The 56,900-nt window shown below is 68.8% G+C and carries 51 protein-coding genes (2 of these 51 running past the window's edge); 28 read left to right on the forward strand and 23 right to left on the reverse strand.

From position 1 onward, the window contains the following. Positions 1–74, forward strand: the 3' end of a protein-coding gene (locus ACYQ78_RS23400; RefSeq protein WP_459803027.1) for a Maf family protein. It extends 523 nt beyond the left edge of the window; 74 of the gene's 597 nt are visible here — the last part of the coding sequence; the start codon falls outside the window, past its left edge; the stop codon is at positions 72–74. Positions 75–193: 119 nt separating this feature from the next. Here the strand turns inward: ACYQ78_RS23400 and ACYQ78_RS23405 are convergent, their stop codons facing one another. Both ACYQ78_RS23405 and ACYQ78_RS23410 read right to left on the reverse strand, forming a co-directional pair. Continuing rightward, the gene (locus ACYQ78_RS23405) at positions 194–502 is read right to left on the reverse strand and encodes a helix-turn-helix domain-containing protein (protein ID WP_459803028.1); all 309 of its coding nucleotides are present in this window, start codon (positions 500–502) and stop codon (positions 194–196) included. Then, on the reverse strand, positions 502–873 hold the full coding sequence (locus ACYQ78_RS23410) for a type II toxin-antitoxin system RelE/ParE family toxin (RefSeq protein ID WP_459803029.1): 372 nt from the start codon (positions 871–873) through the stop codon (positions 502–504). Before ACYQ78_RS23410 ends, ACYQ78_RS23405 begins: the two co-directional genes overlap by 1 nt. Positions 874–980: 107 nt before the next feature. On the opposite strand from ACYQ78_RS23410, the gene ACYQ78_RS23415 reads away from it, so the two are divergent. Further along, the gene (locus ACYQ78_RS23415; protein ID WP_459803030.1) at positions 981–1,787 is read left to right on the forward strand and encodes an EI24 domain-containing protein; all 807 of its coding nucleotides are present in this window, start codon (positions 981–983) and stop codon (positions 1,785–1,787) included. On the opposite strand, the gene ACYQ78_RS23420 is transcribed toward ACYQ78_RS23415, so the two are convergent. After that, on the reverse strand, positions 1,734–2,507 hold the full coding sequence (locus tag ACYQ78_RS23420; RefSeq protein WP_459803031.1) for a DUF4326 domain-containing protein: 774 nt from the start codon (positions 2,505–2,507) through the stop codon (positions 1,734–1,736). The genes ACYQ78_RS23415 and ACYQ78_RS23420 overlap by 54 nt on opposite strands. Before the next feature lie 151 nt (positions 2,508–2,658). Here ACYQ78_RS23420 and ACYQ78_RS23425 point away from each other — a divergent pair, with 151 nt between their 5' ends. Further along, positions 2,659–3,702: a DUF4192 domain-containing protein gene (locus ACYQ78_RS23425; RefSeq protein WP_459803032.1), complete on the forward strand. Its 1,044-nt coding sequence runs from the start codon at positions 2,659–2,661 to the stop codon at positions 3,700–3,702. Between the two features lie 673 nt (positions 3,703–4,375). Here ACYQ78_RS23425 and ACYQ78_RS23430 read toward each other — a convergent pair. Continuing rightward, a complete protein-coding gene (locus ACYQ78_RS23430; RefSeq protein ID WP_459803033.1) occupies positions 4,376–4,717 on the reverse strand; it encodes a hypothetical protein in 342 nt (113 codons plus the stop codon). 157 nt (positions 4,718–4,874) lie between these two features. On the opposite strand from ACYQ78_RS23430, the gene ACYQ78_RS23435 reads away from it, so the two are divergent. After that, positions 4,875–5,462 carry a DUF4870 domain-containing protein gene (locus tag ACYQ78_RS23435; RefSeq protein ID WP_459803034.1) on the forward strand — a complete coding sequence of 196 codons (588 nt, stop codon included), beginning with the start codon at positions 4,875–4,877 and terminating at the stop codon, positions 5,460–5,462. A gap of 219 nt (positions 5,463–5,681) precedes the next feature. On the opposite strand, the gene ACYQ78_RS23440 is transcribed toward ACYQ78_RS23435, so the two are convergent. The 4 genes from ACYQ78_RS23440 to ACYQ78_RS23455 all read right to left on the reverse strand — a co-directional run bounded on the left by ACYQ78_RS23440 (position 5,682) and on the right by ACYQ78_RS23455 (position 10,096). Beyond that, on the reverse strand, positions 5,682–7,202 hold the full coding sequence (locus ACYQ78_RS23440) for an ATP-dependent DNA ligase (protein WP_459803035.1): 1,521 nt from the start codon (positions 7,200–7,202) through the stop codon (positions 5,682–5,684). A gap of 82 nt (positions 7,203–7,284) precedes the next feature. After that, complete coding sequence (locus ACYQ78_RS23445) at positions 7,285–7,659, reverse strand: FKBP-type peptidyl-prolyl cis-trans isomerase (RefSeq protein ID WP_459803036.1); 375 nt, start codon at positions 7,657–7,659, stop codon at positions 7,285–7,287. Between the two features lie 301 nt (positions 7,660–7,960). Continuing rightward, positions 7,961–8,581 (reverse strand): YflT domain-containing protein, encoded by a 621-nt coding sequence (locus tag ACYQ78_RS23450; RefSeq protein WP_459803037.1) that lies wholly within the window; start codon positions 8,579–8,581, stop codon positions 7,961–7,963. Positions 8,582–8,656: 75 nt separating this feature from the next. Then, a complete protein-coding gene (locus tag ACYQ78_RS23455) occupies positions 8,657–10,096 on the reverse strand; it encodes a GuaB1 family IMP dehydrogenase-related protein (protein WP_459803038.1) in 1,440 nt (479 codons plus the stop codon). 65 nt (positions 10,097–10,161) lie between these two features. Between ACYQ78_RS23455 and ACYQ78_RS23460 the strand changes: the two genes are divergently transcribed. After that, complete coding sequence (locus tag ACYQ78_RS23460) at positions 10,162–10,626, forward strand: GyrI-like domain-containing protein (RefSeq protein WP_459803039.1); 465 nt, start codon at positions 10,162–10,164, stop codon at positions 10,624–10,626. On the opposite strand, the gene ACYQ78_RS23465 is transcribed toward ACYQ78_RS23460, so the two are convergent. Next, the gene (locus ACYQ78_RS23465) at positions 10,605–11,267 is read right to left on the reverse strand and encodes a nitroreductase family protein (protein WP_459803040.1); all 663 of its coding nucleotides are present in this window, start codon (positions 11,265–11,267) and stop codon (positions 10,605–10,607) included. The two genes, ACYQ78_RS23460 and ACYQ78_RS23465, sit on opposite strands and share 22 nt — an antisense overlap. Beyond that, the gene (locus ACYQ78_RS23470) at positions 11,267–12,370 is read right to left on the reverse strand and encodes a CaiB/BaiF CoA transferase family protein (protein ID WP_459803377.1); all 1,104 of its coding nucleotides are present in this window, start codon (positions 12,368–12,370) and stop codon (positions 11,267–11,269) included. Before ACYQ78_RS23470 ends, ACYQ78_RS23465 begins: the two co-directional genes overlap by 1 nt. A gap of 85 nt (positions 12,371–12,455) precedes the next feature. Between ACYQ78_RS23470 and ACYQ78_RS23475 the strand changes: the two genes are divergently transcribed. From ACYQ78_RS23475 to ACYQ78_RS23485, 3 genes are all read left to right on the forward strand, one after another. Further along, positions 12,456–13,439, forward strand: coding sequence for a 2-hydroxyacid dehydrogenase (locus ACYQ78_RS23475; RefSeq protein WP_459803041.1), 984 nt, complete (start codon positions 12,456–12,458; stop codon positions 13,437–13,439). Positions 13,440–13,575: 136 nt separating this feature from the next. Continuing rightward, a complete protein-coding gene (locus tag ACYQ78_RS23480) occupies positions 13,576–14,925 on the forward strand; it encodes an FAD-binding oxidoreductase (protein WP_459803042.1) in 1,350 nt (449 codons plus the stop codon). A gap of 7 nt (positions 14,926–14,932) precedes the next feature. After that, complete coding sequence (locus ACYQ78_RS23485; protein ID WP_459803043.1) at positions 14,933–16,192, forward strand: class I SAM-dependent methyltransferase; 1,260 nt, start codon at positions 14,933–14,935, stop codon at positions 16,190–16,192. Between the two features lie 58 nt (positions 16,193–16,250). Here ACYQ78_RS23485 and ACYQ78_RS23490 read toward each other — a convergent pair whose 3' ends face one another. Together ACYQ78_RS23490 and ACYQ78_RS23495 are read right to left on the reverse strand one after the other, a co-directional pair. Further along, positions 16,251–18,716 carry a PQQ-dependent sugar dehydrogenase gene (locus ACYQ78_RS23490; protein ID WP_459803044.1) on the reverse strand — a complete coding sequence of 822 codons (2,466 nt, stop codon included), beginning with the start codon at positions 18,714–18,716 and terminating at the stop codon, positions 16,251–16,253. A 132-nt stretch (positions 18,717–18,848) separates the two neighbouring features. Continuing rightward, on the reverse strand, positions 18,849–20,372 hold the full coding sequence (locus tag ACYQ78_RS23495; protein ID WP_459803045.1) for a long-chain-fatty-acid--CoA ligase: 1,524 nt from the start codon (positions 20,370–20,372) through the stop codon (positions 18,849–18,851). Positions 20,373–20,464: 92 nt separating this feature from the next. Here ACYQ78_RS23495 and ACYQ78_RS23500 point away from each other — a divergent pair, with 92 nt between their 5' ends. Together ACYQ78_RS23500 and ACYQ78_RS23505 are read left to right on the forward strand one after the other, a co-directional pair. Then, complete coding sequence (locus tag ACYQ78_RS23500) at positions 20,465–22,006, forward strand: GMC family oxidoreductase (protein WP_459803046.1); 1,542 nt, start codon at positions 20,465–20,467, stop codon at positions 22,004–22,006. Positions 22,007–22,048: 42 nt separating this feature from the next. Then, a complete protein-coding gene (locus ACYQ78_RS23505) occupies positions 22,049–23,305 on the forward strand; it encodes a cytochrome P450 (RefSeq protein ID WP_459803047.1) in 1,257 nt (418 codons plus the stop codon). Here ACYQ78_RS23505 and ACYQ78_RS23510 read toward each other — a convergent pair. Beyond that, a complete protein-coding gene (locus ACYQ78_RS23510; RefSeq protein WP_459803048.1) occupies positions 23,302–25,236 on the reverse strand; it encodes a hypothetical protein in 1,935 nt (644 codons plus the stop codon). The genes ACYQ78_RS23505 and ACYQ78_RS23510 overlap by 4 nt on opposite strands. 453 nt (positions 25,237–25,689) lie before the next feature. Here ACYQ78_RS23510 and leuS point away from each other — a divergent pair, with 453 nt between their 5' ends. From leuS to ACYQ78_RS23530, 4 genes are all read left to right on the forward strand, one after another. Continuing rightward, on the forward strand, positions 25,690–28,143 hold the full coding sequence (leuS, locus tag ACYQ78_RS23515; protein WP_459803049.1) for a leucine--tRNA ligase: 2,454 nt from the start codon (positions 25,690–25,692) through the stop codon (positions 28,141–28,143). Between the two features lie 128 nt (positions 28,144–28,271). Beyond that, a complete protein-coding gene (locus ACYQ78_RS23520) occupies positions 28,272–29,921 on the forward strand; it encodes a cellulase family glycosylhydrolase (RefSeq protein ID WP_459803050.1) in 1,650 nt (549 codons plus the stop codon). A gap of 78 nt (positions 29,922–29,999) precedes the next feature. After that, positions 30,000–30,176, forward strand: coding sequence for a hypothetical protein (locus ACYQ78_RS23525; protein WP_459803051.1), 177 nt, complete (start codon positions 30,000–30,002; stop codon positions 30,174–30,176). Next, positions 30,173–31,207: a hypothetical protein gene (locus tag ACYQ78_RS23530; RefSeq protein ID WP_459803052.1), complete on the forward strand. Its 1,035-nt coding sequence runs from the start codon at positions 30,173–30,175 to the stop codon at positions 31,205–31,207. Before ACYQ78_RS23525 ends, ACYQ78_RS23530 begins: the two co-directional genes overlap by 4 nt. On the opposite strand, the gene ACYQ78_RS23535 is transcribed toward ACYQ78_RS23530, so the two are convergent. The 3 genes from ACYQ78_RS23535 to lexA all read right to left on the reverse strand — a co-directional run bounded on the left by ACYQ78_RS23535 (position 31,191) and on the right by lexA (position 33,985). Next, positions 31,191–31,781, reverse strand: a complete 591-nt coding sequence (locus tag ACYQ78_RS23535) for a DUF6461 domain-containing protein (protein WP_459803053.1) — start codon at positions 31,779–31,781, stop codon at positions 31,191–31,193. The two genes, ACYQ78_RS23530 and ACYQ78_RS23535, sit on opposite strands and share 17 nt — an antisense overlap. After that, entirely contained in the window at positions 31,778–32,881 is a 1,104-nt protein-coding gene (locus ACYQ78_RS23540; protein WP_459803054.1) for a MalY/PatB family protein, read from the reverse strand. Before ACYQ78_RS23540 ends, ACYQ78_RS23535 begins: the two co-directional genes overlap by 4 nt. Positions 32,882–33,250: 369 nt before the next feature. Then, positions 33,251–33,985, reverse strand: coding sequence for a transcriptional repressor LexA (gene lexA, locus ACYQ78_RS23545; protein WP_459803055.1), 735 nt, complete (start codon positions 33,983–33,985; stop codon positions 33,251–33,253). A gap of 1,067 nt (positions 33,986–35,052) precedes the next feature. On the opposite strand from lexA, the gene ACYQ78_RS23550 reads away from it, so the two are divergent. The 3 genes from ACYQ78_RS23550 (at position 35,053) to ACYQ78_RS23560 (ending at position 38,779) form a co-directional block, all read left to right on the forward strand. Beyond that, a complete protein-coding gene (locus tag ACYQ78_RS23550; RefSeq protein ID WP_459803056.1) occupies positions 35,053–35,325 on the forward strand; it encodes a LysM peptidoglycan-binding domain-containing protein in 273 nt (90 codons plus the stop codon). Positions 35,326–35,501: 176 nt separating this feature from the next. Next, positions 35,502–35,960 (forward strand): transcriptional regulator NrdR, encoded by a 459-nt coding sequence (gene nrdR, locus ACYQ78_RS23555; protein ID WP_061297490.1) that lies wholly within the window; start codon positions 35,502–35,504, stop codon positions 35,958–35,960. After that, positions 35,957–38,779: a vitamin B12-dependent ribonucleotide reductase gene (locus ACYQ78_RS23560; RefSeq protein WP_459803057.1), complete on the forward strand. Its 2,823-nt coding sequence runs from the start codon at positions 35,957–35,959 to the stop codon at positions 38,777–38,779. The genes nrdR and ACYQ78_RS23560 overlap by 4 nt, the downstream gene beginning before the upstream one ends. A gap of 45 nt (positions 38,780–38,824) precedes the next feature. Here the strand turns inward: ACYQ78_RS23560 and ACYQ78_RS23565 are convergent, their stop codons facing one another. The 3 genes from ACYQ78_RS23565 to ACYQ78_RS23575 form a co-directional block, all read right to left on the reverse strand. After that, positions 38,825–40,003: a Shedu anti-phage system protein SduA domain-containing protein gene (locus tag ACYQ78_RS23565; RefSeq protein ID WP_459803058.1), complete on the reverse strand. Its 1,179-nt coding sequence runs from the start codon at positions 40,001–40,003 to the stop codon at positions 38,825–38,827. Positions 40,004–40,181: 178 nt separating this feature from the next. Beyond that, the gene (locus tag ACYQ78_RS23570) at positions 40,182–41,300 is read right to left on the reverse strand and encodes a serine hydrolase domain-containing protein (RefSeq protein WP_459803059.1); all 1,119 of its coding nucleotides are present in this window, start codon (positions 41,298–41,300) and stop codon (positions 40,182–40,184) included. Between the two features lie 29 nt (positions 41,301–41,329). Next, positions 41,330–41,707 carry a hypothetical protein gene (locus tag ACYQ78_RS23575; RefSeq protein ID WP_459803060.1) on the reverse strand — a complete coding sequence of 126 codons (378 nt, stop codon included), beginning with the start codon at positions 41,705–41,707 and terminating at the stop codon, positions 41,330–41,332. A 150-nt stretch (positions 41,708–41,857) separates the two neighbouring features. Between ACYQ78_RS23575 and ACYQ78_RS23580 the strand changes: the two genes are divergently transcribed. Beyond that, positions 41,858–42,484, forward strand: a complete 627-nt coding sequence (locus ACYQ78_RS23580; RefSeq protein WP_459803061.1) for an NADPH-dependent F420 reductase — start codon at positions 41,858–41,860, stop codon at positions 42,482–42,484. A gap of 183 nt (positions 42,485–42,667) precedes the next feature. Next, positions 42,668–43,444, forward strand: coding sequence for an MBL fold metallo-hydrolase (locus ACYQ78_RS23585; RefSeq protein ID WP_459803062.1), 777 nt, complete (start codon positions 42,668–42,670; stop codon positions 43,442–43,444). Here the strand turns inward: ACYQ78_RS23585 and ACYQ78_RS23590 are convergent. Continuing rightward, the gene (locus ACYQ78_RS23590; RefSeq protein ID WP_169807693.1) at positions 43,404–43,847 is read right to left on the reverse strand and encodes a YbjN domain-containing protein; all 444 of its coding nucleotides are present in this window, start codon (positions 43,845–43,847) and stop codon (positions 43,404–43,406) included. The two genes, ACYQ78_RS23585 and ACYQ78_RS23590, sit on opposite strands and share 41 nt — an antisense overlap. 114 nt (positions 43,848–43,961) lie before the next feature. Between ACYQ78_RS23590 and ACYQ78_RS23595 the strand changes: the two genes are divergently transcribed. From ACYQ78_RS23595 to ACYQ78_RS23605, 3 genes are all read left to right on the forward strand, one after another. Then, the gene (locus ACYQ78_RS23595; RefSeq protein ID WP_459803063.1) at positions 43,962–44,726 is read left to right on the forward strand and encodes an SDR family oxidoreductase; all 765 of its coding nucleotides are present in this window, start codon (positions 43,962–43,964) and stop codon (positions 44,724–44,726) included. A gap of 74 nt (positions 44,727–44,800) precedes the next feature. Next, positions 44,801–45,766 (forward strand): MBL fold metallo-hydrolase, encoded by a 966-nt coding sequence (locus tag ACYQ78_RS23600; RefSeq protein ID WP_459803064.1) that lies wholly within the window; start codon positions 44,801–44,803, stop codon positions 45,764–45,766. Continuing rightward, on the forward strand, positions 45,766–46,977 hold the full coding sequence (locus ACYQ78_RS23605) for a CaiB/BaiF CoA transferase family protein (protein ID WP_459803378.1): 1,212 nt from the start codon (positions 45,766–45,768) through the stop codon (positions 46,975–46,977). The genes ACYQ78_RS23600 and ACYQ78_RS23605 overlap by 1 nt, the downstream gene beginning before the upstream one ends. On the opposite strand, the gene ACYQ78_RS23610 is transcribed toward ACYQ78_RS23605, so the two are convergent. After that, the gene (locus tag ACYQ78_RS23610; protein ID WP_459803065.1) at positions 46,938–47,615 is read right to left on the reverse strand and encodes a GntR family transcriptional regulator; all 678 of its coding nucleotides are present in this window, start codon (positions 47,613–47,615) and stop codon (positions 46,938–46,940) included. The genes ACYQ78_RS23605 and ACYQ78_RS23610 overlap by 40 nt on opposite strands. Then, complete coding sequence (locus tag ACYQ78_RS23615; RefSeq protein ID WP_459803066.1) at positions 47,615–48,301, reverse strand: alpha/beta fold hydrolase; 687 nt, start codon at positions 48,299–48,301, stop codon at positions 47,615–47,617. Before ACYQ78_RS23615 ends, ACYQ78_RS23610 begins: the two co-directional genes overlap by 1 nt. A 61-nt stretch (positions 48,302–48,362) precedes the next feature. On the opposite strand from ACYQ78_RS23615, the gene ACYQ78_RS23620 reads away from it, so the two are divergent. From ACYQ78_RS23620 to ACYQ78_RS23645, 6 genes are all read left to right on the forward strand, one after another. Beyond that, positions 48,363–49,178, forward strand: a complete 816-nt coding sequence (locus ACYQ78_RS23620; protein ID WP_459803067.1) for an ABC transporter ATP-binding protein — start codon at positions 48,363–48,365, stop codon at positions 49,176–49,178. A gap of 40 nt (positions 49,179–49,218) precedes the next feature. Continuing rightward, a complete protein-coding gene (locus ACYQ78_RS23625) occupies positions 49,219–50,238 on the forward strand; it encodes an ABC transporter substrate-binding protein (RefSeq protein ID WP_459803068.1) in 1,020 nt (339 codons plus the stop codon). Next, entirely contained in the window at positions 50,219–50,992 is a 774-nt protein-coding gene (locus ACYQ78_RS23630; RefSeq protein WP_459803069.1) for an ABC transporter permease, read from the forward strand. Before ACYQ78_RS23625 ends, ACYQ78_RS23630 begins: the two co-directional genes overlap by 20 nt. Before the next feature lie 91 nt (positions 50,993–51,083). Then, a complete protein-coding gene (locus tag ACYQ78_RS23635) occupies positions 51,084–51,872 on the forward strand; it encodes an ABC transporter permease (RefSeq protein WP_459803070.1) in 789 nt (262 codons plus the stop codon). 12 nt (positions 51,873–51,884) lie between these two features. After that, positions 51,885–53,585 carry a CocE/NonD family hydrolase gene (locus ACYQ78_RS23640; protein WP_459803071.1) on the forward strand — a complete coding sequence of 567 codons (1,701 nt, stop codon included), beginning with the start codon at positions 51,885–51,887 and terminating at the stop codon, positions 53,583–53,585. Further along, a complete protein-coding gene (locus tag ACYQ78_RS23645; RefSeq protein WP_459803072.1) occupies positions 53,585–54,349 on the forward strand; it encodes an HpcH/HpaI aldolase/citrate lyase family protein in 765 nt (254 codons plus the stop codon). Before ACYQ78_RS23640 ends, ACYQ78_RS23645 begins: the two co-directional genes overlap by 1 nt. 1,099 nt (positions 54,350–55,448) lie before the next feature. On the opposite strand, the gene ACYQ78_RS23650 is transcribed toward ACYQ78_RS23645, so the two are convergent. Further along, positions 55,449–56,900, reverse strand: partial view of a beta-galactosidase gene (locus ACYQ78_RS23650; protein ID WP_459803073.1) — the 3' portion only. 492 nt of this gene lie beyond the right edge of the window; 1,452 of the gene's 1,944 nt are visible here — the last part of the coding sequence; its start codon lies off the right edge, out of view; the stop codon is at positions 55,449–55,451.

Here is a 56,900-nt window from a genome sequence, read left to right on the forward strand (position 1 = left end):
TCTCGCTTCCTCTTGTACGCCGACTCTTGGCCGAACTGGGAGTCGAGGTCACCGGCTTGTGGAGCCGGGGATAGCGGTCGCCCCCTTGAGGTCAGGCGGGGGTGGGACTCATCCGGTGGGCTTGGAGGCTGACCGAGCCGAGGGTGTACTCGGTGGTGACGGTTATGTTGGCGTCGAGTTGTCGTTCTTGGGATCAGGCGGCGTGGGCTTCGAACCAGACCGAGCCCAGGTCGTGTCCGGCGGTGAGGCGCACGTCCGCGTCGAGCGCCGACGCGAGGAGCCTGAGCAGTGCCACCGTCGGTGCGGTGCCGCCCTCTTCGATGCACTCGATCTCGTCGGCGGTCATCCCGGCCCGTTCGGCGAGTTCCGGCACGGAGAGGCCGAGCTCGTTGCGGCGGTCGTAGAGCGCCTTGCCGAAGGCCAGGCACTCCCTGATGGCGATCCGCTCGGGGTCCTCGGGCTGCTCCTGGGGACGGACCCAGCGGGTGTGGTAGCCGGTCATCACACCTGCCTCTCGAAGATCTCGACGGCACGCCCGTGGTGGTCGCGTTCGCAGAGCTTCTGCGCCCGCACCGCCCGGTCGATCTCACGCTGATCGTGCTGTTTGGTCTTGCGGAAGACCGTGAGGAGCACGAGCCTCCCGTCCGCAGTACACCAATACGTTACCCGGATCGCCATCCCGTGAAGACGGATGCGGAGTTCCCAGATCGGCCCTTCCAAGTGATCCGACCACGGGCCTCCCAGCGAGGTGCCCCTCTCCGCGAGAAGCCCGGCGACTTCATCGACCCGCTTGTAGTCGCCGTCGCTGAGCGCCGTCAGCCAGGCTCGGACCTCGGGCTCGATCTCGAATCCGTACAACTCCCTTCCGCGCACGGGTCGGGACTTTACTCAAGGTAGTCGAGTGATGGCGAATGGCGACCGGCGTAACGGTACAACTCGGTAGATCGCGGGTGGGGCGGGGATTCGCTAGCCTCGGGCTCATGGTCGGTGGTGGGCCGGTGCGGAAGCAGGCCGGTGGGTTCTTCGAAGGTGTCGGGTTCTATTTGCGGGGGATCGGGTGGATGGCCCGGCATCCCCGCTGGTGGCTGTTCGGGCTGATCCCCGCGCTGATCGCGTTCGCGCTGTTCGCCGGGCTGCTCGTGCTGCTCGCCACCAACGCCGGTGACATCGCCGCCTGGATGACGCCGTTCGCCGACGACTGGGGCTGGCGGGAGTTCTTCCGCGGCCTCATCGGGGTCCTGCTCGTCATCGTCGGGGTCGTGCTCTCGATCGTGCTGTTCACGGCCGTCTCGCTGGCGATCGGCGAACCGTTCTACGAGAAGGTCTCCGAGCAGGTCGAGGAGAGCCTCGGCGGGCCCGTGTACGAGGACGACACGCCCCTCCTGCTCGGCATCGCCCGATCGATCAAGGACAGCCTGGTCACCCTCTGCTATGTCCTCCTGTTCACGATTCCGCTGTTCATCCTCGGGTTCATCCCGTTCGTCGGACAGACGGTCGTCCCGGTCATCGGCGCGCTCGTGTCCGGATATTTCCTGACCGTCGAGCTCACCGCGCTCGCCATGGAACGCCGTGGGGTCCGCCGGAAATACCGGTTCGCCGTGATCAAGGAGAACCGCGGCATGTCGCTCGGTTTCGGCGTGGGCGTCTTCGTGACGTTCCTCGTGCCGTTCGTCGCGATCGTGGCGATGCCGTGCGCCGTCGCGGGCGCCGCGATGATGGTGCGCGACCGGATGCTAGTTCAGGGGCCGGGGCAGCCGGCCTTCCAGCCGCCGCCGCACCGCCTGTAGCTCCGCGATCCCGTCGTCGATCAGGCCGATCCAGCGGCGGATCGCCTCGGGGGTGGGCTCGCCGTCGAGTTCACCCATGAGATCGCGTACCGCCGAAAGCCTCGGTTCCGGCTTGCGGCCCAGGTTGGCCATCAGCCCCGCGGTCGCGATCTGCCGGTTGGCGTGGTGGCGGGTGAAGCCCCAGCGCTGGCGGCAGTAGTCGTCGAAACCGGAATAGGTCGCGCGGTAGAGCCGCAGGTCACGGATGCGCGTGAGGGCCTGACCGGTGCGCCCGAGCCCGCCCGACCCGGCCGACTCGATCTCCGCCTCGGCCTCCGTCAGCGCCGCCTGCTCCTCACGGGACAGCGCGGGCCTGGCCACCACGCCACCGGCCAGCCGCTTGAGCACCTGCCCGTGACACGGCCCCGGCACGCACCAGCACCCGAGCACCTTGCCGCGCAGCTCCGGCACGCGTTCGAGCAGTTCGGGACGCCCGGTCAGGTAGGACTCGTAGCGGCGCAGCTGCTCGCCGCGCAACGCGTCGTCCTTCTCGTGGGGGTTGGCCCAGTCGCTGCGGGTATCGATGCGGACGTACAGGCCCTCGGTCCGCGCCCACGCGATGAGATTCGGATGCCCCCGGCGGCGGTTCATGCTGACGATGACCGTCTCTCCGGCCAGCAGGCTCTCCAACCGGGCCCGCTCGTGGCCGGACCATCCATCGGTGACCGGAACGTCTCGCATGCCCGTCAACGCTGCTCCCCTCGACGCACAACCGTCCCATGCCGCGCGGTTCCATTTGCGGTTTCCAGAGCTATGCCCATAGCGAACGCGGTTTTCCACAACCACGCCGATGTCCGTTTCTCAATTTCTGTACGACACCACGATCGCCCCCATGCCCATCGATCACCGGCTCCGCCTGTCGTCCCCGGCCGACATCCTGGCGGCCATCCCCTATCTGCTCGGCTTCCACCCCGCCGACAGTCTCGTCGTCATCGGCCTCGAACAGGTGGCCGTCCGCGTCGCGACACGCTGGGACCTGCCACTTCTCCCCGGCGCGCTCGACGACCTGGCGCCCCTGCTCGCCCGCGAGAAGGCCGACGGCACCATCGTCGCCGCCTTCGGCGACGCCGTGCTGACCGCCCCCGCGATCGACGAGGCGGTGCGCTTCCTGTCGGCCACGGGCCTCGCCGTCCACGACGCGTTACGCACCCACGAGGGCCGCTACTGGTCCCACCTGCACCCCTGCCCGCCCGACGGCGTCCACTACGACGCCGGAGCGCATCCCGTCGCGGCCGAGGCGGTGGTCCGCGGCATGGTCGCCCTCCCCGACCGGCAGGCCCTCGAACTCACGGTCGCCCCCGTCACCGGCCCCGCCCGCACGGCCATGAACCAGGCGACCGACCAGGCCGAACGCGAGCTGTGGAGCTGGGTCGAGAAGGCCGACCCTGGCGCCTACCTGGCCGATGGGATCGCCCGAGTGCGGTCGGCCGTCGAGCTGCACGAACGCGGCGGCCGGTTGTCCGACGACGACGCGGCCCGGCTGGGCCTCGCGCTGTGGATGATCCGCGTCCGCGACGAGGCCTGGACCCTCATCGACGAGCGCCCCGCCCACCTGGCACTGTGGCGCGACCTGACCTGTCGGCTGTCGCCGCACCTGGTCACCCCGGCGGCGTCCCTGCTCGCGGCGTCGGCGTGGAGAGTGGGCGACTGCGCCCTCGCGTCGATGGCCCTCGACCGAGCGTTGGAAGCAGAGCCGCGCTACACGATGGCCCTGATCCTGACGGAGGCCATCGCGCGCCTTCTGACCCCGGAAGACGTGGGCGAACGCATGCCGACGCCGGAACAACTCGACAGAGAGATGGGCCCACCGCTGATGAGCTGGTTCACCCCGCTCCTGCAACGCATCGCCGACCCCGACCGCCTGCCCCATCTCTGAGGGACGAACCGACAAGGAGCCGTCACGTGAGCGCCATCGCGCACGTCCCGCGCAGTCGCTAAGAGGTCCTAACAAAATGACCCGGGCACTCGGGCTGCTCACAGGTGATGCACCTCGCCGCACCGTCGTCGAGACCGCTGATGCTCATTTGGTAGGAGCTGCAAGGGGAGGTCATCGCGTGGAGCCGTCTCAAGGAGATCTGCAGTGTGTGGCTGTCGCGTGAAGAACTGCCGCGCGGAGGGCCAGCGGTGGCGGACTCGTGTGCGAAGAGGGTTTCCTGAGCACCGCCGCGCCGAGGGCCGGCGCCGGAGGACTTATGTGCGAAGAGGGTTTCCCGAGCACTGCCGCTTATGGTCCGGGCCAAGGGATCGAACGGGGGAGAGGGCCGAACATGGTGCTCGGTCCTGTGAGGAGACGAGGGCCGCTGGGATCCCTGCGCCGTAGAAGCCCAGTCGCCGCAAAGGGAACACATGGGCCCCGGACCCCGTCTCCCGCGACGGGAGCTGAGAGGAAGCCGACGGTCCCTGCTCGCGGCAGGCCTTGGCGGCGCGTCGATGGGGTGCCCGTATTCAGGTGGTCCAGGGTGAACGCAGGTCGGAGCGGAAGCAGGTGCCCGTGAAATGGCGGGGAAAAGGAAAACCGGGTCTGCCTCCGTGATGGTGGCGAACCCGGTTCAGACCTCGCCCGCCTGGCGGCGGCGTTCGTTGTAGGCGCGCATTCGGGCCGGATATCCGGTCAGCTGCACGTCGTAAACGGGGAGACGCAGGTTGTGGGCGACCTTTCTGATGACCGCGGGGGAGCCGACCCGGCGGCGTGTCCACTCTCCGTCGTGGGCGACCGCGACGGCGGTGGTGTCGGTGGCGAAGGTTTCCGGTTCGACGTAGAACTCCACGCCGACGCGGGACTTCGCGAACTCGATCAGGGCCTCGATGTCCTGATCCGTCGCTTCCCGGTCGAAACGCTGCACTTTCGGACCTCGGTTACGACGGAGTCCGTAGCGGTCACGCCATCTCATACCCCTTGTATACCGTCCGATCGGGCATCGCGCGCCCCTCTGGCGTATCTCCGGGGCGCGTCGGGGTCATCCCCGATTCTTCTTCGTCGATCCGTCGGCCAGTATGGGAAGAGGCAGACTCGAAAAGGTCACGTTTCTTCGGAGAAGGCAGGGTTTCATGGCGGCGTCGTTCTCACCTGCAATGCCGGGACGCGGCCCCGTGCCGCCCGCCCAGCTCCGCGTCACCGACGCCGACCGCGACCAGGTCGTCGAGCACGTCAAGGCAGCCTACGCCGAGGGCCGCCTCGACAAAGACGAGATGGATTTCCGGCTCGACCACGCGATGACCGCGCAGACCCACGCCGACCTGATGCCCATCATGGCCGACCTCTACAACCGCACGCCCGCGGCGATGGCCTACCCGAAGCCCCACGACGAACCGGCCCGCGCCCTCGACGCGACCGACCGCGTGGCCGGCGCCGCCGCCCACCTGATCACCCTGACCGGACTGTTCGTCGTCGGCCCCCTCATCCTGCTCCTGACCGCCGGCCGCACCTCGCCCTACGTCCGCCGCCACGCCATGGAGGCGCTCAACTTCCACCTCACGGTCTTCGGCGCGACGATCCTGCTCCCGTTCACGATCGTCGGCATCGTGCTGGTCCCGCTGTTCTGGGTCCTGGGCATCGTCCTCTCGGTCGTCGGCGGCGCCTCGGCCCTGGCCGACGGCGAGTTCCGCTACCCGCTGACCGTCCGGCTGATCAAGTAATCCAAGACTTCTTTCCGTTACGGCTCCGCCCACCCCGGCACCGCCCACCTCTGGTCGCCCGCCCCGTAACCGGCGCCAACCGGCCGCGCGCCCTCAGCCCGGCAACGAGAACGACTCATGGTCAAGAGCGGTCTGCGCATGCCGAAGTTCGTGCACGCGAAGCCCGCCTGCGTGGGACCGCGCCGGACCCCCGAGACGGGTCGACCTCTAAAAGGCAGGTCAGGCCGGGGGTAGCAGGGCGCGTACCGAGGAGACGTTGTCGGCGTCTTCCGCGCGCTTGTCCGGGCGGTAGCGCAGCACCCTGGCGAAGCGCAGCGCCATGCCCCCTTCGTATCGCGTCGATCGCTGTACCCCGTCGAAGGCGATCTCCACGACCAGTTCCGGCTTGAGCGGGACCATCCACTCCGTCACAGGCCCATCGGCCAGGTCAAGGAAGCGTTCCGTCTGCCAGGCCAGCAGCTCGTCGGTCAGGCCCTTGAACGTCTTGCCGAGCATGACGAACCCGCCCGTCTCCGGGTCGTACGCCCCCAGGTGCAGGTTCGACAGCTTCCCCTCGCGCCGACCATGTCCCCACTCGGCCGCCAGCACCACCAGGTCGAGCGTGTGCCGGGGCTTGACCTTGATCCACCCGGCCCCGCGCCGCCCGGCCGCGTACACCGTCGACGGTGCCTTGACCACCACGCCCTCGTGACCGGCCCGTACCGCCTCGGCGAAGAACTCCTCGCCCTCCTCGGCGTCCGAGGTGACCAGTCGGGGGGTGATCAAGGAGGGGGGCACGGCGGCCGTCAGGGCGGCGTGGCGGTCGGCGTCGGGGAGGTCGAGCAGGTCGGCGCCGTCGACGCGCAGGGCGTCGAAGAAGAAGACGCTCAGCGGCACCTCGCGCGGGCCGACCTTGGTCGCCACGCGGGCCGAGGTCACCTGGAAGGGGAGGGGGGTGGCGTCTTCGCGCAGCGCGATGACCTCGCCGTCGAGCACGATGTCGGTCGCGGCCAGGCCCCGCACCGCCTCGACCAGTTCGGGGACCTGCTCGGTGATGTCGTCGAGGGTCCGGGTGAAGACGCGCACGTCGTCGCCCGAGCGATGGGCCTGGACACGGATGCCGTCGAGCTTCCACTCGATCGCGCCGGGGCCGCCGATCTTCTCCAGGGCGGCGGTCACCGTGGGGGCGCTGGAGGCCAGCATCGGGGCCACCGGGCGGCCGACCTCCAGGTGGAAGTCGCGCAGCGCCGTCACGCCACCCGACAGCGCGGCCGCTCCCACGGCGGGCAACCAGCCGCGGAGCATGAGCGCGCGGCGTACCTCGGCGGAAGGGACGTCGGCGGCTTTGGCGATGGCCTCGATCATGACGCCGTCGAGGGCGCCCTGGCGGAGTTCGCCCGTCAGGAGGCGGCCGAGGAAGGCCTGTTCCTGGCGGGTCGCGGCGCCGAACAGCTCGGTGATGAGGGTGCGGCGGGCGCTCTGGGAGCCGGGGCCCGACTGGGCCTTGATGCGTTCGAGGAAGGCGTCGATCTGGGTGAGGGTGGCGGTGGCGGCGAGGCGGGGTTCGGGGAGCTCCTGGAGGGAGCGCCAGCCGACGCCGATCTGGCGTTGGGGGAGGTCGCCCGACAGGTAGGCGATGGCGATCTCGGCCTCCTCCGGGCCCACCCGGGCGAGCAGTTCCGCCAGATGGCGGATCTTCGCCAGCCGGGCCGAATCGGCGGCCACGGCCGCGGAGGTCCTGGCAAGATCGATCAGCAACACACCGTAATCCTGCCGTACCGGCCCTTCCAATGCCACGGCCCGGCCGCCTTGCGGGGACCGGGCCGTGACGACCAGGCGAACGTCAGTTCACGCCGAGCAGGTCGACGACGAAGATGAGGGTCTCACCGGGCTTGATGGCGGCGCCGGCGCCCCGGTTGCCGTAGCCCAGGTGCGGCGGGATCGTGAGGCGGCGGCGTCCGCCGACCTTCATGCCGGCCACGCCCTGGTCCCAGCCGGCGATGACGCGGCCGCCGCCGAGCGGGAACTGGAAGGTGTCGCCGCGGTTCCACGACGCGTCGAACTCCTCGCCGGTCGAGAACGCGACGCCGACGTAGTGCACGCTCACGGTGTGCCCCGGCTTGGCCTCGGGTCCGTCGCCGACGGCCAGGTCGACGATCTCCAGGTCGGCGGGCGGGTTACCCTCGGGAAAGTCGATCTCGGGCTTCTCGAGTGCCACGGTGGGTCTCCTAGTTTCATTTGGCGCGCCGCTCGGAACGCCCGGACACACCGGCCGAAGCGACGCGCCGCCCCCGACCGGCCACCGACCCCTCTGCGGGCCGGACCGCAGAACTCTACCGGTCCCCCCGCACGCCCCGCCGGGCGTGTCGCCGCCTCCCCGCCACTGGCTCGCCGACCTGCGCGAACCCCCGTCTCGCGACCGCTGTGGCTCAGGTCCTGACATTTCCGGTACGAAGTCAGCAGCGCGCCCGCTGATAGTCATGTAACGAAATTTCGGGATACCGCCTCTTACCGAGAGCTCAACGGCCCTTGGTGGCCGCGTCCGATTCCTCGGCTCGGCGCTGGGCCGGGATCTCGTGTTCGGCCGTCATGCCGTCGGAGGTCGCGGGCGGGACCGTGCCCGCACTCGGGGGACGGGGGACGACGACCGTGTCCGCCGGGGCGAGGCCGCTCTGGACGATGGTCTGCGCACGCTCCCAGACGCTCGCCGTCACCAGGACGTCGTACCGCCCGGCCACGATCGAGTTGCGGCTGGTGAAGTCGCGGACGCCGCCCTGGAACATGTGGCTGGTGAAGCCGAAGGCCGCGCCCGCGACGGCGCCCCAGAGGATCGACCAGAGGACCAGGCCCACGAACGTCGTCGTGGTGGTCGTGAACAGGCCCAGGAACAGGCCGACGACGAGGCCGAAGACGCCGCCGCTGACGGCCCCGGTTAAGGCCGCGCGGCCGTTGGTCAGACGGCCGGTCACCTTCTCCTCCATGCGGAGGTCGGTGCCGACGATGGCGATCTCCTGGACCGGGAAACCGGCGTCCGAGAGCGTGTCGACGGTCTTCTGGGCGGCGGCGTAACGGTCGAAGCTGACGAGCAGGCGCCGGTCCGCCAGAGGCATGGCCGGGCCGTGCGTGGGCGTTTCGTACATCAGGGCCTTCTCCTCAGTGAGTCGGTGGAAGACCCGCCCTCTACCCGCACGGCCGGCCCAATCACGCGAACAGGGTCACCAGCTCTGGTGGAGCGGCATGCCCTCGCTGTAGCCCGACGCGCTCTGCACGCCGACGACCGCCCGCTCGTGGAACTCCTCCAGGCTGGTGGCGCCGGCGTACGTACAGGAGGATCGAAGGCCGGCCACGATGGCGTCGATCTGGTCCTCCACACCCGGGCGGGCCGGGTCGAGGTACATGCGCGAGGTGGAGATGCCCTCCTCGAACAGCGCCTTGCGGGCGCGGTCGAACGGGGTGTCCTCCGCGGTGCGGAGCTTGACCGCGCGGGCCGAGGCCATGCCGAAGTTCTCCTTGTAGCGGCGGCCGTCGGCGGCGGTACGGGTGTCTCCCGGCGACTCGTACGTCCCGGCGAACCACGAGCCGATCATCACGTTCGACGCCCCGGCGGCCAGCGCCAGCGCGACGTCACGCGGGTGGCGCACGCCGCCGTCGGCCCACACGTGGCGGCCGAGCCTGCGGGCCTCGCGGGAGCACTCGAGGACGGCGGAGAACTGCGGGCGCCCGACGCCGGTCATCATCCGGGTGGTGCACATCGCGCCCGGCCCGACGCCGACCTTGACGATGTCGGCCCCGGCCTCGACCAGGTCGCGCACGCCCTCGGCGGTCACCACGTTCCCGGCCGCGATCGGCACGCCCGGGTCCAGCGCCCGGACGGCCCGCAGCGCGGCGAGCATCTTCTCCTGGTGGCCGTGGGCGGTGTCGACGACGAGCACGTCGGCCCCCGCGTCCACCAGTTCCTTGGCCTTGGCGGCGACGTCGCCGTTGATGCCGACGGCGGCGGCGATCCGCAGGCGGCCGGAGGCGTCGACGGCGGGCTGGTAGAGGGTGGCGCGCAGCGCGTTGGTGCGGGTCATCACGCCCACGAGACGGCCCTCGCCGTCGACGACCGGGGCGAGCTTGTGGCGGCGGTCGTGCAGCAGGTCGAACGCGGTCTGCGGGTCGACTCCGGCCGTCAGCACCTGCGGCGAGGGGGTCATCACCTCGCCGAGCTGGGTGAACATATCGACGCCCTGGCAGTCGGCCTCGGTCGCCACGCCGACCGGACGGTTGTCGAGGTCGACCACGATGACCGCGCCGTGGGCCCGCTTCGACAGCAGGGTCAGCGCCTCGCCGACGGTGTCGTGGGCGGTCAGCGTGATCGGCGTGTCGTGGACGAGGTCACGGCTTTTCACCCACGAGATGACGTCGGAGACGACGTCGATCGGGATGTCCTGCGGGATGACGGTGATGCCGCCGCGCCGGGCGACGGTCTCGGCCATCCGGCGGCCGGCGACGGCGGTCATGTTGGCCACCACGATCGGGATGGTCGTGCCGGTGCCGTCGGGGGAGGACAGGTCGACGGCGAGCCGCGACCCCACGTCCGACCTCGAAGGGACCATGAAGACGTCGCTGTAGGTGAGGTCGTACGGCGGGGTCATGTCGTTGAGGAATCGCACGTCTGTCCAGACTAGTGGGGAAACATAAGATTGCGGCTGATCACCATTCGTCGAGGGGAACGATCTTGATCATTGCCGACCGGCCCGAGTTGCTCGTCGTGGGATACGCCATCCGCACCACCAACGCCGCCGAAGGCGACCCGGAGCGCGCGCTGCTGCCGGGTCTGTGGCAGCGCGCGGGTGCTCCAGGTGCCTTCGCCCACGTGCCGGGACGGGTCGACGAGAACATCTACGCCGTACTGACCGACTACGAGAGCGACCATAACGGGGCATATACCCAGATCATCGGCATGGCGGTACACACGGCGGCAAGGCTACCCGAGGGCATGGTGGCGGTCCGGGTGCCGGGGGTGCCCAGCCTTCACCTGGAGGTGCGCGGCCCGCTGCCGCAGACCCTGATCGAGGCCTGGCAGTACCTCTGGCAGCACCCCGACCAGCGGTCGTTCACGACCGACCTGGAGGTCCACCACCAGGGCGGCGTCGATCTCTACGTCGCGGCCCGGCCCAACTACTCCGAGGCCGCCGGGTAGGTCCAGAGCGGTTCGTCGTTCTCGAAGCCGACCGGTTCGCCCCACTGGTTGCGGTAGCTCACCTCGTGGACGGGCCGCCTGGGAGCCACGCCCCACCTGCCGGTGGGGTAGCCGAAGGTGACCGTACAGGCGAGTTCCCAGCCCTTGCCCTCGGGCACACCGAGGATCTTCATCGCCTCGGCGCCGTGGAACAGGCCTAACACCGTGGTCAGGGCGGTGCCGACGCCGTGGCCCCGGGCGGCGAGCTGGGCGTTCCAGACCGAGGGGTAGATCGAGCCGCCGCTGGGGTCGTTGCGGGTGAAGGCGAACAGCAGCAGCGGATATTCGGCGAAGTGGTCGGCCAGGTGCTGCGACGACTTCAGCACGTTCAGGGTCCGCTGGTCGCCGTTGGCCTCGGCGACCTCGCGCCGCTCCTTGTAGTGGCCGGAGTAGAGGCGGCCCAGGGCGTCCTGGTAGAGCGGGGCGAGCTGGTCTTTGACCGACGGGTCGTCGACCAGCAGGAACCGCCAGCCCTGGGCGTTGCCGCCGCTGGGGGCGCGCACGGCGGCGTCCATGATCCGGTGCTGCACGTTGAGGGGGATCGGGTCGGGCTTGACCCTGCGCATGGCGCGGGTCGTGTAGAGGGCCTCCAGCAGGTCCATCAGGACAGGAGTCCTTTCGCTCGCAGGTGGGTCGAGGTCTCCTCGGACAGGCCCCACGCGGTGAGGTCGTCGAGGCGGGTCGCGGGGGCGAGGTCGCTCGTTCCGGCGCCGAGCAGGCGGGGCGCGGGCGCCGCCTGGGCCATGCCGCCGATCTCGACGAAGGTGCCCCTGGCCACGTTGTGGGGGTAGTCGGGCGCCTCGGCCATCTCCAGGACGGGGGAGACGCAGGCGTCCGAGTCGGCGAAGACCGCCTCCCACTCGGCGCGGGTGCGGCTCTTGAACGCCTCGGTGAGCCGGTCGCGGAGCCCCGGGTCGTTCTGGGCGGGCGGCTCCGCCAGTTCCAATCCACGAAGGAGTTCCGCGTAGAACTGGGGTTCCAGGGCGCCGACCGCCATGAACTTTCCGTCCTTGGTCTCGTACGTGTCGTACATCGCCGCCCCGCCGTCGAGGAGGTTGGTGCCCCGGGGACCCCAGAAGCCCGACTGGGTCAGCGAGTAGAACATCGAGAACAGCAGCGCGGCCCCGTCGACCATGGCGGCGTCGACCACGCGGCCCCGGCCGGTGCGCTCGCGTTCGAGCAGGGCGAGCAGGATCCCGTACGCCAGCATCAGCCCCCCACCCGCGAAGTCGCCCAGCAGGTTGATCGGCGGCGTCGGCTTCTCACCGGCCCGGCCGAGCTGGGAGAGCACCCCGGAGATCGCGATGTAGTCGATGTCGTGCCCGGCCCGGGTCGCGAGCGGCCCGTCTTGGCCCCAGCCGGTGAGGCGGCCGTAGACCAGGCGTTCGTTCACGGCGTGGACGTCGGCGGGCCCGATCCCGAGCCGCTCGGCCACCCCCGGACGGAAGACCTCGATCACCGCGTCGGCGTGCCGGGCCAGCTCCAGGAACGCCGCCACGCCCTCGGGCGACTTCAGGTCGAGCCCGATCGAGCGTTTGCCCCGGTCCATCACGTCGCGACGAGGTTTGTCGGTCACCGCGGCGACCCGGTCGACCCGCAGCACCTCGGCGCCGTGGTCGGCCAGCATCATCCCGGCGAACGGGCCGGGGGCGAGTCCGGCCAGTTCCAGCACCTTGATTCCGGCAAGCGGGCCACTCGTCTCCATGCTCACGGAGGCCAGTAGAACAACATTCGGCAACGACCCGCAACCCGGTCGCGCCGTGTCGCGCGCGGCATGGCAGTCTGAGCGCATGACCGACTTAGGGCGTCCCTGGCGGTTGCTGGCGCTGCCGCCTCTCCCCGCCGACGCCATGCGCGGGCTCCTGTCCGGTCTGGGCGACCGGATCGATGTCGTCACCCCCGAATCCCGCGATCGGGCCGCGATGTTCGACCTCCTCCCGGAGGCCGAGATCGTCGTCGGCGACTGGAGCTCCCAGCTCGTGATGGACGCCGAGGCGGTCGCCGCGGCGCCGAGGCTGGCGTTCGTCCAGCAGCCCGCCGTCGGGATCGACGGGCACGACCTCGGCGCGCTCGCCGACGCCGGGGTCCCGCTCGCCAACACGGCGGGGGTGAACGCCATCGCGGTGGCCGAGTGGTGTGTCGCGGCGGCGTTCGCGCTGGTCCGGCGGCTCGTCCAGGGCGACGCCGACGTGCGGGCGGGCAACTGGCCGCAGCTCACCCTCCAGCCGCGCGAACTGTCGTCGTGCCGGGTCGGCCTGGTCGGGTTCGGCCCGATAGGAGCCGCCTGCGCCCGGATGTTCACGGCGATGGGGTGCGAGGTGACGTACTGGTCGCGTACCGAGAAATCGGAGACCTACGGCGCGACCTACGCAGGGCTGGACGACCTCGTGAGAACCAGCGACATCGTGGTGATCGTCGTCGCGCTGGCCGCCGAGACCCGGGGCCTGTTCGACGCCGCCCGGCTGGCGATGATGAAGCCCGGCTCGTTCCTGGTGAACGCGGCCCGGGGCGGGATCGTCGACGAGAAGGCGTTGGTCGAGGCCGATCATCTGGCCGGGGTGGCGCTCGACGTGTTCGTCACCGAGCCGCTGCCGCCCGATGATCCACTGCGGTCGAGCGACCGGTTCCTGCTCTCTCCACACGCCGCCGGAGTGACCCCGCAGTCGACCACACGGCTGATCCAGTGTGTGGTCGGGAACCTCGCGGCGGCCGTCGGGGGAGCACCCGTTATCAACGTGGTGAACGGGGTGAATCCGGTCGTAAAACGCCGCTGACCAGCTCCGGACAGTTTTCTCGGGCTTAACGTGTCGAGTCTGGTATGCGGGGGTTTCGGGGGATATGGTGCGCTTGGGAAGATCTCTATCCACGACTACACATGGGGGTGGCGTCATGCCCGAGCGCATGACCAGTATGACCACCCATAGGAGAGCGGTCGAGCAGATTCGCGACTCCTACGCGGCGATTCCCGACGGCTCGGCCCCGCGCCTGGCCAAAGCCACCACGAACCTCTTCCGCTTCCGTGAGCCGGCGAACGGCGCCAAGCTCTCGGCGCGCGATCTCGACCAGGTCATCCACGTCGACCCGGACACGATGACCGCCGAGGTCCAGGGCATGACGACGTACGAGGACCTCGTCGACGCCACCCTGCCCCACGGACTGATGCCCTTCGTGGTGCCGCAGCTCAAGACGATCACGCTGGGGGGCGCGGTCACCGGTCTCGGCATCGAGTCCACGAGCTTCAAAGACGGCCTGCCCCACGAATCCGTGGAGGAGCTGGAGATCCTCACCGGCGACGGACGCATCCTCGTCGCCCGTGCGGACAACGAGTACGCGGATCTCTTCAACGCCTTCCCGAACTCGTACGGGACCCTCGGCTACGCCCTGCGCATCAAGATCAGACTGGCCCCGGTCAAGCCCTTCGTGAAACTGACCCATCTCCGCTTCACCGACGCCGCCAAGTGCATGCTCGCCATGCAGGAGATCTGCGACCGGATGGAGCACGAGGGCGAGAAGGTCGACTTCGTCGACGGCACCTACCACTCGCCCGACGAGATGTACGTCACCATCGGCACCTTCGCCGACCGGGCGCCCTACGCCTCCGACTACACCGGCATGCGCATCTACTGGCAGTCGATGCGCAGCCGCAGCCGCGACTGGCTCACCATCCGCGACTACCTCTGGCGCTGGGACACCGACTGGTTCTGGTGCTCCCGCGCGTTCGGCGTCCAGCAGCCGCTGGTACGTTCCCTGATGCCGAAACGCTGGATGCGCTCCGACAAGTACCGCAAGCTCGTCGGGCTCGACCAGCGCTACGGCATCACCGCCCGCATCGACCGCTGGCGGGGCAACCCCCCGCAGGAGTCGGTCATCCAGGACATCGAGGTGCCCATCGATCGGGGCGCCGAGTTCCTGGACTTCTATGTCAACCACGTCGGGATGACCCCCGTGTGGATGTGCCCGCTCAGGGCGACGCGCGACTGGTCCCTCTATCCGCTGGAGACCGGCCGCCTCTACGTGAACTTCGGATTCTGGGGCATGGTGCCTCTTCCCCGGGGCCAGCGGGACGGCTACTACAACCGCGCGATCGAAGAAGCCGTCCACCAGCTCGAAGGACACAAATCCCTCTACTCGTCGTCCTACTACGAACGCGACGAGTTCTGGGCGTTCTACAACGGGGAGGCCTACTGGCCGGTCAAGCGGTCGTACGACCCCGGAGGTCGGCTGCTTGACCTGTATGAGAAGTGTGTACGGGGAAGGTGATGCACGCATGACACTCGCCGAGATCTTCGAAAAGGTCGTCGGCACGGGAGCCGGCATCGAGTTCCACGCCTACGACGGGAGCAAGGCGGGCCCGTCGATGGCCGACATCCGGCTTGAGGTCAAGTCGCCCGTCGCGGTGGCCTACCTCGCGCAGGCCCCCGGAGAGATGGGCCTGGCCAGGGCATACGTATCCGGGCACCTCGACGTGCACGGCGACATGTATGACCTGCTCGACCGGATGTGGTCGATCACGCTCCACGACCTGCCGCTGACGGAGAAGCTCGCCGCCATCCGGGCCCTCGGGCCCAAGCCGCTGCTGATGCGGGTGCCGCTGCCCCCGCAGGAGGTCAGGCAGTCGGCGATGGCACGGCTCGGCAGCCGCCACGCCAAACAGCGCGACGCCGAGGCGATCCACCACCACTACGACGTGTCCAACCGGTTCTACGAGTGGGTGCTCGGGCCGTCGATGGCGTACACCTGCGCCTGCTACCCGAACCACGACAGCACCCTGGAAGAGGCCCAGTTCGCGAAGTTCGACCTGGTCGCGAAGAAGCTCGACCTCAAGCCCGGCATGCGGCTGCTCGACGTGGGCTGCGGCTGGGGCAGCATGGTCCGCCATGCCGCCAGGGAATACGGGGTGAAGGCGCTCGGCGTGACGCTGTCCAAGCAGCAGGCCGAATGGGCGCAGAAGGCCATCGCGGAAGAAGGCCTCGGAGACCTCGCTGAAGTGCGATTCTCCGACTACCGCGACGTCTCAGAAGGCGACTTCGACGTGGTGAGCTCCATCGGCCTGACGGAGCACATCGGCGCCAACCAGCTGAAGAGCTACTTCTCCTTCCTGTACGACAAACTCAAGCCGGGCGGCCGCCTGCTCAACCACTGCATCACCCGGCCCTCCGGAAAAGATCGTTCCATCAACAAGACCGGCTTCATCAACCGCTACGTGTTCCCCGACGGGGAGCTCGAGTCGGTCGGCACGCTGATCCGCGAGATGGAAGACGTCGGCTACGAGATCCGCCACGAGGAGAACCTGCGCGAGCACTACGCGCTGACCCTCCGCGACTGGTGCAAGAACCTCGACGACCACTGGGACGAGGCCGTGGCCGAAGTCGGCCAGGGCACCGCCCGCGTCTGGCGCCTCTACATGGCCGGATGCATCGTCGGCTTCGAACGCAACAAGGTCCAGCTCCACCAGGTCCTGGGCGTCAAGCTGGGCGAAGACCAGAAGTCCCACGTCCCGCTGCGGCCGTCGACCAACTGGCCCTGACCCGTTCCGCACGAGAAGACCCCCGGGCGACGCCGCCCGGGGGTCTCTTGTTTCTCCCTTACGAGTTGAGGCTCACCTTGATGATGCGGTCGGCGCCGTCGGGCTGGCCGCCGTTGTCGTCGGTGTTGCTCGTGGTGATCCAGATCGCCTGCTCGTCGGGCACCTTCTCGACCGCGCGGAGCCGGCCGTAGGTGTTGACGTAGTGGGCGACCGGGTCGCCCGCCTCGGTGCCGGTGAGGGCGATCGCGTAGAGCCGCTTGCCGCGCAGCGCCGCCATGTAGACGACGTCGTCGACGATCGCGATCCCGCTCGGTGACGCGTCGGCCGTCGACCAGGTCTTCTTCGGGTTGGTCATGCCGGGCTCGTCACACGCGCCCTCGCACTTCGGCCAGCCGTAGTTCTTGCCCGGCTCGATCAGGTTGAGCTCGTCGGTCGAGCTCGCGCCGAGTTCGGCCGACCACAGCCGTCCGGCGGAGTCCCAGGCCAGGCCCTGCGCGTTGCGGTGGCCGAGCGAGTAGACCCGCGAGTCGTTCGGGTTGCCCGGGGCCGCGGCGCCGGTCTTGTCGATCCGCAGGATCTTGCCGTTCAGCGAGTTCGGGTCCTGCGACAGGCTGGTCTCCTGGGCGTCGCCGGTGGAGACGTACAGGAAGCCGTCGGGGCCGAACTTCAGGCGGCCGCCGTTGTGGTACTTGCTCTTCTTGATCCCGGTCAGGATCGGGGTGTACGCCGACAGGGTCGTCCCGTCGTACTCCATCTTCGCGACGCGGTTGCCGTCGGAGGCGGAGTGCATGAAGAAGACGTCCTTGTCGGTGGTGCCGTTCCACCCGGGGGAGAAGGCCGCGCCCATCAGGCCGCCCTCACCACCGGTTCCCATCGATTCCGGTACGGCTCCCGCCTCGGCCTTGGCGCCGTCCTTGTTCACCCGGAAGACCTTGAAACTGTCCCGCTCGGTGACCAGCGCGAACTCCACGCCGGGCGCCCAGGTGACGTCCCAGGGGACGGTCCACTGCTGCGAGACGACGGTGGGAGCACCGGGCGCGCCGGGCGTGGTGGGGGTCGGAGTCGGGCTGGGCTCGGCGGTGGGCGTCTCCGAGACGGTCGGCTCGGTGGTGGGCGTCTCGGAGACGGTGGGCTCGGCGGTGGGCGTTTCCGAGACGGTCGGCTCGACGGTGGGGTCGACAGTCGGCTCCACTGTCGGGGTCGCCGGGGGCGTCTCGACCGGCGGAGTGGTGCAGGTGGGGGTGGGGGTGGGTTCCACGGTCGGGCTGAACGACGGCGTCGGCGTCTCGGAGACGGTCGGCGTCTCGCTCGGGGTCTCGCTCGGCGTGGGGGTGGGCTCGGGTGTGGTCCCGGCGGTCGGGGTGACCGTGACGGTCACCGTGACGACCGGCTCGGGCTCCGGCGTGGTCAGGGTCTCGGCCGTCGGGGTCTCCGAAGGGAGGACCGGGCACGGCGGCGGCGGGGTGCAGGTAGGAGTCGGCTCGGGCGTGACCGTCAGGCTCGGCGTCGGTTCCGGAGTGCCGGGACCGCTCGACGGGGTCGGTGTGGGAACGGGCGTCGACGGAACCTCGGAAGGCGTCGGCGTCGTGTCCTCCGGGAACCCGGGCACCGGTTCGGTGAGCGGGATGACCTCCAGGTCGCACGGCGGCGGCGGTGAGCAGGTCACGGTCGGCGTCGGCTCGGGAACGGGCGGGACGCTCTCGCTCGGCGTCGGCAGCGGGCCCGGCGTCTCCTCGGTCTGCGTCTGCGCCGCGACGTCCGGCAGCGTGGACGGCGTCTCCGAAGGGGTCTCGGAAGGTGTGTCCGACGGCGGTACCGAGGGCGGGACCGACGGGGTCGGTTCCGGGGTCCAGGTCGGGCACGGGTCCGGGATCACGCAGCCGACGTCGGGCGGGGTCGGCGCCGAGTCCGGCGGGGTCTCGCCGTAGGCCAGTGCCGGGCTGACGCACGGCGTCGGCGTCGGCTCGGCCGTGGGTTCCTCCGTGGGCGTCGGCTCCGCGCTCGGCGCCGGGGTCTCGGGTGGCGTGGTCAGCGGGAACAGGCTGACACTGTCGAGATGCGGGTTGCCCCGCCGCGTGGTGGCCACGACCTTGACCGACGACTCGCCCTCGGGCAGGTCGGCCCTGAACGTGAGGGTGCGCCAGAAACGCGAACCCGGGAACCGCACGTCTTCGGCCACGACCTCGTCGTTGACGACCAGATCGGCGCGGAGCGTGCGGGTGGACTGGTAGCGGATGTGGATCCGGTTGGGGCCGGCACCAAGAGGGGTGACCGTCCATTCGACGAAGTTGCCGCGCCGGTCGGCGCCGTTCACGTAACCACGCCCGGTGAAACCCCGGAGGCGTTTCTGGACGACGCCACGGGATATTACGGCCGTCTCGGCTTCGTACCGAATCCCCTTCACGTAAGGTGTCGTGCGTTTTTCTGGAGTGCTCGTGCTGGCCGTGGACACGGGCACCATCACCGATCCGGTGATGAGTGCGCCGGTCACGAGCAGCAATAACGAACCGGTGAGCGCGCGCATGGAGTTGTCTCTCCCCGACATCGACTACGGCGGCACGGGCGCCTCCCTACCCGGTTCATCACGGCGGAATCATCTAAATTCCGACAGAGAAAGGCCGCGCCGGAATGGAACCGGCGCGGCCTCGATGACGTCTCAGCGTAGTTCCCGCTTGAGGATCTTGCCGGTGGCGGTCATCGGGAGCACGTCCCGGAACTCGATGATGCGCGGGTATTTGTACTGCGCCATCATCTCCTTGCCCCACTCCACCAGCGTCTCCTCCGTCACCGAGAAGTCGGGCTTGAGGATGATGTACGCCTTGATCTCCTCGCCGTGCGAAGGATGGGCGACCCCGACGACGGCGGCCAGCGACACGGCCTCGTGGGTCATCAGCACCTCCTCGATCTCGCGCGGATAGACGTTGAAACCGCCGCGGATGATCATGTCCTTCGCGCGGTCGACGATGAAGTAGTAGCCGTCGTCGTCGCGGGTGGCGATGTCGCCGGTGCGGAACCAGCCGTCGTTCATCACCTCGGCGGTCGCCTCGGGCCGGTTGTAGTAGCCCTTCATGATGTTGTGGCCGCGGATCGCGATCTCGCCGATGCCCTCGGCGGTCTCCCACCCGGCGTCGATCAGCTTCATCTCGACGCCCCAGATCGGGGTGCCGATCGAACCGGCCTTCGCGACCTTGCCCGGCTGGTTGAACGAGGCGACGGGGGAGGTCTCCGAGAGCCCGTACCCCTCCAGAATCGGCACCGAGAACGTGGTCTCGAAGTCCTTCAGCACCTCGACGGGCAGCGCCGCGCCGCCGGAGACGGCGGTCCGCAGCGTCGTGGGCACCGGCCCGCCACCGGCGTGGACGGTGGTCAGCAGCGCCCAGTACATCGTGGGCACCCCGGCGAACAGCGTGATGCTCTCGGCGGTCATCAGCCGCAGCGCCTCGACCGGCTCGAAGCGGGGCAGCATCACCAGCGTCGCGCGCCGCCGGAAGCCGCCGTTCATGACGACGGTCTGCCCGAACGAGTGGAACAGCGGCAGCGTCGCGAGGTACACGTCGTCGCCGGTCGACTCGAACATCGTGTCGTTGACCAGGGCGTTGAGCAGCATGTTCTGGTGGCTGAGCTCGGCGCCCTTCGGCTGCCCGGTGGTGCCGCTCGTGTAGAGGATGACGGCGGTGTCCGAAGGGTCGGTCTGGACGGACTCGAACTCCCCGCTCATCCCGCCGAGCGCCGCCCAGAACGTCTCGCCGAACTCCGACTCGACGGCCAGCGGCGTGGCGGGCAGCACGTAGAACTGCTCGGCGCCCGACGCCTCGAACCCGGCCTTACCGCGCTCCCCGAGGGGCAGGTCGACGGTGCCCTCGAAGCAGAAGAACGCCTTGGCCTGCGAGTCGTCGAGGTGGTAGGCGATCTCGCGTCCCTGCAGCAGCACGTTCAGCGGTACGACCGTCGCCCCCGCCTTCAGGATCCCGAAGTAGACGAAGGGGAAGTAGGGCGAGTTCGGGCACGCGAGGGCGACCTTGTCACCCCGGCCCACGCCCCGTGACACCAGCAGATTGGCCACCTGGTTGGCCACGGTGTTCACGAACGAGTAGGACAACCGCAGATCACCGAAGACGACGGCGGTGCGGTCGGGCGCCTCACGGGCGCTGTCCTCCAGCACGATCGACAGGTTGAGCACGGGAACATCCTCCGGGGGGATCGACATACCTACCGGTACGTAGCTCACCCTAAAAGGTGGACGGCTCCAAGTGTGAGGAGTAAGCACGAGGAATGGAGTTCGACTATGTGATCGTCGGAGCCGGTTCGGCGGGGTGCGTCCTGGCCGCCCGGTTGTCGGAGCACGCCGCCACCACGGTGGCCCTGATCGAGGCCGGCGGCAGCGACCGCAAGCTGGAGGTCCGCATGCCGGCGGGCTTCAGCAAGCTGTTCGGCACCAGCTACGACTGGAACTTCACCACGTCGGCGCAGCCCGGCCTGTCCGACCGGCGGATCTACTGGCCGAGGGGCCGCATGCTCGGCGGCAGCTCCTCGATGAACGCCATGATGTGGCTGCGCGGCAACCCGCTCGACTACGACCAGTGGGACGTTCCGGGCTGGTCGTACGACGAGGTCGAACCCTACTTCCGCCGCGCCGAACACCGCGTCGGCTCCAACCTCGGGGGTGTGTACGGCACCAGTGGCCCGATCCACATCTCCGAGCTGCGCAGCCCCAACGAGGCCACCGGCGCGTTCCTCGCGGCGTGCGCCGAACTCGGCCTGAAGCGGCTCGACGAACTCAACGGCGCGACCAACGAGGGCTACGGCCCGACCCCCGTCACCCAGGACCGCGGCCACCGCTGGAGCTGCGCCGACGCCTACCTCCGCCCGGCCATGGGCCGGGGCAACCTCACCGTGCTGACCGCCGCGCAGGCCCACCGGATCGTGGTGGACGACGGCCGCGCGGTCGCCGTCGAATACGGCTCGGGGGAGCGGGTCACCGCGCGGAAGGAGGTCATCGTCTGCGCGGGCGCGATCGGTTCACCGCACCTGCTGATGCTGTCGGGCATCGGCGACCCCGACGTGCTCACGCCGAACGGCATCCCGGTCGTGCACGCCTCGCCGAACGTCGGCACCAACCTGATGGACCACCTCGCCACCGGCGCCTACTTCGCCTGCCCGAAGCCCATCACGATGACCGCCGCCGAGAGCGTGCCCAACCTGCTCAGCTACCTGGTCGGCCGCAAGGGCATGCTGACCTCGAACGTCGCCGAGGCGGTCGCGTTCATCCGGACCTCCGACTCCGAACCGGCCCCCGACGTCGAGCTCATCTTCGCGCCGGCGGTGTTCGTCGACCACGGCCGCACCCCGCCCGCCGGGCACGGCCTGACCGTCGCGGCGGTGCTGCTCCAGCCCGAGTCTCGGGGCCGCGTCACGCTCGACGGCCGTGACGTCGTCATCGATCCCGGCTACCTGACGGAGGCGGCCGACGTGCGCCGGCTCGTCGAGGGGCTCAAGGCCTGCCAGCGGGTCGGGGCCACCGGGGCGCTGTCCGACTACGTCAGCGGCCCGATCGAGCCGTACACCGAACCGAAGACCGACGACGAGATGGAGAGCTGGGTGCGCGACAGGTCGGAGACGCTCTACCACCCGGCCGGAACCTGCCGCATGGGCACCGACGCCGAGTCGGTCGTCGACCCCGAGCTCAGGGTGCGCGGCGTCGAGGGACTGCGCGTGGTCGACGCGTCGGTCATGCCGACCCTGAATCGCGGTCACACCCACGCCCCCGTTGTGATGATCGCCGAGCGCGCGGCAGAGTTGATATGGCAGCATTAATACCGAATGCCATTCTGGTCTTCCTCCCCCGGAGGCTCACAAATGACGTTGCCGCCGATCGCTTCGGCCGCCGATTTCGACCTGTCCGACTGGGAGTTCTGGAAGCGGCCGATGGCCGAACGGGAACGCGCCTTCCAGTTGCTGCGCGACCAGGCCGCCCCCTCCTTCTACGCCGAGCCCACGGTGTCCTTCGCCAGTCAGGGGCTCGGCTACCACGCTCTGGTGAAACACGCGGACGTCCTGGAGGCCAGCCGGACCCCGGAGATCTTCTGCTCCGGTGACGGCGGGTCGACCAACATCGTCGATATGCCGCCGGAGTTCCTCGAGTACTTCGGCTCGATGATCAGCATGGACGACCCCCGGCACGCCCGCCTGCGCCGGATCGTCTCCCGCGCCTTCACCCCGAAAATGATCAAGCAGTTCGAGGACGACGTCGCGCTCGCCGCCACGAAGATCGTCGACGAACTGCTGGAGAAGGGGTCCGGCTGCGACTTCGTCGAGGAGGTCGCCGCCCGCCTGCCCCTGAAGATCATCTGCGACATGATGGGCATCCCCGAGAAGGACTACCGGTTCGTGTTCGACAACTCGAACATGATCCTCGGCGCCCAGGACCCCGAATACGTCGGCGACATCGAGGAGGTCGGCACCGCCCTGCTGACCGCCGGGATGGCGCTCCAGCAACTCGTCCAGGATCTGGCCGCCCACCGGGAGAAGAACCCGAGCAACGACCTGATCTCGTCGCTGGTCAACGCCAACATCGACGGAGAGCGGCTCACGCTCCAGGAGCTCGGTTCGTTCTTCATCCTGCTCGTGGTGGCCGGCAACGAGACCACCAGGAACGCCATCTCGTACGGCCTGCGCCTGCTGACCGTCAACCCCGACCAGAAGGCGCTCTGGCTCGCCGACGTCGACGGGAAGTCGCGCGGCGCGGTCGAGGAGATCGTGCGGCTGGCCAGCCCCGTCAACTTCATGCGCCGCAAGGTCACCCGCGACTACGTGATGAACGGCCACGAGTACAAGAAGGGTGAGAAGGTCGTCCTCTACTACTGGTCGGCCAACCGGGACGACGCGGTCTTCGACGACCCGATGCAGTTCGACATCGGCCGCAACCCCAACCCCCACGTCGGGTTCGGCGCCCCCGGGCCCCACTTCTGCCTCGGGGCCCACCTGGCCCGGCGCGAGATCACGGTCATGTTCCGCGAACTGCTCACCCGGGTGCCCACCATCGAAGGCGGGTCACCCGAGCGATTGTTCTCCAGCTTCATCAACGGGACGAAGCACATGACCTGCGAGTTCTAGTTCTTCTTGATCGAGTCGAGGATCGTGTTGACGTCGGGGAGCAGGTCGTCGCGCAGATCCGGGATCTGGATGTAGACGACCGACGGGACCTCGGCGCCGGTGTTGACCGCGGCCACCACGACCAGGGTCCCGCCGCCGTCGTCGGTCACCTTGTAGGCGGCGGCTTGGCCCAGCCCGCCGCGCAGCTTCTGCGCGCCGACCTTCGCGACCTTGTTGGGCTTCGGGAAGATGGTGTTCCTGGCCCGGACCACCACGCCGTTCAGCACCGGCCGCATGTCGGTCGGCGACTTGTACTGCGCGGCGAGGTCGGCGGGCAGCTTGCCCGTCATGACCGTCGCGAACCAGGGCTTGCCCTTGGACGTCAGCCCGGCGCTCACGAACTGCCGGGTCGAGTAGCCGTAGGTCGACATGACCGTCTGGGTGTCGGCGTCGGCCTTCCACTGCCCGCCGAGCTTGGAGATCGAGATCCCCGCGGTCTCGTCGGAGACCGTGCCGGTGACCGCCGACTTCTCCCCTTCGTACGTGGGGATCCCGGTCGCCGAACCCGCCGCGGGAGCGGCCGACTTGGTGGCCGACGGCTTGGCCGAGGCCTCGGGCTGCGCGGTGGTCTCGGCGGCCGAGCTGAGCGGCCCGGCCAGGAACGCCCACAGCAGCGCCACGATCAGCGCGACGAGGACCGACCCGATGAGCGCGAACAGCCAGACCGGCTTGCCCTTCTCGTCGTCTTCGTCGTCATCGTCGGTGGTGTGCTGGCCGTCGCCCCAGACGGTGTTCCACAGCTCCTGCTGCCGGGCCGCCGGAGGCGTCTTCGGCCCGCTGATCTGGCCCGCCGTGACGAACGGCTTGTAGGGGTCGTCGCCGGGGAGCTGCTGCACCAGGTGCTCGCCGGTGGTGGGACCCGAGCCGTAGTGCGCGGCCTGCGGCGCCTGCTGCTGCGCCTGCGGTCCGGGCTGCATCGGCTGGCCCATGGGCTGCTGGTTCGGGTGCTGCGGCATCTGCTGAGGAGGCATCTGCTGCTGGGGCAGGTGCTGCGGCGGCATCTGCGGCGGTGCGGACTGGCCGGGCGGCGGCCCCATCGTGACCGTGCGGTCGGTGGCCTGGGCCGCGGCCTGCTGGGGGGCCTGCTGTTGCTGCTGGAAGTGCTGCTGCGGGTCGTGCGGCGGCTGCGGGATCCGGGCGTCGAACGGGCCGCGCGGGGTGCCGAACGTGGTGGCCGGCTCCTGGTAGGAGAACGACGGCTGCTGCGGCTCGGGCTCGACCGGACGCGGCGGGAACGACGGGTTCCGCTCGTCACCACGCGGGAACACGTTGGGCGCCGAGGCCCACGGCCCCGTCTCCTGCGGCGGGAGCTCGGGGAAGCCGGGGCCACCCCGGCCCTGTTGCTGTCCGGGCTGCTGGGGTCGCGACGGGGGCTGCTGTTCGGGGAAACCTTGCGGGTTCATCGGAGGAGGGAACACCGGTCCACTGCCTGCCCTCGCGGGCGGCGGGAATTCGGGGGCGGGGGGCCCGGGGGGCGGCTGGAAGGCGGGGAAATCGTCGGCCGGGCCGAAGGGGCTCGCCGGGGGCCGTACCGGAGGCGGCACCGGGAACGGCGGGTGCTCCTGGAACGGCGCCTGCGTGATGGGCGGGCTCTGCGGGCCGGTCTGGTGCTCCGGCCGCTCCGCGAAGGGTGACTCCCCGAACGGCGGTTCGCTGAACGGAGACTGGTGCCGGCCGTGCGGGGCGGCGATCGGGTTCGGCGGGAACGATCCGCCGGACGGAGGGGTCTGCGGGCCGGTGTGCCGGCCGTGCGATGTGCCGTTGGGGGCGCCGTGAGGCGGGGCGACCGGGTTGGGCGGATACGAGGCGGCGGGCGGCGACACCTCGGGCCAAGCTGGCGGGATCTCCGGCCAGGCCGGGCCGCGCCGTGGATCGCTGTGCTCCGAGGGCATGGAACCTCCCGAGATCATGCCCGAATTAGACGTGCTTGGCATGATCTCATGCGCGCCCGGGGGCGGGGCGGCGAAACTGGAAAAGCCCCCTCTGAACGTCTCGCCCGTGGGGTCGGTCGGCGGGTCCTGCATCGGAAGGTCCGCCTGCGGGAAGTCCGGGCCACGCCTCGGGTCGACAGGGTTCACGAGATGAGGGTAAACGAAAGGGACAACCGAGGTCACAATGGATCTATCACCATCCGATATCGGGCCTTTACTGTCTGTGTAAGATCGACACTTATTCGTCGGCGGGGCTTGCTTTCTGCGCTACCCTTGGCCTATGCGCGCGGCGAACCTGCTTCTTACCGGGCCGCGTCGAGCGAGCTGACTACAACCTCCCGACGCGGCCGCCCCTCGTGCCTTCAGCCGAGGGGTTTTCTTATGGGCAGGTGTCGATAAACCAGGAGATCACACGTGGACGAGCAGGTATACGACCCCCAGGCGATCCAGGCCAAGTGGCAGCCCCGCTGGGAGGAACTGAAGCCCTTCGCCGTCGTGGAGGACGACGCCGACACGCGGCCGCGGCGCTACATGCTCGACATGTTCCCCTACCCGTCCGGTGACCTGCACATGGGTCACGCCGAGGTGTTCGCCATCGGCGACGTGGTGGCGCGTTACTGGTTCCTGAAGGGCTACAACGTCCTGCACCCGATCGGCTGGGACTCCTTCGGCCTGCCCGCCGAGAACGCCGCGATCAAGCGCAACGCCCACCCGGCCGAGTGGACGTACAGCAACATCGACACGCAGGCCGCGAGCTTCCACCGCTACGCGATCTCCTTCGACTGGACCCGCCGCCTGCACACCAGCGACGCCGCTTACTACAAGTGGAACCAGTGGCTGTTCACCCGCTTCTTCGAGCGCGGCCTGGCCTACCGCAAGGGCGGCCTGGTCAACTGGTGCCCCAACGACCAGACCGTGCTGGCCAACGAGCAGGTCGTCGCGGGCAAGTGCGAGCGCTGCGGCGCCGACGTCATCCGCCGCGAGCTGACCCAGTGGTACTTCAAGATCACTGACTACGCCGACCGCCTGGTCGACGACATGGCGCGCCTGGAGGGCGGCTGGCCCGACCGCGTGCTGACCATGCAGCGCAACTGGATCGGCCGCAGCACCGGCGCCGACGTCGACTTCGAGATCGAGGGCCGGAAAGACCCGGTCACCGTCTACACCACGCGCCCCGACACGCTCTACGGCGCGACCTTCTTCGTGGTCGCCGCCGACGCGCCGCTGGCCATGGAGATCGTGACCGAGGGGCAGCGGGCCGCGCTGGAGGCCTACAAGGCCGAGGTCGCCAAGCTGTCCGACATCGAGCGCATGTCGACCGAGAAGGAGAAGACCGGCGTCTTCCTGGGCGTCTACGCGATCAACCCGGTCAACGGCGAGCGCATCCCGGTCTGGGCCGCCGACTACGTGCTGGCCGACTACGGCCACGGCGCGATCATGGCGGTGCCCGCCCACGACCAGCGCGACCTCGACTTCGCGGTGAAGTTCGACCTGCCGGTGAAGGTCGTCGTGCACACCGGCCTGGCCGACCCGGGCGAGACCGGCAAGGCCACGCCCGGCGAGGGCAAGCTGGTCAACTCGGGCCCGCTCGACGGCCTGACCAAGGCCGACGGCATCCAGAAGATCATCGAGATCCTGGCCGAGCGCGGCACCGGCAAGGCCACCGTCAACTTCCGCCTGCGCGACTGGCTGCTGTCCCGCCAGCGCTTCTGGGGCACCCCGATCCCGATCATCCACTGCGGTGCGTGCGGCGAGGTCGCCGTGCCCGACGCCGACCTGCCGGTCGAGCTGCCCGACCTGCGCGGTGAGGCCCTGGCGCCCAAGGGCGTCTCGCCCCTGGCCTCGGCGACCGACTGGGTCAACGTGCCGTGCCCGTCGTGCGGCGGCCCCGCCAAGCGCGACACCGACACGATGGACACCTTCGTCGACTCGTCGTGGTACTTCCTGCGTTACCTGGACCCCACCTTCGAAGACGGCCCCTTCGACCCCGAGCGGGCCGAGAAGTGGGGCCCCATCGACCAGTACGTCGGTGGCGTCGAGCACGCCGTCCTGCACCTGCTGTACAGCCGCTTCTTCACGAAGGTCCTGTACGACATGGGCATGATCACCTGGGACGAGCCGTTCACCCGGCTGCTGAACCAGGGTCAGGTCATCAACGGCGGCAAGGCCATGTCCAAGACGCTGGGCAACGGCGTCGACCTGGGCGTCCAGATCGACAACTTCGGCGTCGACGCGGTCCGGCTGACCATGGTCTTCGCCGGCCCGCCGGAAGACGACATCGACTGGGCCGACGTGTCCCCGGCGGCGTCGCTGAAGTTCCTGGCCCGCGCGCTGCGCGTGATGACCGACGGCGCCGCGGGTGGCACCGACGCCGCCGCCGGTGACCTGGAGCTGCGGAAGTTCACCCACCGGACCATCGACGAGGTCACCAAGCTGGTCGAGGGCCACCGCTTCAACGTCGCCGTGGCGCGGCTGATGGAGCTGACCTCGGCCACCCGCAAGGCGATCGACTCGGGCCCCGGCGCGGGCGACCCCGCCGTGCGTGAGGCGGCCGAGGCGCTGGCGGTCATGCTGTCGATCGTGGCGCCGTACACGGCGGAGGAGGGCTGGGAGCGGCTGGGTCACCAGCCGTCGGTGGCCCGCGCCACGTGGCCGGTCGCCGACCCCGCCCTGCTGGTGCAGGACTCGGTCACGGCGGTCGTCCAGGTGGCCGGGAAGGTCCGTGACCGCCTGGAAGTTTCACCGGATATTTCGGACACCGATCTGGAGGCGCTGGCCCTGAGCTCCGAGAAGGTGCTGGCGCACCTCAACGGGACTCCCCGCAAGGTCATCGTCCGGGCGCCCAAGCTGGTCAACATCGTGCCGTAGGGGCACCATTGGCGCCCGAGCCGATATCTCGAACATCGTCGGGCGTGCGGTCAGGGCATGCCTCAGCGGGGCGTGCCTGAATCCGTACCGGCTCGACGGCCAGGCGTGCCCCCGCTTTGGAGGCACCTTTGTCCAGAATCACCGCCTGGTTGGCGGGGACCGCTCTCTTCTTGGGCCTGTTCGTGGCCGTGAGCGCCCCCGCCAACGCGGCCGGTACGGGAACCGGCTACCTGCGGACCAACGGCAACAAGATCGTCGACAGCACCGGCGCCACCGTCCGGCTGACGGGGATCAACTGGTTCGGCATGGAGACCGACAACAAGACCTTCCACGGCCTGTGGGCGAGCGTGACCTGGCGCTCCCAGCTCGACCACATGGCCCAGCTCGGCTACAACACGCTGCGCATCCCGTTCTCCAACGACGCCCTCAAGCCGGGTGCCGTCGCGACGGGCATCAACGACTTCACCAACCCCGACCTCGTCGGCCTGTCCCCGCTCCAGATCCTCGACAAGGTCATCGACTACGTCGGGACCAAGGGGATGCGCGTCATCCTCGACCGGCACCGCCCGACCTCGGCGGGCCAGTCGGCCCTCTGGTACACCTCGACGGTGTCGGAGGCGACCTGGATCGCCGACTGGCGCATGCTCGCCCAGCGCTACGCCGGGAACACCACCGTCATCGGCGCCGACCTCCACAACGAACCCCACGCCGACGGTACGAACCCCAACGCCACCGGCGCCTGCTGGGGCTGCGGCGTCGAGACCCGCGACTGGCGCCTGGCCGCCGAGCGGGCCGGAAACGCGATCCTCGGTGTGCAGCCGAACTGGCTGATCTTCGTCGAGGGCGTGTCGTGCCCGTCGGGCGGTCTCTCGAACGTGTGGGACGGCGACACGTCCAACGACGAGGACTGCGGCTGGTGGGGCGGCAACCTCTCCAAGGCCGGACAATTCCCGGTTCGGCTCAATGTGGCCAACCGGCTCGTGTACTCGCCGCATGAGTACGCGACGTCCGTCTACAACCAGACGTGGTTCTCCGACCCGAGCTACCCCGCGAACATGCCGGCCATCTGGGACCGGTACTGGGGCTACCTGTACAAGCAGAACATCGCGCCCATCATGATGGGCGAGTTCGGCACGACCATGACGGCGAACGTCGACCGGATCTGGCTGACGGAGCTGATGAAGTACACGGGGACCGGGGTGAACGGGATGTCGTTCACCTATTGGTCGTGGAACCCGAACTCGGGCGACACGGGCGGCATCGTGATGGACGACTGGGTGACCGTCCAGACGGCCAAACAGAACATCCTCCAGCCTTACCTGATCGCTCCCGTCCCCCCGGGGACGACCCCGTCGCCCTCGCCCTCGCCCTCGCCTTCACCTTCGCCGTCGCCGTCGCCCAGCCCGTCACCTTCTCCGTCGCCTTCGCCTTCACCCAGCCCGTCGCCTTCACCTTCCCCTTCGCCTTCGCCTTCGCCGGGGGGCTGTGTGGCGACGTACCGGATCGTGAACCAGTACCCGGGTGGGTTCCAGGGTGAGGTGACCGTGCGGCCGTCGTCGGCGGCGATCAGCCGGTGGACGGTCCGCTGGAGCTTCGCCAACGGGCAGACGATCACCCAGCTCTGGAGCGGCCAGCACACCGTGTCCGGCTCGCAGGTCACGGTGAACAACCTGTCCTACAACGGCTCGATCGGGGTCGGCGGCTCGACGACGTTCGGCTTCAACGGCACCTGGAACGGCACCAACGCGGTGCCCTCACCGATCACCTGCACCATCTAGCGTGAACGGCCCGCCATCCGTCCGGGTGGTGGGCCAATTCGGTTGCGCGCGTCGCCGGGCTCCTGGCACTTTCGCCTCATGGGCCGGAAGACGCCGCAGGAGCAGGACCGCCGTAACAACTACGGCGAGATCCCGCACCGGGCGAATCGCCACCACGATCACCAGCTCCTCGAAGGCGCACTCGGCACCGAGCGGCCCAAGCGGTGGCGGAAATGCCCCGACGCGCCACTCGGCGAGATCGTGCCCCGCCTTTGAGCGGCCTCGATTTCTTCGCCGACCTGGTGACCACCGGAACCATTCTCGGCCTGGACCACACGAGCACCCTCGAAGAGGTCGAGGCGGTCTTCGGGGCAGGGCCCGTCGACGAGGAACCTCACCGCATGCGCCACGACTTCGGCCTGGTCGAGTTCTCGTGGTTCCGCCGACGCACCCATGACGACTGGACGTGCTCCCTCATCGGAGCCCAGCCTCATCGCCTGCCCGATCTGGCCGGCGAGATCGACCCCGCCCTCGCCGGACGCTACGGCGCGTTCCCGCCACGGCTCGACCTGGACGACCTGTCGCGAGCCGTCGAGGCCCGTGGGTTCACGCTGACACAGCAACCACGGCTCAATCTCGACCGTGTCGAATACCGGGAGCCGACCACGGGCGTCGAGGTGCAGGCGATCCCCGAATCCGGAAGGGTGGTCGGTCTGCACGCGAGCGGAATCCGCCCCGTCCACTTCGCGAGGGGAGAGATGCGACGGTTCAGGGGCTGGTCCGACTACCTGATGACGCTGCGCCGACCCGGGATGACCGTCTGGCTGCGCAAGCGCGAACCGGACACCGAACCCGACCGGACCGAATGGTGGACCCGACTGCGCCGGGCGATCTCCCATCGCACGGGAGGCACACCGGAGGAGGCCGCCGCCTGGATGCGCCTGGGTCTCACCCTCGACGAACTGGCGCTCGAACGCGGCATCGACAGCCCGGACGAGGCCGCCCTCACCATGATCACCAAACTCGACGAAGCCGAACAGAAGGGGCTGGACGGCGCCGGCTGGCTGCCGACGGCGGACGAGGCCGTGGCACGCTGGCTCGCCGCGAGCCCGGCGATCGACGAGGCGAGGCGCGTGAGCGGGGACTGGGCCGCGCTCACGCCCGGCGAGATCCGGTTGGCCCGGCGGCTGAGAAACCAGATCCACATCCTGAGATCGGCCCTGCCCCTGCTGACGTCGGCCGATCTGGCGACCGAGGTGCGGACCTGGGACGACCTCAAGCCCACCTTGCTCAGGCCGGGAGCCTGACGAAACAGGGATGTTCGGTGTCCAGCCATTCGGCGGTGAGCCGGAATCTGCTGAGACCCTCGGCGAGGGCCAGGGCGTTCGCCGCCCAGGTGACGGGATCGGTGTCCCCGTCGAGGAGGGGGAGGTCTCCGACGATCTCTTCGAGGGTGATCGGGCCTTCGACCCGAGGCTCACCGATCCGGTCGAGGGCCACCATGGCCTCACCGTCGGCGGCGTAGGTGAAGGTGTGCAGGCCTTCGGGGTGGAGCTGGAGCGAGAAAGCGGTGCCCTTTTTGGAGAGCGCGGAAAGCGTGCCGGTCACGGCGCCGCCGTTCCCGAACGGCTCGATGCAGACGAGCCACGGGCCGGCCTTGTCGAGCAGGATCTCGCTGCCGGAATGGCCGCGCAGCTGGAAATCCTTGAAAGCCGCGGAATGGCAGTCGTCGAACGAGAGCGGCAGTTCCGAATCGGGGTCGCCGCCGAGAAACTCGAGAGCGGTCTCGGGCTCCACACCGGAAATCCAGGTGATGGTTCCCCAGTGGGACAGGGACTGTTTGCCGGCGAGAAGCCGAAGATAGTGAGAAACGTCGGTCACCTTCGTATTCTGTCGAGAATCTCGTCCAGAATGAGGCCCGACGTGCCGAAATTCAGCCTGATCCAGGTGTCCGGAGCGCCGTAGATCGTGCCAGGAGCGACTTTCACCCGATTCTCGCGTTCCAGAACGGTCGCGGCATCCGGAATGCCCGTGTCGATCCAGGCCAGATAGGTCGCCTCCGGGATCCGATAGGCCCAACCGCTCGGCAACCGCTGAGCCAGGGTCTTACGGTTACGGTCGAGGAGGGTGACGACCTCGTCGAGCCAGGCGTCGCAGTGCCGCCAGGCCGTGTCCGTGGCGGCGACCCCGAGAACGCTCGGCTGGCCGTAGAGCGCGGGAGGCCGCGCCGCCAGCGCCGCGCGCGCCCGCGGGGAGCCGAGGTGGGCGATCGCGCAGTGCAGCCCGCCCATGTTGAAGGCCTTACTGGCCGACGCGATGGTGACCGTGCGATCGGGGCGGAGCAGGCCGAATGGGATGTGCCGGTTCGGGGCGAAGGTCAGATCGGCGTGGATCTCGTCGGAGATGACCGTGAGATCGTGCCGGTCGGCGTAGTCGGCCAGTTCCTCCAGCTCTGTACGACTGAAGCACCGCCCCGTCGGATTGTGGGGATTGACCAGGATCAACACCCGCGCACCCCCGGGGTCGGCGGGCAGTTCGGCCCGCCAGGTGTCACCGTCGGGAATCAGCGGGATCGGGACCGGCGGCCGGTTCATCGCCTCCAGCGTCATCAGGAAGGCGTTGTAGGCCGGGGTGTGGACGAGCACCCCCTCGCCCGGCACGGTCAGCACGTCGAGGAGCGCCTGGAGCGACTGGTTCAGATCGGTGAACGGCTTCACGTGGGCGGGATCGAGGTGGAAGCCGTAGCGGTCGGCCATGCGGTCGGCGAACGTCTGGGGGAGCGGAAGGCCGGGCTGCTCCCAGGGCCAGTCGGGGTAGCCGAGGTCGTTGGTGACCCGATGCATGATCGCTTCACGGATGGGAGCTGCCACGGGGAAGTCCATGTCGGCCACCCAGGCGGGGATCACGTCGGGACCGGCCTGCGCCCATTTGGTGCCGTCGCGTTTCCTCGCCTGCTCCACCGTCAGCTGATCAAGGTCCACGCAAACAGCGTATGACGTGACGAAAAGGCGGCATAGGGATTTACCGCCCGCTGCCCCCGCCTTGCACGGGCAAGAAGAAACACCGGCACACGGGAGCTCGGCCCCCGTTGATGACCGCTGTAGCCCCAGACACGCGGCATCCGAAGCCACCGCGATTAGCAGGCTCGTTACGACAAGGTCCGCACCGATGGGCGCCCAGACGCCGATCTGGGCTGCGCTGAGCTACCGGAATCCACGTGGAAATCGCCCTTTGGGGGCAACCCGCCCACTGCCCCGTTCGGAGCCGACCGCCCGAACGCTCGATTCGGCTGGCGTGGCTGATCTGCGGCTGAGTGTCTTGGGGCACAGCCGCAGATTCGCCTCGTGTGGCTAGAGCTTGCGGAGGACGGCCGTCACCTTGCCGAGGACGGTTGCCTCGTCGCCGGGGATCGGCTCGTAGTTGGAGTTGTGGGGGACCAGCCAGACGTGGCCGTCTTTGCGCTTGAAGGTCTTCACGGTCGCCTCGCCGTCGATCATGGCGGCCACGATGTCGCCGTTGTCGGCGACCGGCTGCTGCCGGACGACCACCCAGTCGCCGTCGGCGATGGCGGCCTCGATCATCGAGTCGCCCGAGACCTGGAGGAGGAACAGGGTGCCCTCACCGACGAGCTGCTTGGGCAGCGCGAAGACGTCTTCGAGGTTCTGCTCGGCCAGGATCGGTCCACCGGCCGCGATGCGCCCGACGAGGGGAACATAGGCCGCGGTCGGACGGTTGAAGCCCGTGTCTTCCTCGGCGGCGTCGGGATCGACCCAGAGGACCGGCTCGCCGGGCAGCCGCACCTCGAGGGCGCGCGGACGGTGGGGGTCGCGGCGAAGGTAGCCCTTGCGCTGAAGGGCGGTGAGCTGGTGGGACACACTCGACGTGCTCGTGAGCTGCACCGCCTCACCGATCTCGCGCATCGACGGTGGGTAGCCCCGCTGCTGGACCGAGTCGCGGATCACCTCCAGGATCTTGCGCTGCCTGGGGGTGAGCCCGAGCGAGTCGCGGCGGCGCACCGCCAGATCGCTCACGCTCTCGTCGCGCTGGCTGGCCAGCCCGTCGTTGTTCACCTGGGCACCTCCCATTCCGTGTTCCTTACGTCGCACAGAGCGACGCTACCGCGATTCAAGATCAATATCAAACAGTTGTTCGATTGCCCTCGAAAACGTCGGTGGCGTGGTGTACAACATCGTACGGGAGTTCGATCGACATCGTGTTCGATTCGCGCGATCTTTCTTCCGTCCTGCAGGGGCAGTCGAGGAGGTTCACGATGAAGCCCACGCAGAACGACAGCCCAACGACACCACCCACCACTTCGAACAACCCACCGCCGAAGGCCGCGGATCCGCGCCCGGCGGAACGCTCCCATATGAAACGCCGCCACCTGGCTCTCGTCCCGGCCCTGCCGGACCAGAGCGCAGTGGTTCATCCGCGCCCAGGCCAAGTTTCGAACGGCCGGTCCCTCTCTAGCCGGGGCATGGACGCACAGCCTCGGCCGAAGCGGGCTCCAGGTCGAGCCTCTACGCAGGCTCAGCCGGGAGCTGCCTCGCAAGTCCAGCCGAGGGCGATGGACTCCTCGCCACACGACCGAAAGGCCCGGCAAGACCAGCATGATGCCGGCGGTTCGCCCTCATCCGGAACGGCTCTGCAGGGTCGCTCTAGGGAAGGCGGCTCGTCCCGGCCCGAAACGACATCTCGGGTCTCTTCCAGTGCGAACGGCTCATCCCGGTCTGGAATGGCGTCACGAATCCCACTTAGGGCAGACGACTCGTCCCCGCCCGCAGCGCTCTCGGTGGCTCAGTTCAGGGCGGGTGATCCCGAATTCCCGGCCTTGAGTCATCACATGGGGCGGTCTGCGGCAGCCGACACTTCGGGACATGGCGGCGCGGGTCGAGCCCGGCGGTCGCGCAAGGCGCGCGGTGGGGCATCGCTTCTCGCTTCGTCCAGCAACCGCCCGGCGGAAGCCGGCCGGGTGTCGTCGCCGGGCGGAGGCGCAGTCTGGGGTGCCGCTGATCGTCTTCTGGTGACGAAGGCCGGTGAACTCGCTCGGGAGGGGCGCCCTCAGCGATGGGGCGACGCCGTGCGTCCAAAACGTACAGAGAAGCCTGTAAGGGACACCCCGCCGCTGCGGCTCACTCGGCGGGGGCGGATCGTGCTCATCGCCCTCATCGCCGCCCTCAGTTTGGTGGTGCTCTGGCTGGGCACTCGGGCGGCTGTGACCGCATCGGTCGTTCGGTCGGTCGAGGGGTATCCCACTGTCACGGTCCAGGAAGGTGACACCCTCTGGGGGATCGCGGTGGCCACTGGTCGTGGTGGTGATCCGGGGGCGCTGGTTCGCGAGATCATGGATCTCAACGGGTTATCCGATCCCCTCATCCGGCCAGGCACGACGCTGCACGTCCCCGGAGACGTCCCAGGTCAGTAGGCCCTTGTGGACCCTGTGGTTTGAGTTGCGATCTAGGGGGCTCGCTTCTAGGGTTGGGGAACCACAACATCTAGTGGTCGTGCTCATATGAGCGAACCATAAATTGTGTTTCCTTTGCCGCACCTCATGTCATGTGGGGGCGTGCGCGAGCGTCTGGTCAGTGAGGAGGCGACGGCGTGCATTGCCCATTTTGCCGTCATCCCGACACCCGGGTCGTCGACAGCCGGTCGACGGAAGACGGCGGGGCGATTCGCCGCCGGCGCACCTGTTCCGAATGCGGGAGACGTTTCACCACGCAGGAGACGGTCCTGCTGATGGTGAGCAAACGCAGTGGAGTGACCGAGGCGTTCTCCAGGGAGAAGGTCATCGCCGGGGTCCGGCGGGCCTGCCAGGGGCGTCCGGTCAGTGAAGACTCGCTCGCGCAACTCGGGCAGAGGGTGGAAGAGAGCATCCGCGCCTCTGGTGTCGCGGAGATCCCCGCCCACGAGGTCGGCGTCGCGGTTCTCGGGCCGCTGCGCGATCTCGATGAGGTGGCTTATCTACGGTTCGCCTCGGTCTACCGGGGGTTTGAGACCCTCGCCGACTTCGAGGTTGAGATTCAGCAACTCAAGGCACATGCCAAGGGGGAGTCATGACGGAGACGGTCAACGGCACATCCACGCGCACCCGGCGTGGACGGGCCAAGGGGCTGAAGGTGAAGCGGATCTTCACCACCGAGGGCGTCCACCCCTATGACGCGATCGAGTGGGAGCGTCGTGACGTCGTCATGACCAACTGGCGCGACGGGTCGGTCAACTTCGAGCAGCGCGGGGTCGAGTTCCCCGCCGCCTGGTCGGTCAACGCGGCCAACATCGTGACCACCAAATACTTCCGGGGCGCGCTCGGCACGCCGCAGCGCGAGTCGAGCCTGAAGCAGCTGGTCGACCGGGTGACGGGCGTCTACACCCGTACCGGAATCGAGAACGGCTACTTCGCCACCGACGAAGACGCCGAGATCTTCGACCACGAGCTGAAGCACGCCCTGGTCCACCAGCTCTTCGCGTTCAACTCGCCCGTGTGGTTCAACGTCGGCACCCTGTCGCCGCAGCAGGTCAGCGCCTGTTTCATCCTGGCCGTCGACGACACGATGGAGTCGATCCTCGACTGGTACAAGGAAGAGGGCGTGATCTTCAAGGGTGGTTCCGGCTCGGGTGTGAACCTGTCCCGCATCCGCTCCTCGAAGGAACTGCTCTCCTCCGGCGGTACGGCCAGCGGCCCCGTCTCCTTCATGCGAGGCGCCGACGCGTCGGCCGGAACGATCAAGTCGGGCGGCGCCACCCGCCGGGCGGCCAAGATGGTCGTCCTCGACGTCGACCACCCCGACATCGAGGAGTTCATCGAGACGAAGGCGCGCGAGGAGGACAAGATCCGCGCCCTCCGCGACGCCGGGTTCGACATGGACCTCGGCGGCAAGGACATCGTGTCGGTGCAGTACCAGAACGCCAACAACTCGGTCCGCGTCAGCGACGAGTTCATGCGCCAGGTCGAGACCGGCGGCAAGTTCGGCCTGCGCGCTCGCCTCACCCACGAGGTCATCGAGGAGATCGACGCCCGCGACCTGTTCCGCAAGATGGCCAAGGCGGCGTGGGAGTGCGCCGACCCGGGCGTCCAGTACGACGACACGATCAACGACTGGCACACCTGCCCCGAGAGCGGCCGCATCACCGCGTCCAACCCCTGCTCGGAGTACGTCCACCTCGACAACTCCTCCTGCAACCTCGCCTCGATCAACCTGCTGAAGTTCCTCACCGACGACGACACGTTCGACGTCGCCCGGTTCGTCAAGCTGACCGAGCTGATCATCACGGCGATGGACATCTCGATCACCTTCGCCGACTTCCCGACCGAGAAGATCGGCGAGACCACCCGCGCCTACCGCCAGCTGGGCATCGGCTACGCCAACCTGGGCGCCCTGCTCATGGCCACCGGCCACGCCTACGACTCCGACGGCGGCCGCGCCATCGCCGGGGCGATCACGTCGCTGATGACCGGTGTGTCCTACCGCCGCAGCGCGGAACTGGCGGGCATCGTGGGGGCGTACGACGGATACGAGCGCAACGCCGAACCGCACAAGCGGGTCATGCGCAAGCACGCCGCCGCCAACGACGCCATGCGCTCGGTCGACGCCATGGACCGCCCGATCCTCGCCGAGGCCACCAAGCAGTGGCAGGAGTGCCTCAAGCTGGGCGAGCGCAACGGCTGGCGCAACGCCCAGGCCTCGCTGCTGGCCCCGACCGGCACCATCGGCCTGATGATGGACTGCGACACCACCGGCATCGAGCCCGACCTGGCCCTGGTCAAGTTCAAGAAGCTCGTCGGCGGCGGCTCCATGCAGATCGTCAACCAGACGATCCCGCGCGCCCTGCGCCAGCTCGGCTACCAGGAGGAGCAGGTCGAGGCGATCGTCGAGTACATCGCGACCAACTCCCACGTCGTCGGCGCCCCCGGCCTCAAGGTCGAGCACTACGAGGTGTTCGACTGCGCGATGGGCGAGCGCGCGATCGCCCCCATGGGCCACGTGCGCATGATGGCCGCCACCCAGCCCTTCCTGTCGGGCGCGATCTCCAAGACGGTCAACCTCCCCGAGTCGGCGACGATCGACGACATCGAGCAGGTCTACCTCGAGGGCTGGCGCCTCGGCCTGAAGGCCCTGGCCGTCTACCGCGACAACTGCAAGGTCGGCCAGCCGCTGTCGGCCGGCAACAACAGCAAGAAGACCGAGGAGGCCGTCGTCGCCGAGCCGGTGACCAAGGTCATCGAGGTCTCCCGGCCGACCCGCCGCCGCATGCCGAACAGCCGCCCGAGCATCACCACCCGCTTCACCGTGGGTGGCGCGAAGGGCTACATGACCGCTTCGTCCTACCCCGACGACGGTCTCGGCGAGGTCTTCCTCAAGATGTCCAAGCAGGGCTCGACCCTCGCGGGCGTCATGGACGCCTTCTCCGTGGCGATCTCCATCGGCCTCCAGTACGGCGTTCCTCTGGACACGTACGTGCAGAAGTTCGTCAACATGCGCTTCGAGCCGGCGGGCATGACCGACGACCCCGACGTGCGCATGGCCCAGTCGGTGATGGACTACATCTTCCGCCGCCTGGCCCTCGACCACCTGGCTTACGAAGACCGGGCGGCGCTCGGGATCTTCTCCGCTTCCGAGCGGGCGGCCCAGCAGCGGGGCGAAGACCCTGCGGCGCAGCTCGACACCGCGGCGCTGGCCCAGTCGGCCCCGATCGAGCCGCCGGTGACCAAGCCGGTCCCGGTGGCCGAGCCGGTGCGGGCCTCGAGCGAGGGTCACCTGGAGGGACACCAGGGGTTCACGGCGGACGCGCCGCTGTGCATGACGTGCGGGACGAAGATGCGCCCGGCCGGTAGCTGCTACGTGTGCGAAGGCTGCGGCAGCACCAGCGGCTGCAGCTGATCTCAGCGCCGTTGAGGGGCGCCGGCCACTTATGGTCGGTGCCCCTCACGCGTGGGTGGGGTCGGTCAGGTCCAGTGTGCGCTCGGCGGCGTCGAGCAGTTGCTTGTACGTGATGACCTCGATGCGGGCCAGGTGTGAGTTGTAGACGCGGAGGGTCTCGTTGACCTGGGCCTCCGTATATTTGGTCTCGAAATCTGGGTGGCCGATGACGACGAGGGCCGTCGCCCGGCGGGTGTCGACGCCATGTCCGAGGATCGTCTCGCGGTTCTCGTCGAGCAGCTTCAGGTAGTTCTGCACCTGGCCGACGGCTTTGTGGACACCGTCAGAGGGAATGGTCGACTGCCGATGGTTCTGGATCGCCCGGACATTCGCGCGCTTCAGTTCCACCAGGTGGAGGACGCCATCGGGGCGGAGCAGAGGAATGTCGAGTTCCAGGCCACGGGTCAGCCGCCGACGCACCGATTCGCCGATGTATTCGCCGCCGAACAGCCACCATGAGCCGCTGAACGCCTCCTGGATGTCACGCTCTTTGGCGTATCGATGTTCGACCACGCTCCGGATCTCGGCCAGTTTCCGGCGGCGGAGTTGAAGCTGCATTCCGGCGAGGACCGATTCGGCGTCGGCGCGGGCCAGCAGCGCCAGCGACTCGGGCGGCAGGTTCACAGCCGGGTGGGCCGAGTGGGTGATGGGCTCGTAGATCGTGCGCCGCTCCAGTGTTTCGGCCAGCCAGATGGACTGCTCCTCGTCGAGCCGGTGAACGCGGTAGATGCCCGACTCCCGGTCTTTCACGACCTTGATCGATGCACCGGCCAGTCGTTCGAAGTGCGCGCGTGCTTCGGTGACCCCCGCATCAGGATGGCCGCGGAGGAAGTCGTCGAAAATCGACAAGAGGTAATGGTGGGTCGTCGCCTGGACGCTTTCGAACAATTTCGTGCTCTCCTGAGGTGGCCCACCGAGCAGCAGGTATTTCTCGGTCACGTCGATGTTCAGCAGTCGTCCGGTGGCGTAACCCAGGGCGTCGTCGAGGCGTTCGGCGGACTCCGCGTCGCCACCGATCTCGGCCTGCCGGACGGCGAAGCGGAGCAGCTCCAGCAGCGTCTTCCCGCCCAGGTAGTTGGGCCCCATGTGGTCGACGACGTCGTCAACGGCGGATATCACCTGCTCGGATTCCGCGAGCGAGCGGATGAGTCGCAGCAGCTTGGCCAGGGTCCAGTCGGAACGCACCTTGTTTCTCGCGGGCAGCGCCACCACCCCCTGTTCTGGGATATCGGGAGTCTGCCAAGCGCCACTGACAGAATGGAGTCGGCGTCGGATCGGGCGACTCTCGTCGCCCGAAATTTCGGTGTATCGACGCCCAGGAAGTCCGGCCAGACGAAGCCACCGATTTCTTCTCCGTAGGTCTTCAGCCGAGGGCCTTCAGAACCGCCTCCACCAAGTTGGCCGCGCGCTTGTCCGTGATCGCATCCCGGCCGTGGTTCGGGACGTAACCGAAGGCCAGACCTCTGGCCGGGTCGGCGAAGCCGATCGAGCCGCCGAAGCCGGGAAACCCGAACGCCGTCGGGCCGTACCAGAACATGTCAGGCGTGGGCAGGCCGAAGCCCAGCCCGATGCTGACCGGCACCCGCAGGACCCTGTCGATACCGCTGACCTGCTCGGTCGTCGCCATGGCCAGGGTCTCGGCGTTCAGGATCCGCCCGTCGAGCAGGGCCGCGTAGAAGCCCGCCAGGCCGCGGGCGGTGCAGACGCCGTTGGTCGACGGCAGCTCCGCCGCCAGTTCGGCCGGGTCGTTGTGGTCGAGGAACGGGGTCACGGCCATCGAGGCCCGCATCGTCAGGGACGCCGGATCGAAGTAGGGGCGCAGCGCCTCGGGGAGGGTGGCCGGGTCGATCGACAGGTCGATCGTGGGGGAGACGATCCGGGCGACCCGGTGGTGTTCCTCCGGGGGGAGGCCGATCCAGAAGTCCAGGCCGAGCGGGCCGGTGATCTCCTCGCGGAGGTAGGTGCCCAGGGTGCGGCCCGACGCCCGGCGGACGACCTCGCCGACCAGCCAGCCGAAGGTGTGGGCGTGGTAGCCCGGGTCGGTGCCCGGCTGCCATAAGGGCTGCTGGGCCTCCAGGGCGGCCACCACCGGTTCCCAGGCGATGGCCTCCGCCGGGGTGACGGGCGTGTCCAGGGCGGCCAGGCCCGACTGGTGGGTGAGCAGCCAACGTACGGGAATCTCGGGCTTGCCGAACTCCGGCCAATAATCCGAGACGGGGGCGTCCAGGTCCAACGAGCCTGATTGGGCGAGATGCAGCGCGCAGGCGGCGGTGATCGCCTTCGTGGTGGAGAAGACGACCTGGAGGGTGTTCTCCGCCCAGGGGCGGCCGGTGAGGGGGTCGGCCACGCCGTCCCAGAGGTCGACGACCTTCTCGCCGTCGACATAGACGCAGACGGCGGCGCCGATCTCGTCGTGGTGGGCGAAGTTCTCTTCGAAGGCCTCGCGGACGGAGGCGAAACCGGGCGTGGTGGTACCAGGCATGCGTCATCGCCTTTCGGCTCATATATGGGTCAGCGGCGCCAGCTTTCGATGAGCCAGGCGCAGATTTCCGGCTCGGTCATCTCGGGGAACTCCTGGCCGAAGGTCGCCAGGGCGCGGAGCGCCTCGTCTCGGTCGAGGCCGCGGTCGAGGGCCGCCTTCAGGTAGTCCTGGCGGGCCGCCGGCGGGCGTCCGCCGCCGGCGCCGCGGCCGGGGAGGCCCTCGCGCCAGCCGACGATCTCGTCGAGGCGACCGGGGCGCCAGCCGGGGGCGCCGTCGATCTCGACGTCAGGGTCGGGGAAGGGGTGGGCGGAGCCTGCCGGGTAGCGGGCCCGCCATTTGTGCACCGCGTGACGGCTCACCCCCAGCGCCTCGCCGATGCCGAGTACGCCGAGGTATCGCTCGGTCATGGTGCCTCAACTCGTCCGTCCGCCTCCAGGTGGGTCACTTCATACCACGACAGAACATTGTCCCTGTGAGAGACAATGTAGTACGTCGTCCACGTCGGAGACAACGTTAACGGTGGGAATGTCGTCGGCTTCGCCTCGGTTGCCCGGAATATGGTCATCGGATTCATCGGAAGTGGGCACATCGGTTCCGCGGTGGCGCGGCTGGCCGTCGACGCCGGTCACACCGTCGTGATGAGCAATTCGCGTGGGCCGGAGACCCTCGCCGACCTGGTCGACTCACTCGGGCCGGCCGCCTCCGCGTCGACCGCCGAGGGCGCGGCCGAGGCGGGGGACATCGTGGTCGTCACGGTGCCGTTCCACGCGTACACGAAGGTGCCGGTGGCGCCGCTCGCGGGGAAGATCGTGATCGACACGAACAACTACTACTTCGAGCGCGACGGACGGTTCCCGGAGATCGACTCCGGTGCGAAGACCCCGTCGGGGCTGCTTCAGGAGCATCTGCCGAGCTCGAAGGTGGTCAAGGGCTTCAACAACATCATGGCCGCCCACCTGCTGTCCGACGGCACCCCGCCGGGCACGCCGAACCGGCGGGCGCTCCCGATCGCGGGCGACGACACGGCCGCGAAGAAGATCGTCACCGACCTGATCGACTCCTTCGGCTTCGACGTCGTGGACGTCGGGCCCCTGTCCGAGGGCTGGCGGCACGACCGCGACAGGCCCGCCTACGTCGTGCGCTCCAACGCGGTAGAACTGCGGGAGGCCCTCGCCAAGGCCTGACCTCGCAGTCCACTCGCCCGCGTCTCACTCTGAAGGAAGGTGCGGGGAATTACCCCTGGGAACCCGTGCATCACCTGCGCCTCACGTCCTATTCGCCCGGAAGGCCGGAAATATCTATTCGGGACGCGCCGGATGTGCACGGATATCACAGCTTTCGGTGCGTCCTGTGGTACAGACTGAACCATGATCGAAGTTGCGGACGGGGTGTGGATCCGGCGGCATGCCGAACTCGACCTCACCCTCGGGCTCATCGTGGGCGAGACCGGCTGTCTCGTCGTCGACACCGGGATCGACGAGGCGTTCGGGCGGGCGTGGGCGAACGCGATCCGGGAGGTCACCGACCTGCCCTGGACGGTCGTGCTGACCCACGCGCATTTCGATCACGCCTTCGGCACCGCGGCCTTCGGTGCGTGCTTCGCCCACGAGGGCTGCCGGGAGGCGCTCGTCGACACGGCCCACAAGCAGGCCGCCGAATGGTCGGGCCGGTTCCCGGGGGTCGCCACGGCGCCGCTCGTGCTGCCGCTGCCCGCTCCGTTCAGTGTCGACCTGGGCGGTAGGGAGGTCCTGCTCACCCACCCCGGGCCGGGCCACACCGGACATGATCTGATCGTGCAGGTCCCGGACGCGAAGGTCGTGTTCGCCGGTGACCTCGTGGAACAGGGGGCGCCGCCGCAGTTCGGCGACTCCTATCCGGCCGCCTGGCCGGTCGCCCTCCAGAAGATCCTGGAGACGGAGCCACAGACGATCGTGCCGGGCCACGGCAACCCGGTGACCCCCGATTTCGTCGAGCACCAGCGCACCCAGATCGCCGAGATCGTCACGCTCTGTGAGCGGCTCAACCGTGGTGACATCGATCTCGAAGGCGCCGTCTCACGATCGCCGTACCCACAGAAGACCCTCGAAGAGGCTCTGGGCAGGACTATTCGGCGTCGTCCTCTTCGAAGGCCAGACGGTCGCTGAGCCAGCGGTGGAACTTGATCGCCGACCTCACCCAGTGGGCGACGATGGTCATGAGGTGTTCGTAGGTCACGCCGGCGCCGATGTAGAGCTGGGCGTCGCCGATCACGCGGATCACGCCGTTGTCGGGGGTGAAGGCATAGACCTTCGGCCACATGGTGTCGGCGTTCCACTCGTTGAGCGCGGTGAGCAGAAGTGGCTTCTCGTCGACGTTGTAGTGGCGGTCGTAGAAGGTGCGGATCGTGAAGAGGTCGCCTTCCGATCCGAACAGGAAGAAGACCGTGAGCGCCTCGGTGGAGATCGCGAGGTCGCCGTCTGCGTCGAAGGTGAAGTCGATGTCGAGCTCGTTGAGGATCTCGATGATCAGTTCCTGGTCGGGCTGGACCACGGCCGGGGAATGGCTCACCCCCCCATCCTGACAGACCTGGGCCCCGGATTCATGAGCCTGTGGGGTGAGTTCGCTCAGCGCGTCGCGATGGGGTATGGGGCATAGAAAAGCCCCAAAAGGCAGGAAACCATTATGAACGGTACGATTCTCGTCACCGGCGGCACCGGACTGCTGGGCCGTCAGGTCATCGCCGACCTGCAGCGGACCGGCCGGGAGGTCCGCGACCTGTCCCGCAGCACCCAGGGGCCCTACCGGGGCGATCTGGTCACCGGCGAAGGGGTGACCGCGGCCACCCATGGCGCCGGGACGGTCGTCCACCTGGCCAGCAAGCCGCCCGGGAAGACCGATCTCCAGGCGACCCGCAACCTGCTCAAGGCGCTGGCCCCCGGGACCCACGTGGTCTACATCTCGATCGTGGGGGTCGACCGGCACCCCTACTCCTACTACCGGGTCAAGAGGGACGTCGAGGAGCTGATCGAGGCCTCCGGGCTGCCGTACACGATCCTGCGGACGACGCAGTTCCACGACTTCATGGCCTCGCTCGCCCGATCGCTGGTCAAGTCTCCGATCGTGCCCGTTCCGGCGGGCTGGGCGGCGCAGCCGATCTCGATCCCGGAGGTGGCCGCGCAGCTCGCGTCGCTGGCGACGGGCGATCCGGCGGGGCGGGTCGCCGACATGGGCGGGCCGCAGGTGCTCACGTTCCGGGAGATCGTCGAGTTCTACCTCGCCGCGGAGGGCCGGAAGAAGCCGATCGTCGAACTCGCCGTGCCGGGCAAGGTGAGCGCGGCCTTCCGGGCCGGATACCAGCTCACGCCCGAGCGGCCGGTCGGGCGGATCACCTTCGAGGAGTTCCTGAAGGGCGGTGTGCCCGCCTCGTCGTACTTCCGGAAGGCATGAGAGTACAGATGATGCATTATCTGTATCGATCATGTAATGTTCCTTCCTAATTGTGCGATGGAAGGAGCCGCCGGATGTTCCAGGCCGATTCGGTCACGGTCACGGTCCTGGTCGAGAACTGGGTGGACATGCTGCTGCCCGACGTGGAGGACCACTGCGTCAGCCGGTACGGGCTGATCGAGCACTTCGACGGCAAGAAGGTGCCGCCGCAGGCCGAGAACGGGATCAGCATGCTCGTCGAGGCGACCCGGGGACGGCACACCACCCGGGTGCTCTTCGACGCCGGTCTCACGGGCACCGTGCTGGCGCACAACATGAAGGTGCTGGGGGTGGACCCGGGCTCGATCGACCACCTGGTGATCAGCCACGGCCATCCCGACCACTTCGGCGGCGTGCACACGTTCCTCGAACTGGCCGGCCGCCGGGTGCCGGTGGCCACCCACCACGACGCCGAGCTGCCGCGTTACGCCGTCATGGGCGACGGCCGGGTCTCGCCGGTCTACAACACCGCCTTCACCTTCGGCCAGGTCGAGGCCAGCGGCGGCGCGCCCGTGCTCACGCGCGACCCGCTCGACCTCGGCTGGGGCCTCTGGACGACCGGCGAGATCCCCAGGAACGTTCCGTTCGAGGCCGCCGCGCCGCCGTTCGAGCGTGGCAAGCCGGGGCTCTACCAGGTCTCCGAGACCGGCGAGGTGCGCCGCGACGAGGTCATGGACGAAATGGGCCTGATCATCGACGTCAAGGACCAGGGCCTGGTCGTGCTCACCGGATGCGCGCACGCCGGGGTGGTCAACACGCTCACCCAGGCGAAGGCGATCGCGGGCGACAAGCCGATCCGGGCCGTGCTCGGCGGCTTCCACCTGGGGTTCCCGACCACGCCGGCGAAGAACGTGGAGCTCACCGCCGAGGCCTTCCGCGACCTGGACGTGAAGACGGTCGTACCGATGCACTGTTCGGGTCTGCGGAGCCACGCCCACATGTCCTCGGTGCTGGCCGACCGTTACGTGCAGCCATCCGTCGGGAGCGTGTTCACGTGGTGATGGACCTCGCGGGCGTGCGGGTCGTCGCCGTCGAGCAGGCGGTCGCCGTGCCGCTCTGCTCGCGGCACCTGGCCGACCTGGGGGCCGACGTGATCAAGGTCGAGCGCCTGTCGGGCGACTTCGCCCGCGACTACGACGACTTCGTCGGCGGCATGTCCAGCCACTTCGTCTGGCTCAACCGGGGCAAGCGAAGCGTCGCGCTCGACCTGAAGACCCCCGAGGGGCGGCGGGTGCTGGGCGAGCTGCTCCGCACCGCCGACGTGCTGGTCTGCAACCTGGCGCCGGGCGCCTTCGACCGGATCTTCACCGACGACGAGCTGGTCGCGCTGAACCCCCGGCTGATCAGGCTCTTTCTCAGCGGGTACGGCACCCGCGGGCCCTACGCCGATCGCAAGGCCTACGACATGCTCATCCAGGGCGAGGCCGGGGTCGTCACCGCGACGGGCACTCCTGCACAGCCGGCCAAACCGGGCGTCTCGCTGGCCGACCTGAGCGGCGGCACCTACGCGCTTTCCGCCATCACGGCGGCGCTCTACTCACGGGAGAAGACCGGGCAGGGCCAGCGCATCGACGTGGCCATGTTCGACGTGCTCCTGGAGTGGATGAGCCCGCTGCTGCTGGCCCAGTCACACGCCGGGACCGCACCGGAGCCCGCCGGGCTGAGCCACGCGAGCATCGCCCCTTATGGCCCCTATGTCTCGGCCGAGGGTGACCTGGTCCTGATCGCAGTACAGAACGAGGGTCAGTGGCGGCGGCTCTGCGAGGTCGTCGTGGGCGATCCTTCGTTGGCGCGTGATCCGGAATTCGCCCTGAACACCGACCGGCTACGGAACCGGGAGCGCCTCGAAGCGATCATCGAGGCCAGGCTCGCATCCCTGTCGACCGACGAGCTCACGGCCAGGCTCGACCAGGCGGATGTGCCCAACGCCCGCCTCAACCGGCTCCCCGACGTGCTGGAACACCCGCAGGCCAGGGCCACGGGCCGGTGGTCGGCGGTTCTGCTCCCCGATGGTGAGAAGGCGACGGTGGTCACCTCGCCGTTCCACCCCGGCGCCGCCGAGGAAGACCTCAAGGCCATTCCCGCCGTCGGCGAGCACACTGCGGAGGTGCTCGGCGAACTCGGCCTCTCGCCGGACGAGGTGGCCGAGCTGGTCTCCGCCGGAGTGGCGCGTCAGTCGTTGTCGAGTTCGAAGGGGTCGGGGACGTCGTGACCCACCAGGTGCCTGGCCAGCGCGAGGAAGCTGTTGGTCAGGTGCACCTCGGTGGCGCGGGCGAGCGCGTCGGCGTCGCCCGCGCGGGCGGCCGCCAGGATCGTGCGATGTTCCTCGGCGGCCTGGGCGCCCCGGCTCTCCACCACCTGGAGCATGTCCCACGGGAACCGCTGCCAGAGCAGCGCGACCTCTTCGCTCAGGCCGTCGTTGCCGCAGCGGTCGTAGAAGAGGAAGTGGAACCGGCGGTTCTTCTCGTTCAGCGTCGTGCGGTCGCCCGCCGCGAGCGCCGCCTCCATCTCCTCGACCAGCTTCTGGGCGAGGTCGAGATCCTTGGGAGAGAGCCGCCGGGAGGCCCGGCGCATGGCGTAGGGCTCGACCGCCATGCGCAGCAGGTAGACGGTCTTGACGCGGTCGTAGTCGGCGTCGGCGACCCGGACCCCGCGATGGGGCTCGCTGATCAGCATGCCCTCGGCCTCCAGCAGGCGCAGCGCCTCGCGGACCGGGGTGATGCTCGTCTTGAACTGGGACGCCAGCACGTCCTGCCGGATCCGGCTGCCCCGCGCGAGCTCGCCCGCCGAGATCATGCGGCGCAGTTCCGCGACGATGATGTCGCGCTTGGTGCGCGGACTGCCGGTCATCAGGTTTCCTCCTGCGCTTCGGTGGCGCGGTGAAAGGCATCGAGAACTTCGCGGAAGCCGCGAGGGTCGTCAACGTACGCGACGTGCCCGGCCACGGGAAGAGTAACGTAATCCGCCCCAAGAGTGGCCGCCAGTGATCGGGCCGCCTCCTCCGGGACGCGAACGTCATGCTCTCCTCGGAGCACCGTCGTTCTGGTGCGTGCTTGGGGAGTGCTCCAGCCCAGAGCCGCCGCCAGCGAGCTCAGCAGGCCCTCGGGGCGCATGCTCAGCATGGACGTGGCGAAGGTCTCATGGGGGCGCAGAAGCGTCGCCTCCATATAAGAGGTGGCGAACCCCTCGACGCCCCGTTCCCCAAGGATCTTCTCGGTGGCCGTCACCCGCTCCGGACCTCCGGCCGCCGGGAAACCCGCCAGAAACAGTGACGCAACGCGTTCCGGCGCGGCCTTCAGCAGTTCGAGCGCCACGAACGCGCCCAGTCCCGAGCCGGCGACATGGAATCGTGACCCGGTTTCGAGGCAGGTCGCGACCGCTTTCCGGGTCTCGAACACCTCGTCCCGCCGCATACCGTGACCAGGGAGGTCGGGCGCGGAAAACCGGCTCTGATCTGCGCCGATGACCTCGGCCCAGGTCTCCCCGGAGGCGCCCAGCGTGTGCAGGAGAAGTACAGGATGCCTCAGATCATGCATTATTAACTCTCATGACACATCACTCTTGTATAGAAGGCATCATTATGCAACAGTACGTCGCATGTCACTGCACGACCGGCGCAAAGCCTCCACGCTGACCAGCTCCGAAAGGGGCGGCGCGGCAGTCACCATCGACGGCGTCACGATGCGGTTCGGGGACCGTGTCGCGGCGACGGACATCCGGGTCGACGTCGCACCCGGCGAGATCGTCTCCGTTGTCGGGCCCTCCGGCTGCGGCAAGACGACGCTGCTCCGTGCGGTGGCCGGGCTGCTCACCCCGTCCGAGGGAAGCGTGAAGGTCGACGGCGAGACCGTCGACGGCACCCCCGACGGGGTCGGAATGGTCTTCCAGCACTTCGGGCTCTTCCCGTGGAAGACCGTCGAGGCGAACGTCGCCTACCCGCTGCGGCTGCGCGGCCTCCCCAAAGAGGAGATCGCCGTCCGCACCCGTGAGCTGATCGGAATGGTGGGCCTCTCCGGATTCGAGAAGTCCTACCCGCACCAGCTCTCCGGCGGCATGCAGCAGCGCACGGGCCTGGCCCGCGCGCTGGCCGTGCGGCCCCGGGTGCTCCTCATGGACGAGCCCTTCGGGGCGCTCGACGCGCAGACCGCAGAGGTGCTGCGCTTCGAGCTGCTCCGCATGTGGGAGGAGCACCCGATCACGATGTTGTTCGTCACGCACTCGATCGACGAGGCGGTGCTGTTCGGCGACCGGGTGGTCGTGCTGAAGGGCCGCCCCGGCAGGGTGCACGAGGTCATCGACGTCGCGCTGCCTCACCCGCGCGACCGTGCGGTGGCGAGGTCGGAGGCGTTCGCCGCGCTGCGGGAACGCGTCTGGTCTCTCGTCATGTCCCCGGACGCCGGTCAGGCGGGCTGAAAGCACAACGGTGCCTGCGGGCACCTGGGAAGGACAGCAGATGTTGTCGATCAAGCGCCTGGGAGTGGCCGCGCTGGCCATCGCCTCCCTCACGGCCCTCACCGCCTGCGGTGGCGGCTCCGACTCCTCCTCGGGCGACGGCGCGACCACCACCCTCGCGGTCGGTGTCCCCGGCATCCCCCCGGTCTTCGTGAACCTGATGGCCTACGTCGCCGAATCGAAGGGCTACTTCAAGGAGGGCGGCGTCGCCGTCACCCTGCGGCCCCTCCCGACCGGCGCCGACGTCGGCCGCGCCATCCAGAGCAAGGAGCTCGACGGCGGCATCATCGGCACCTCCGGCGCGGTCGCGCTGCGCGCCTCCGGCGGCAACGTGGTGGCCATCCTCGGCAACGAGAACCCGTCGTTCCTCATCGCCTCCTCCGACCCCAAGGTCACCGACTGCGCCTCCCTCAAGGGCAAGACCATCGCCGTCGACGGCGCGGGCGCCCCCAAGGCCCTGTCGGTCAACCAGATGATCGGTTCCTGCGGCCTCGCGCCGACCGACATCACCACCGTCAACGTCGGCGGCCCCCAGTCGGTCGACGCGATGATCGCGGGCCAGGTCGACACCGCCGTCCTGCACCCCGACGAGCTGGCCGCCGTCAACGAGAAGACCCAGGCCCACGAGGTGGTCGCGCTGGCCAAGGTCGACCCGACCTCGCACTACACGATGCTGGTCACCCGCCAGGACGAACTCGGCGACGGCGGCAAGCGCCCCGCCTGGGTGAAGACGGTGGCGGCCATCCACAAGGCGATCACGTACATCAACGACCCGGCCAACGCCGACGAGGTCTCGCAGATCGCCGCCACCATGACCAAGCGCACGCCCGAGATCTCCAAGGTCGCGCTGGGCCAGTTCATCGGCATCAAGTTCTGGCCGACCGACGCGGGCCTCGCTCGTGACCGGGTCGACCACGCGGTCGAGGCACAGGTGAAGGCCGGGAACGTGGCCGCCGACAAGGCGCCCAAGTACGACGACTTCGTCGACCTCACGGTGTTCGATGAAGCGCTCGGGAAGTGACTCACGCCCCCGCGCGATCGGGGTCTCGCTGGCCGGTCTCCTGCTCGGGCTGATCGCCTGGCAGATCGCCGGCCAGCGGGACCCGGTCCTGCTGGCCACCCCGGTCAGGTCGTTCGAGGCGCTGGCCGGGATGGTGTCCGACGGGACCCTCCCGGCCGCCCTGCTCGACACCGGCCTGCTGTTCCTGGTCGGCCTGGCCGCCGCGATCGTCGGCGGGGTCGGCTACGGCCTGGTCCTGTCGCGGTCGAAGGCGCTGCGGGGGAGCACCGGCTGGCTGGTGTTCGCCTTCCAGTCGGTGCCGATCGTGGCGCTGGCGCCGCTGATCCTGGCGGCGTTCGGGTTCGGGTTCGGCGCCAAGACGCTCGTGGTGTTCCTGAGCGCGGTCTTCCCGATCCTGATCAACACGGTCGAGGGCGCCAAGCACGCGCCGAAGACCCTGCTCGAAGTGGCGAAGGTGCACCGCAGCGGCGAGTGGCCTCTCTGGCGGGACGTGCTGATCCCGCACACCCTTCCCTACGCGATGAGCGGGATCCGGCAGGGCATCGCGATGGCGTTCGTCGGGACGTTCATCGCCGAGTTCTTCCTCCAGGCCACCGGCATCGGCGGCCTGCTGCTGTCGGCCTCGGCCCGGTTCGACTCGGCGACGGTGCTGGGCCTGACAGTCCTGGTGTCGGTGATCGCGGCCCTGCTCATGGGCCTGGGCCGCCGGTTGGAAAAGGCGTTCGCGCCGTGGCGTGAAGGGAGCACGGAGTGAGCTGCCCTGTCTCGCTGGGAAATATGCCGATTTGCTCGCGCCGGATCCGGACCGCTCCGGCTTCGGGAGACATGGCCTTGGGGGGTGCCCGGTGACCGCTTTGGCTTCGCGGGAAAGATCCCTCCGCCTGCCCAGAGACCTGGCCGGCAAGGTCGTCGCCGTCGTGGTGCTCCTCGGGGCGTGGCAGATCGCCGGGTCGACGTTCCTGCCCGACTACCTGCCCACCCCCCTCGGGGTGATCACCGAGGCGGTTCCGACGCTGACCTCCTCGGCGTTCCTCACCGCGCTCGGCGAGACCGTGGGCGCCGTGCTGCTCGGGCTGGTGCTCGGGTGCATCCCGGGGACCGCCGCGGGTCTGCTCATCGGCCGGATCACCTGGCTGCGGCAGATCAGCACCCCGTACATCAGCGGGCTCTACGCCATGCCGATGCTGGCGATCGTGCCGATGGCGACGATCTGGTTCGGCTACAACAACGTCACCCGGGTGATCGTGATCGCCCTGTCGGCGTTCCTGCCCTGTGCCGTCTCCACGGCCGACGGCGCCCGGTCGCTGCCGGCCAACCTGGGCGACGTCGCCCGGGTGCTCAACGTGCCGCGCGGGCGGTTCGTGCTCGACTTCGTGCTGCCCTCGGCGCTGCCGTTCGCGGTGGCCGGGGTGCACATCGCCGTCGGGCGGGCCCTCGTCGGCGCCGCCGCCGTCGAGTTCCTGGCCAACATCGACGGACTGGGCACGTTCATCCTGACCAACGCACGGTCGTTCGCCCAGAACCAGGCGTTCGTGGGCGTGGCCGTGCTCGCCCTCCTCGGCGTGCTCGCCCGCGCCGGAACCGAACGGCTGATCCGGCGCGTCGCGCCGTGGCAGCAGACCCACCAGGACTAGGAGCCCTGCCCAATGATCGTCGAATGGGACGTACCGATCGAGACCGACGACGGAGTCGTCCTGCGCGCGGACGTCTTCCGGCCCGACGCCCCCGGCCGCTACCCGGTCGTCCTCACCTACGGGCCCTACGCGAAGGGCCTCTCCTTCCAGGAGGGCTACCCGAGCGCCTGGAACAAGATGGCCGCCGAACACCCCGACGCGCTCGAGGGTTCGTCCAACGTCTACCAGGCGTGGGAGGTCGTCGACCCGGAGAAGTGGGTCCCCGACGGCTATGTCTGTGTACGTGTGGATTCGCGCGGCGCGGGAGCCTCCCCGGGCGTGATCGACTGCTTCTCGCCGCGTGAGACCCGCGACTACTACGAGTGCGTCGAGTGGGCCGGGACCCAGGAGTGGAGCAACGGCAGGGTCGGCCTGAACGGCATCTCCTACTTCGCCATGAACCAGTGGCACGTCGCCTCGCTCCAGCCGCCCCACCTGGCGGCGATCATCGTGTGGGAGGGCGCGGCCGACTGGTACCGCGACGCCACCCACCACGGCGGCATCCGCACCACGTTCTGGGACAACTGGTACGGGATGCAGGTCACGACCGTCCAGCACGGTCTCGGCGAGAACGGCCCGCGCAACCCCGTCACCGGCGCCCTCGCCACCGGCACCGAGACCCTCACCGACGACGAACTGGCCGCCAACCGGGCCGACCTGGGCGGCAGTATCCAGGCCCACCCGCTCGACGACGCCTACCATCGCGAGCGGTCACCTTCCTGGGATCGGGTGACCGTCCCCGTGCTGTCGGCGGGGAACTGGGGCGGCCAGGGGCTGCACCTGCGCGGGAACACCTACGGCTATCTGCGGGCCGCCTCCGAGCACAAGTGGCTGGAGATGCACGGCGACACCCACTGGTCGCTCTTCTACGCCGACTACGGCGTCGACCTGCAGAAACGCTTCTTCGGCCACTTCCTGGCGGGGGAGGACACGGGCTGGGCGAAGCAGCCGCCCGTGCAGTTGCAGGTCCGCCATGTCGACGCCACGTTCACGCCCCGCTTCGAGGAGGCGTGGCCGATTCCGCGTACACAATGGACCCGGCATTACCTCAACGCCTCACTTTTGAGTTTGGGAGAGCCGTCGGCGCCCGCGCAGGTCACCTACGACGCGACCGGGCGGGGTGTCCAGTTCGAGCTGCCCGCGCTGACCGAGGCGACCGAGATCACCGGCCCGCTGGCGGCCAAGCTCTTCGTGTCGTCGTCGACCACGGACGCCGACCTGTTCCTGGTGGTCAGGGTGTTCGCCCCCGACGGGGAGGAGGTCGCCTTCCAGGGCGCGCTCGACCCGCACACGCCGGTCGCGCAGGGCTGGCTGCGGGCCTCCCACCGCGCACTCGACGCCGAGCTGTCGCAGCCCTGGCTGCCGGTGCACACCCACACGGACCCGACCCCCCTGGTTCCGGGTGAGATCTACGAGCTCGACGTGGAGATCCTGCCGACCTGCCTGGTCGTCCCCGAGGGATACCGGATCGTGCTGGAGGTCCGCGGCCGCGACTACGAACACGACAAACCTGCCGGCCACCTGTCGAACCTCCGCAACCCGCTCAAGGGCTGCGGCCCGTTCCTCCACGACGACCCCGCCGACCGCCCGGCCGAGGTCTTCCACAACGAGGTGACCCTCCACACGGGCGGCGACCACGCCTCCTACCTGCTGCTTCCCGTGGTACCCGGCTGATGGTCCGAGCCGCGCTGTTCGTCCCCGGCGATCGTCCCGACCGCTTCCCCAAAGCGGCCGCCGCCGGGGCCGACGCGATCATCCTCGACCTGGAGGACGCCGTAGCCCCCGCTGCCAAGGTCAGAGCCCGCGCGGAGGTCCGGGCGTGGCTGGCGGCGGGCGGTCCCGGTCTTGTACGCATCAACGCCTGCGGCACCGAATGGCACACCGACGACGTGGCTCTGGTCGAGGAATTCGGCTGCGCCGTGATGATCCCCAAAGCCGAATCGCCCGAGGACGTCTTCGGCACGGCCTACCCCTTGATCGAGACCGCGACGGGTCTCCTGAACGCCCGCGAGATCTGCGCCGCGCCAGGCGTGGTCGCTCCCGCCTTCGGCAGCGTCGACCTGGCGGCCCAACTGGGCGTCGACCCCGCTGACCGCATGGCCCTCTGGCATTTCCGCTCGACGCTGGTCCTGGCCGCCGCGTCGGCCGGCGTGGACCCACCTCTGGACGGGGTCACCACCGACCTGACCTCGCCCGAGGCGCTGCGCGACGACGCGGCCCACGCGGCTGCGCTCGGCTTCGGCGGAAAACTCTGCATCCACCCGAAGCAGATCGCCCCTGTAGTGGCCGCCTTCACCCCCTCGGCGGAGCACCTCGCCTGGGCCCGGGAGGTCCTGGCCGCCTCGACCGGGGGAGTGGGCGTGGTACGCGGCCAGATGATCGACAAACCGGTTGTCGACCGCGCCCGCCGCCTGTTGAGAAATGAGGGCAATCCGTAGGGCGAACGGCTCCGAAGCGGTGGGGGAGGCGGGTGACGACCGTGTTCAGGCACAATCGTCACCCCCGGAACCCCGCAACGGGGTGACGGCCGGTTCAGGCGGTCGTCACTCCGGCACCTGCTGGGGTGGCGGCCGAGTTCAGGCGGTCGTCCACACCCGGGAGCAGTTCGGGCGTGATGGCCGTGTTCAGGCGGACATCACACCTGGCTGAGCGGTTTCGGGATGGCGGCCGTGTTCAGGCGGTCGCTACTCCCGGAAAGCAGTTCTGGCGTGATAGCCGTTTTGGGCGGTCATCACGCCGAGAGAGCGGTTTGGGCGTGGCGGCCGTGTTCAGGCGGTCGTCACTCCCGAGGGAGCTGTTCGGGCGCGATGGCCGTGTTCAGGCGGTCGTCGCGCCAGGCAAAACGGTTTCGGGATGGCGGCCGTGTTCAGGCGGTCGTTACTCCCGGAAAGCAGTTCCGGGGTGATGGCCGTGTTCAGGCGGACATCACCCCGGCACCCGCGAGGGCGTGGCGGCCGGTTCAGGCGGTCGCCGCTCCCTGGAAAGCGGATCGGGCGTGATGGCCGTGTTCAGGCGGACATCACACCCGGAAAGACGTTCGGGATGGCGATCGAGTTCAGGAACGACCGTCATTCCGGTGAAGCGGTTTCGAGGTGGTGGCCGTGTTCAGGCGGTCGCCGCTCCCGAGAGGCGCGGTTCTGGGGTGACGACCGTGTTCAGGCACAGCCGTCACCCCGGGAACCATGCAGGGGGTGGTGGCTGTGTTCAGGCAGCCGTCATCCCCGTCGAGCATGTGGCGGGGAGGTGACCGTGTTCAGGCACGGTCGTCACCCCGTCACCGTGGTGCCGTCGCGCGGCGCGCCGATTGCCGCGCGGCTTCCACTGAGGGATACGCCGTTCAGGCGACCGTGGTCGGGCCATTCGTGCGGGGAAATCGGATGATTTTGGCATCGCGGTACGCTCGCAGGTCAATGACCGTGGAATCGCCCCTGATGTCACGGCCAGTCGCGCGGCGGCGTAGCGCCGACGTGATGTCTCTGACCTTCGCTAGCGATGGCACCACCTTGAGCATCGTTCTCCCCCGCCGTGATGGTTCCCTTACCTCTCACCATGTGTACCGCTTGAATCGTAAGAGGGGCGTAAAAGGCAGGTCAGAAGCCCTTCATAGGCTTTGTCGGCCAATCGGGTGGACAGGTACCAGGCCTTACCGAAACGCGTCACGGCGGGCGTTCCGTCCGGATAGGTGACGATCGCTTCGGCGCCGTCGAGCCGGATCTCCTCGCTCCAGAGCGAGCCCTCCGAGCCATCCGAGAGGGTGAGCGGCTCGGCGAGGGGGCGATGCTCCTTGATCGTGATCCCGAACGCGGGAAGGTGCCCACCGAGCCGCACTCGGAGATGCTCGTCGGTGACGGCCGAGAAGTAGGACATCAGAACCGTGCCCCCACAGGCGGCCAGATTGGCCATGGCCCGGTCGGTGATCGGTAGCAGGCTGGGCACGATGACCAGGCGATAGGGCGATAAATCGTGCTCCGGGTGGGCGAAGGCGACGTGGTGTCCGGCCCGATAGAGGAGCCGATGTGGCTGTTTGACCGCTTCCAGGTAGTCGAGATCCCGCGAGGGTAGCCCGCGATTCTGTAGCGCCCACCACGCCTCGTCATCCCAGATGATCGCGACATCCGGATGCTTCCGTGTTCCTGATGCGGAAAGCCAGGTCGAAGCCTGGCCCTCAATGTTTGCGCCTTGCGGGGATTCCGGTTCGCCCGTGTCCGCCTTTGCGGGGAGCCATTGGGCGGCCTGGGCTTGCGTGGCCTCCCCGGCTTCGGGGTTCTCTGGGTCGGAATTCTCTACGCCCGGCTTCCCTGCGTTGGGGCTCCCTGCGCTAGGGCCTTGGTTCTCAGGACGTGGTGATTTGGTGGGTTCGGGCTGGGTGTTGCCTCTCGTGGCGAGGGTCTGGCCCAAGGCGATGATCTCGTGGAAGGTGCGGGTGTCCGGGCCGGCGTGGGGGAGCATGCCGTGGTGCCACTGTTCGGCGCCGCCTCGGGAGGCACGCCATTGGAAGAACAGGGCGCCGATCGAGCCGCGTTCGATGTGGATCAAGGTGGTTCGGGTCAGGTCGCCGGGTGGGCGGGGGATCGTGCGGTCGCGGGTGTATTCGACGGCCGCCGCCTGTTCCATCAGGATCCACGGCTTCTCGCCGGCCCACGATCGGGCCAGGTCGGCGGCGAAGGCCGACTCTTCGGCCAGGTCGCCCGTCGGGTAGTCGTCGATGGCCAGCAGGTCGACCTCGCGGGCCCACTTCCAGTGGTCGACGGGCACCCAGGCACCGAAGGCGAAGTTCGTGGTGATCGGTTTCCCCGTCGGGCGCAGGAGGTCGCGCTGCTCGGTGAAGTGGGCGAGCATCTCGTCGGAGAGGAACCGGCGGAAATCGAGCACCTGTGACGGGTTCGGCAGCCATTGGGTGGCTCTGGGCGGCAGGATCTCGTCCCAGTCGGAGTAGCCCTGCGACCAGAACGCCGTGGTCCAGCGCTCGTTGAGGGTGGCCAGGTCGCC

Source organism: Herbidospora sp. RD11066 (assembly GCF_054661255.1).

Bases quoted from the DNA above. Each gene is read 5' to 3' on its own strand.
- ACYQ78_RS23405 (WP_459803028.1), bottom strand. From the start codon at position 502: ATGACCGGCTACCACACCCGCTGGGTCCGTCCCCAGGAGCAGCCCGAG.
- ACYQ78_RS23415 (WP_459803030.1), top strand. From the start codon at position 981: ATGGTCGGTGGTGGGCCGGTGCGGAAGCAGGCCGGTGGGTTCTTCGAA.
- ACYQ78_RS23420 (WP_459803031.1), bottom strand. From the start codon at position 2,507: ATGCGAGACGTTCCGGTCACCGATGGATGGTCCGGCCACGAGCGGGCC.
- ACYQ78_RS23425 (WP_459803032.1), top strand. From the start codon at position 2,659: ATGCCCATCGATCACCGGCTCCGCCTGTCGTCCCCGGCCGACATCCTG.
- ACYQ78_RS23430 (WP_459803033.1), bottom strand. From the start codon at position 4,717: ATGAGATGGCGTGACCGCTACGGACTCCGTCGTAACCGAGGTCCGAAA.
- ACYQ78_RS23435 (WP_459803034.1), top strand. From the start codon at position 4,875: ATGGCGGCGTCGTTCTCACCTGCAATGCCGGGACGCGGCCCCGTGCCG.
- ACYQ78_RS23450 (WP_459803037.1), bottom strand. From the start codon at position 8,581: ATGTACGAAACGCCCACGCACGGCCCGGCCATGCCTCTGGCGGACCGG.
- ACYQ78_RS23465 (WP_459803040.1), bottom strand. From the start codon at position 11,267: ATGGACCTGCTGGAGGCCCTCTACACGACCCGCGCCATGCGCAGGGTC.
- ACYQ78_RS23470 (WP_459803377.1), bottom strand. From the start codon at position 12,370: ATGGAGACGAGTGGCCCGCTTGCCGGAATCAAGGTGCTGGAACTGGCC.
- ACYQ78_RS23475 (WP_459803041.1), top strand. From the start codon at position 12,456: ATGACCGACTTAGGGCGTCCCTGGCGGTTGCTGGCGCTGCCGCCTCTC.
- ACYQ78_RS23480 (WP_459803042.1), top strand. From the start codon at position 13,576: ATGACCACCCATAGGAGAGCGGTCGAGCAGATTCGCGACTCCTACGCG.
- ACYQ78_RS23485 (WP_459803043.1), top strand. From the start codon at position 14,933: ATGACACTCGCCGAGATCTTCGAAAAGGTCGTCGGCACGGGAGCCGGC.
- ACYQ78_RS23490 (WP_459803044.1), bottom strand. From the start codon at position 18,716: ATGCGCGCGCTCACCGGTTCGTTATTGCTGCTCGTGACCGGCGCACTC.
- ACYQ78_RS23500 (WP_459803046.1), top strand. From the start codon at position 20,465: ATGGAGTTCGACTATGTGATCGTCGGAGCCGGTTCGGCGGGGTGCGTC.
- ACYQ78_RS23505 (WP_459803047.1), top strand. From the start codon at position 22,049: ATGACGTTGCCGCCGATCGCTTCGGCCGCCGATTTCGACCTGTCCGAC.
- ACYQ78_RS23510 (WP_459803048.1), bottom strand. From the start codon at position 25,236: ATGCCCTCGGAGCACAGCGATCCACGGCGCGGCCCGGCCTGGCCGGAG.
- ACYQ78_RS23525 (WP_459803051.1), top strand. From the start codon at position 30,000: ATGGGCCGGAAGACGCCGCAGGAGCAGGACCGCCGTAACAACTACGGC.
- lexA (WP_459803055.1), bottom strand. From the start codon at position 33,985: ATGGGAGGTGCCCAGGTGAACAACGACGGGCTGGCCAGCCAGCGCGAC.
- ACYQ78_RS23560 (WP_459803057.1), top strand. From the start codon at position 35,957: ATGACGGAGACGGTCAACGGCACATCCACGCGCACCCGGCGTGGACGG.
- ACYQ78_RS23570 (WP_459803059.1), bottom strand. From the start codon at position 41,300: ATGCCTGGTACCACCACGCCCGGTTTCGCCTCCGTCCGCGAGGCCTTC.
- ACYQ78_RS23575 (WP_459803060.1), bottom strand. From the start codon at position 41,707: ATGACCGAGCGATACCTCGGCGTACTCGGCATCGGCGAGGCGCTGGGG.
- ACYQ78_RS23580 (WP_459803061.1), top strand. From the start codon at position 41,858: ATGGTCATCGGATTCATCGGAAGTGGGCACATCGGTTCCGCGGTGGCG.
- ACYQ78_RS23585 (WP_459803062.1), top strand. From the start codon at position 42,668: ATGATCGAAGTTGCGGACGGGGTGTGGATCCGGCGGCATGCCGAACTC.
- ACYQ78_RS23595 (WP_459803063.1), top strand. From the start codon at position 43,962: ATGAACGGTACGATTCTCGTCACCGGCGGCACCGGACTGCTGGGCCGT.
- ACYQ78_RS23600 (WP_459803064.1), top strand. From the start codon at position 44,801: ATGTTCCAGGCCGATTCGGTCACGGTCACGGTCCTGGTCGAGAACTGG.
- ACYQ78_RS23605 (WP_459803378.1), top strand. From the start codon at position 45,766: ATGGACCTCGCGGGCGTGCGGGTCGTCGCCGTCGAGCAGGCGGTCGCC.
- ACYQ78_RS23610 (WP_459803065.1), bottom strand. From the start codon at position 47,615: ATGACCGGCAGTCCGCGCACCAAGCGCGACATCATCGTCGCGGAACTG.
- ACYQ78_RS23615 (WP_459803066.1), bottom strand. From the start codon at position 48,301: ATGCATGATCTGAGGCATCCTGTACTTCTCCTGCACACGCTGGGCGCC.
- ACYQ78_RS23620 (WP_459803067.1), top strand. From the start codon at position 48,363: ATGTCACTGCACGACCGGCGCAAAGCCTCCACGCTGACCAGCTCCGAA.
- ACYQ78_RS23625 (WP_459803068.1), top strand. From the start codon at position 49,219: ATGTTGTCGATCAAGCGCCTGGGAGTGGCCGCGCTGGCCATCGCCTCC.
- ACYQ78_RS23630 (WP_459803069.1), top strand. From the start codon at position 50,219: ATGAAGCGCTCGGGAAGTGACTCACGCCCCCGCGCGATCGGGGTCTCG.
- ACYQ78_RS23640 (WP_459803071.1), top strand. From the start codon at position 51,885: ATGATCGTCGAATGGGACGTACCGATCGAGACCGACGACGGAGTCGTC.
- ACYQ78_RS23645 (WP_459803072.1), top strand. From the start codon at position 53,585: ATGGTCCGAGCCGCGCTGTTCGTCCCCGGCGATCGTCCCGACCGCTTC.